Raw genomic sequence first — 56,141 nt, forward strand, 5'->3', positions numbered from 1 at the left:
CGGGGGCCTCGCGCAGCGCCGCCACCTCGGCCGCCGAGACCGGGCCCGCGTCGTTGCCCCAGGCCTGGCGCAGGAAGGTGGCCAGGGCGGCGGCCTCGTCGTCGCTCAGCCGGTGGCCGAAGCCCGGCATCGCCAGCCGCATCGGACGCTCGGCGGTGGAGGGCAGCTCGCCGCCGTTCAGGATCATCGAGATCAGGCCGGTCGGGCGCTTCGCCGTGACCAGCGAGGAGCCGGCGAGCTCCGGGAACACCTCGTCCGCGCCGCGCCCGGTGGCGAAGTGACAGGCGTTGCAGTTGTCGAGATAGAGCCTGGGGCCGAGCGGCATCGAGGCCGCGGCCGCGACCAGCAGCCGCTCGGTGTCGGTCGGCCCGCTCGCCGCCTGCGCCGCCCCGCCCTGGTTCATCGTGGCCAGATAGGCGGCGATGGCGGTCAGGTCCTCATCGGTCATGAACTGGCTGGAATCCTGCACGACCAGCTGCATCTCGCCGTTGATCGCCGCGTGGGCGTTGCGGCCCGAGGCGAGGATCAGCTTGAGGTCGTCCTGGGTCCAGCCCTTCATCGCGCTGCCTTCGCCGCGCAGGGCCGGCGCGGTCCAGCCGGCGATCTCGCCGCCCGAAAGGAAGGCCGCGTCGTCGCCGGTCAGCGCCGCCTGCGCCATCACGAGGTTGCGCGGGCTGTGGCAGGCGCCGCAATGGCCCGGGCCCTCGACGAGGTATTCGCCCCGCGCCAGCACCGGGTCGGACGACGCGGGCGCGAAACCCGGATCGCCCAGCGCCACCCATTTCCACGCCCGCAGCCCCCAGCTCTGGTCGAAGGGGAAGGCGAGATCGTTCGCCGGCTTCTCCGCCTTCACCGGCTCGAGCGTGTCGTGGAAATACTGATAGAGCGCGCGGATGTCGGTCTCGGTCAGCTTGCGATAGTTCTCATAGGGCATCGCCGGATAAAGATGCGAGCCGTCGGGCGCCACCCCGTCATAGAGCGCGGCGCGGAAGTCATCGAGCGTGTAGTCGCCGATCCCGGTCTCGGGGTCGGGGGTGATGTTGGACGAATAGATCGTGCCCACCGGGCTGACGATGGGCCGCCCGCCGGCGAAGGGTTTTCCGTCTTCGGCGGTGTGGCAGGCGGCGCAATCGGCAAGACGCATGGCGTATTCGCCGGCGCCCTCGGGGACCGCGTAGTCGGCGGGCAGCGCCGCCTGCGCGGGCGTGCGCTGCACCGGCACGAAGAGAAAGGCGAGCAGGGCCAGCGCGCCGACCACCACGAGGCCGAGGATGATGTTGAGGAACGTTTTCATGATGCGGTCCTCAAACCAGCGGCCGCGGATCGGGAAGGTAATCCTTCCGGATCGCTTCGGCCGCCCAGTAGGCCAGCGCCCCGACCGCGCCGGTGGGGTTGTACTGGATGTTCTGCGGGAAGGCGGACGCCCCCATCACGAACAGGTTGTGCTGGCCCCAGGCCTGCAGATAGCGGTTGAGCGACGAGGTCCTGGGATCCTCGCCCATGATCGCGCCGCCGACGTTGTGCGTGGTCTGGTAGGGGCGCACGTCGTATTGCGCGTTCTCGCCCTTGTAGGAGGATCGCCAGCTGTCGGGCCGCATCGCCTCGGCGATCGGCTCGATCTTGCCGCGCATGAACTGGGTCATGCGGATGTCGTTGGGCTTCCAGTTGAAGGTCATCCGCATCAGCGGGCGGCCGTGGCGGTCCTTCCAGGTCGGGTCGAGGTCGAGGCAGCAGTCGCGGAACGCCATGTTCGAGCCGTGCGAGCCGATGGTCATCGCGTGGCCGTACCACTCCCCGATGCCCTGCTTCCATTCCGCGCCCCATTGCGGCGTGCCCGCGGGCAGGGCGATGCCGCGGATCGGCTGGCCGTTGGAGAGGCCGGCGGTGATGTAGCTGCCGCCGATGAACCCCTCCTTGGCGAAGTCGATCCGGTTGATCGCATAGTCGTCGATGGAGATGCCGTTCGATCCCGCCGCGGCGAACGGGTTGAACTCGACGTCCTTGAAGAACATCGTGGTGCCGCCGGTCATCTGGTAGCTGTAGTTCTTGCCGGTGGTCCCGGTCTGCGCCACCGGGTCCCAAGGCTCGCCGATGCCCGACAGCAGCATCAGGTGGACGTTGTGCAGCGAATAGGCGGCGAGGATCACCAGGTCGGCGGGCTGGAACACCTCCTCCTGCGCGGCCTCGTCGTAATAGGTCACGCCGGTCGCGGTCTTGCCGTCGGGGGCGAGCTCGATCTTGAGCACCTCGGCGTTGACCTTGTAGCTGAAATTCGGCTTGCGCTTCAGCGCGTCGAGCACGCAGGTCTGCGGGCTGGACTTCGAGTAGTTGAGGCAGCCGTAGCGCTCGCAGAACCCGCAGTAATTGCAGGGGCCGAGCTGCATGCCGTATTCGTTGCGATAGGCTTGGGTCGCATTGGCGGCGGGGCGCGGGAACGGGTGCAGGCCCATCGCCTCGGCGGCCGCCTTGAACATCTGCGCGTCGACGCCCTGCTTCATCGGCGGCATCGGGTAGTCGCGGCTGCGCGGCGCTTCGAACGGGTTGCCGCCGGGCTGGATCTCGCCGTTCAGGTTGCCGGCCTGGCCGGCGATGCCCGCCATGTATTCGAAGCGGTCGAAATGCGGCTCCAGCTCCTCATAGGTCACGCCCCAGTCCTGAATGGTCATGCCGTCGGGGATGGTCTCGGCCCCGAAGGTCTCCTCGACATAGGATTTCAGACGGAATTCGATCTCCATCGGGCGCCAGGTCTGGCCGTTCCAGTGGATGCCGGCGCCCCCGACGCCGTCGCCGGGCAGGAACGAGCCGAGCCGGCGATAGGGCTGCGCCTCCTCCTCCAGCGACCGGCGGATGGTCAGGGTCGATTTCCGCGGCTTCTGCATGAAGCCGTAGCGGGCGCCGTATTTCAGCTCGTCGATCACCTTGGGATAGGCGAAGTCGGGCACCGTCGCCCGGTCGTCGCCGCGTTCGAGCGCGAGGATCTCCAGCCCTTCCTTCGCCAGCTCCATGGCGAGGATCGAGCCGGTCCAGCCGAGGCCGACGATGACGACGTCTTTCCTGGGGTCTGTGCGCGCCATGGTTCAGGCCCTCTCGCCGGCGATGTCGACGGGGCCGAGCGGGTAGACCTCGTTCCGGCCGACCCATTCGTAGAAACTGGCGCGGGCGCCGGGGAAGCCGATGTAGACCCAGGCCTCCATGCCGGCGTTGCCGCCGTATTGGGGGTCGGAGAAATAGCCCTCGCGGGTGTTCTGCAAGAGCAGGGGGAAGAACTCGCGCAGTTCGGGGTCGAGCGGGACGTCGCCCTTGGACAGCGAGGTCAGGGCGGCGTCCTGCGCGTCCGCGTCGAGATCGGCGAAGTCCCCGCCATGGGTGTCCGCGCACCAGGCGTCGAAGGCCGCGATGCCGTCGCGATAGATCTCCGCCGGGGTCAGCGGCGACTGGGGGCCGAGGCGCGCGTCCGCCTGCGGGTGGAAGGGGCCTTCCATGTAGAGATCGGCGGCGGTGCCGAAATCGCCGGCGAGCTCGCGGTCGATGAACACCGGCACCCGCGCCTCCAGCGCGCCGGGTCCGTCGCCGTCCGAGGGGATCAGCCGGGCGGTGGCGGCCATGACGAAGGCGAATTCGGGGCCGGTCAGGTATTCGGGCTGGTAGCGGTTGAGCGGCGGTTCGTTCGCGGCCTGGGCGCGGGCCTGCAGCGCCAGCGCGCTCAGCGCCGCGCCGGCGGCGGTGCCGGCGAGGAAGTTGCGACGGGAGGTGCGGGTGAAGTCCGGGATCATGAGGTTTCTGCCTCTTTCATCGGCCCGAAGCGGACCTTGGCTGGCGGCATGGACCGCTTGCTGTCGGGGGCGGCCCTGGTCAGGCGGCGCGGACGCGCAAAACAGTAACTAGGACTGATGAAAGCTTCGTCCCGTCATTCCCCGTAAATTTGTTCAGCGATGCGCCTTTTCATGGACGGCCCCCGGGCCGGGGGAGGGCCGCGCCACGGCCGCTCAGGCTCGGCGCAGGTCGAAATAGCCCAGGATGAAAGGGATGATGACCACGACGCCGACGATGCAAATGATCCGGTTCATTGCCGTCGTGCCTGTTGAGAAGCGGGCCAGGACGGCCCGGCTCCACACATTGACCCGTTGCGATCCGGGGCGAACCAACCTGGATCAGCGAGCGGCTCAGGGTCGGCTCGAGGGCGGGGCAGGGCCGGGACGGTCGCCCCGGCCCCCGGCTCAGGCGGTCGCCGCCGCCTTCCGCTCCAGCTTGCCCCAAAGCCACGGGCTGAGGCTGACCAGCAGGATGGCGATCGAGAACAGGCACCAGATCGCCGGCATCTCGTTGGGGTCGTCGGTGAGCAGGCTGGCGAGCAGCGGGCCGACCACCGCGTGGAACAGCACGAACCGCCAGGCCCCGTAGAACAGCGGCACGACGAAGGCCGCGAGCGCGTAGGTCGGGAAGGTCGCCTGGAAGCCCAGCAGCTTGTCGAGCGACGCGGTGATCCCGTTGAACGGAATGTCCCAGCCGATATGCCACTCGCCCGACACCGTGCAGAGCGCCGGCCCGCACAGCGTGCTGCCCGGCCGGCACAGGCCCGCCCAGTCGAACGGGTAGAGCTGCACCAGCATCACCGCCGAGGACAGGGCGCAGGCGGCGTAGACCGCGACGCGGGCGCGGTCGCGCACCCGGGCGGGGACCAGCTGCATCGCGAAGGCGTTGATGAAGAACGGCTGGAACACGATGTGGAGGTAGGAGAGCAGGGCCACCATCTGGTTGAGCGGGGCGCCGCACTGATCCACCACCAGATAGCCGACGGCCTGCAGCGCCTCCATCAAGGTGAAATACCCGATGGTCACTGGAATCGCGAGCGGACGTCGCGCGGTCAGCCCCGTGGCGGCGGCGCCGCCGCAGGTCATCGCGATGGATACGGGCAATCCCCAGCACATGGATGGTCAACCTTTTGTCGTCGTTGAAAGCGCAGCCGTCATGGGGGGGACGAGCCGGCGGAGGGGGGGCGGCCGGTCGGCGCGCCCTGCGCCGGTCCGCCCTCGCCGGAGGCGCCTTCGCGTCTCGCCGCAGCCTCGCGCTCGAACCGCGTGGGCGCGGCGGCCATGGGCCTGGCGTCGCGAGGCCGGCCTGAACTCTGCGCGTCGGGCGCGTCTCGCGCTGCGGGGCAGGGGAGGCGTCCGCCTGGACGGCGTCCCCCGCCTGAAACATCAGGCTGCGGCGGAGCCTGCGTCCTCGAGCGCGTCGCGCGCCAGCTGCACGATCTGCGTCGCCGAGAGATGCGGCAGGTCGGCCGTGAGGCTGCGCGCGATGCGGGCGCGAACCGGGGCGTGATCGGCGTCGAGACGGGCGATCAGGTGATCCGCCTCGCGGCTCTGGCCGGCGCCATGACCGACGACCACGATCCGCCCCTCGCCGGCCATGGCCGCGGCCACGTCGTCGAAGAACTGCCGATCGGCCGGAAAAGTCTCGTCGCGGTTCGCATCGCCCTGCTTGCGCTCGACCCGGTGGCTGAGGTGGCGCAGCGGCTCGGGCGCGATCCCGTCCTGGGGCGCCATCGCGTAGATCCGGGCGCCGGCCTGGTCGATGACGATGACCCGATCGAGGGCGGGGTCGGAGGCGGTCTCGGCCGCCGGGGCCTCGCCCGGGGTCCAGCCCGCCTTGGTCAGGAAATGGCGCAGCGCCATGACGTCGTCGGCCGCCAGATCCTTCTTGCGGGCGGGGGCGAAGGTCAGGTGATCGTCGCCCAGATGCAGCTCCACGTTGCCGTTGTGCACATGGTCGACCGTGCCCACGGCGCGGAACAGCTCGAAGACCTCGCGCCAGGGCAGGTTATGCGACAGGGGATGCTGGAAGATGCGCGCCAGCACCCGCTTCTCGAAGACCGTGAGGCCCGGGGTCGGGGCGGCGGCGGGCCGGGCGTCGTCGGGATGGGACATGAGGCGGCCTTTCGGGCGAGGTGCGGAAACCTGGCTTCCGGCAGGCTTGGTTCAGTTCGATCATGGACGGCGCTGCGCCACGGCGCAGTGATCTGGATCAGCCCGGCTTCCGCGGGCGGGCGCTAATCTGCGGCCGGCGTCCGCGTCGGGACCGTTGCTCGGGGATGATTTTCTCCGACGCCCGTCTGCCTGCGACGACGACGGGGGCCTTGGCGGGCCGGCTTCGCTCCGTCGCCTCGGGCGCCGGGGCCGCGGCGCTGATCGGCCCCTCCGACGCCCCGCTTGCGCCCGCCGCGGGTGACGCCGCATGATCCGCGCGGCGCCGGGCGAGTCCCCTTGCGCCCCGCCCTTCGGGGGCCCTTGCGATGATCGCCGCCGCGGTCGTCGAGACGATATTCGGAGCGAACACCTGATGGCGCAGCGCGCATCGCACCCCTCCGCCCCCGCGGGCGACGATCCCTACGCGGCGCTGGGCGTGGCCAGAACCGCCACCGACGCCGAGATCAAGGCCGCCTATCGCAAGCTGGTGCGAAGCTCGCATCCCGACATCAACCCCGACGACCCCGAGGCCGAGGCCCGCTTCGTGCGGATCACCGCCGCCAACGACCTGCTCAAGGATCCCGAAACCCGGGCGCGGTTCGACGCCGGCGAGATCGACGCCGCCGGTCACGAGACGCCGCAGCGGCGCTATTACCGCGACTACGCCAGGACCGAAGCGCCCCGCCAGGGCGCCGGCGGGGCCGGGGGCGGCTTCGGCGGCGGGTTCGGGGGGGCCGACCCCGACGACATCTTCGCGGAGATCTTTCGGCAGCGCAGCGGCGGCGGTCCCGGCGGGCAGGGCTTCCAGGCCGCCGGCCGGGACCATGGCTACAGGCTCGAGGTCGCGTTCCTCGACGCCGCGCGGGGCGCCAAGACCCGGATCAATCTCCCCGGCGACGGCACGCTGGAGGTGACCATCCCCGCCGGCCTGCGCGACGGCCAGACCCTGCGCCTGCGCGGCAAGGGCGGCGAGGGCTTCGGCGGCGGCCCGCGCGGCGACGCGCAGGTGACGGTCACGGTGCGCGCCCATCCGGTGTTCCGGCGCGAGGGCGACGACATCGCGCTGACCCTGCCGATCACGCTCGACGAGGCGGTGCTGGGCGCGCGCGTCCCGGTCCCCACCATCGACGGCGAGGTGTCGCTGACCATCCCCAAGGGCTCGAGCGGCGGCCGGATTCTTCGCCTGCGCGGGCGGGGCGTGCAGGGGCGCGACAAGCGCGGCGATCAGCTGGTCGAACTGCGCATCGTCGTGCCGAAAGCCGATGACCCGGAGCTGACCGCCTTCATGGAGACCTGGCGCAGGACCGGGCGCGAGGATCCGCGCAAGGCGATGTTCGAAGGGATGCCGAAGTGACCCAGCTTTACACCGAAGCCCAGACGCTGGTCCGCGTCGCCCGCCTGACCCGCACCCGCCTGACCGCCTATGTCGAGGTCGAAGCGGTGGTTCCCGTCCTCAGCGAGACCGGCCCCCTCTACGCCCCCGCCGACCTCGCCCGGCTGGAGCTGCTCTGCGAATTCGCCGAGCTCTACGACATGGAGCCGGAGGCGCTGGCGGTGTTGGTCGCGGTGATCGACCGGATGCACGAGGCCCGGCGCGACCGGCGCGCGTTGCTCGACGCGATCCGGGCGGAGGCGCCGGAGGTCCAGGCGCGTGTCGTGGCTGCGCTGGCCGGCTCGCCTTCGGTCGCCGACGATTGAGCGCCGCCCCATCGCCTTTGCATGCGGATCCAGGCGCTGGGCCGCCTTTCCGGCGGCTTCCCCGGGCGCGAATCCGGTCGGCCCGAGGTCCGCTCAGGCGGCGATGCAGTCGGCGTAGTAGCGCACCACGCCGTCCTCGCCGACCTCGCGCACCAGGCCATGGATGTCGGTTTCGAACCCGGGGCACTCGCGCTCGAACGCACGGTTGAACTTGAGGTATTCCACGATCTTCTTGTTGAACACCTCGCCCGGGATCAGCAGCGGGATTCCCGGCGGATAGGGCGTGACGAGGCCGGTGGTGATCCGGCCCTCGAGATCGTCGATCAGCACCCGCTGCGTGGTCCGGCGCGCGATATGGGCGAAGGCGTCGCTGGGCGTCATCGCCGGCATCAGGTCGCTGAGATACATCTCGGTCGACAGGATCGCCACGTCGTATTTGGCATACATCTCGTGCACATGCTGGCAGAGATCGCGCAGCCCCATATGCTCGTAGCGCGGCTGCTTGGCGCAGAACTCGGGCATCGAGCGCCACATCGGCTGGTTCTTGGCGTAGTCGTCCTTGAACTGCTGCAGATCGGCCAGCAGCGTGTTCCAGCGGCCCTTGGTGATGCCGATGGTGAACAGGATGAAGAAGCTGTAGAGGCCGGTCTTCTCGACCACCACGCCGTGTTCGGCCAGATACTTGGTGACGATCGAGGCGGGGATGCCCGTCGCCTCGAACCGCCCGTCGAGGTTCAGGCCCGGCGTGACCAGCGTGGCCTTGATCGGGTCGAGCATGTTGAAGCCGCGGGTCATGTCGCCGAAGCCGTGCCAGGAATCCTCGCCGTCCGAGGCCTGCACGCCGTCCTCGTCGGTCCGCTTGAGCACCCAGTCCTCGGACCGGCCGATGCCTTCCTCGCCGATCTCCTCGGGTCCCCAGACCTGGAACCACCAGTCGTCGTCGCCGAATTCAGCGTCGACCTTGCGCATGGCGCGGCGGAAATCCATCGCCTCGGCGATGCTCTCCTCCACGAGCGCGGTGCCGCCCGGCGGCTCCATCATCGCGGCCGCCACGTCGCAGCTGGCGATGATGCTGTATTGCGGGCTGGTGGAGGTGTGCATCAGGTAGGCTTCGTTGAACAGATGCCGGTCAAGCTTGGTATCCTGGCTGTCCTGCACCAGAATATGGCTGGCTTGGCTGATGCCGGCCAGCAGCTTGTGGATCGACTGGGTGGCGTAGGTCACCGAATGCTTGGGTCGGTCGCGATTACGGCCCATCGAATGATAGGTGCCGTAGAATTCGTGGAAGCTGGCATGGGGCAGCCAAGCCTCGTCGAAATGCAGGTTGTCGACATAGCCGTCGAGCATGCTCTTGATGGTCTCGGTGTTGTAGAGCACGCCGTCATAGGTGGACTGGGTCAGGGTCATCACCCGCGGCTTGACTGTCTCCGGGTCGATATGGGCGAGCAGCGGATTGGCCCGCATCTTGTCCTTGATCGCCTCGATCTCGAATTCCGACTGCGGGATCGGGCCGATGATGCCGTAATGATTGCGCGTCGGCTTCAGGAACACCGGGATCGCGCCGGTCATGATGATCGCGTGCAGGATCGACTTGTGGCAGTTGCGGTCCACCACCACCACGTCGCCGGGGGCGACCGTGTGGTGCCAGACCATCTTGTTCGACGTCGAGGTGCCGTTGGTCACGAAGAAGCAATGGTCGGCGTTGAAGATCCGCGCCGCGTTGCGCTCCGACGCGCCGATGGCGCCGTTATGGTCCAGGAGCTGCCCCAGCTCCTCCACCGAATTGCACACGTCGGCGCGCAGCATGTTCTCGCCGTAGAACTGGTGATACATCTGGCCGATGGGGCTTTTCAGGAAGGCGACGCCGCCGGAATGCCCGGGACAGTGCCAGGAATAGGATCCGTCCTCGGCGTAATCGAGCAGCGCCTTGAAGAACGGCGGCTGGATGCCTTCCAGGTAGCTTTTCGCCTCGCGCAGGATGTGACGCGCCACGAATTCGGGCGTGTCCTCGAACATGTGGATGAAGCCGTGCAGCTCGCGCAGGATGTCGTTGGGCAGGTGGCGGGAAGTCTTGGTCTCCCCATAGACGTAGATCGGCACGTCGGCGTTCTTCCAGCGCACTTCCTCGATGAAGTTGCGAAGGTTCACCACGGCGGGGTCGAGATCCGGGCCGGGGGAGAACTCCTCATCGTCGATCGACAGCACGAAGGCGCTGGCGCGCGACTGCTGCTGCGCGAATTTCGACAAGTCCCCGTAGCTGGTCACGCCCACCACTTCGAACCCTTCGTCCTCGATGGCCTTGGCCATGGCGCGGATGCCCAGGCCCGAGGAGTTTTCGGAGCGGAAATCTTCGTCGATGATGATGATGGGGAACCGGAACTTCATGCGACTTTCCTTGCGGAAGGGGGGAAGGTGCGACGCGCCGTGAGGCCCTTTGCGCGCGAATCCCGAGCCTGTGGATTTGAGCGCTTATTTCGCCATTTTCAGGGCTGTGTCCATCCTCGTCCGCGCTGCGTTTCGCCCGTAGATCTTTCAAAACAGCCGAGAAGCGACGCGGGATCACAGTCGCGGAACCGTCATCCACGAGGCGGGTTTCGGGATTGTCTGCGCGGATCGCCGAAAATCGCCGGTTCATTCAGAATGATTACTATCCGCACTGCGTGACGGTTCGGAGCGTGCGGCGGCCTGCGGCGGGGGCGGCCCGGCGGTCCTGTCGAGGCGCGCGCGCCTGCCGTGCCCAGCGGGGGGAGCCCGCATGACCCTGGAAACAGATGGAAAGTCAGAGCTTCGCCTGGGGCGGGCGCAGCGGATCAAGCCGCGCCCGCCGGCGCCGGGCGCTCAGCCCCCGGTCTTGCCGCGCCGCGCCAGATCTTCGCGCCGCGCTTCGACCACCTCCCCCGCCCCGTAGCGCTGATCGGCGAGGCCGCTCATCACCGACACCAGGCAGGCGTCGCGCAGCGCCTCGAAGTCGCGCAGCGAGGTTCCCCCCGCCTGGGCGTCGGACTGCTCGGAGACCTGGTCGATGAGGTCATCGGTCAGCTCGGGCGCTTCCAGTTTCGTCCAGGGCAGCTTCAGCGCCGGGCCGAACTGGGCGAGGAAATGGCGCATGCCGTCCTCCCCCCCCGCCAGGCGGTAGGTCAGGAAAGTGCCCATGAACGACCAGCGCAGACCCGCGCCGTAGCGCACCGCGTCGTCGATCTCCTCGACCGTCGCCACGCCGTCGTTGACCAGCCACAGCGCCTCGCGCCACAGCGCCTCGAGCAGACGGTCGGCGATGAAGCCGTCGATCTCCTTGCGCACAAGCAGGGGCTTCATGCCGAGGCCGCGATAGATCTCGGCGGCCCGTTCGCAGGCGGTTTGGGAGGTCTTTTCGCCCCCGCAGATCTCGACCAATGGCAGCAGGTAGACCGGGTTGAACGGGTGGCCGACCACCAGCCGCTCGGGCCGCGCCATGCCGAGCTGAAGGCGGGAGGGGAGGAGCCCGGAGGTGGAGGAGGCGACCACCGTCTCGGGCGGGGCGGCCGCGTCGATCTCCGCAAGCACCCGGATCTTGAGGTCCTCGCGCTCCGGCAGGCTCTCCTGGATGAAATCGGCGCCGGAGACCGCCTCGGCCAGCGAGGCCGCGTAGCTGATCTCGCCTTCCGCGGGCAGGGGGACGTCCTTCATCAGGCCGGCCTGGGCGGCGCGGGCGTTCTTGAGCACCGCGTCGGTCTTGCGCGCCACCTCGGGATCGGGGTCGAAGAGGCGCACGTTCCAGCCGTCGAGCAGGAAGCGCGCCGCCCAGCCGGCGCCGATGACGCCGCCGCCGACCAGGCCTGCGGTCTTTTTGAGCTCAGTCATGTTTCGTCAGCCCCAGCTTTTCCCGCACCTCGGCAGCGCCCATGACCCGCGCGCCCATGCCGGTGACGATGCCGGCCGCCCGCTCCACCAGCTGCGCATTGGTGGCGAGCCGGCCCTTTCCGAGCCAGAGGTTGTCCTCCAGCCCGACGCGCACATTGCCGCCGGCCAGCGCCGCCATCGCGGCATAGGGCAGCTGATCGCGCCCGATGGAAAACGCCGAGAACACCGCGGAAGCCGGCAGCTGATGGACCAGCGCCATCAGCGTCAGCGGGTCGGCCGGCGCGCCATAGGGGATGCCCATGCAGAGTTGCACGAGGATGGGATCGTCCAGCAACCCCTCCGCCTGCAGCGCCTTCACGAAGACCAGGTGGCCCGCGTCGAAGACCTCGAGCTCCGGCCGCACGCCGAGCGCCTGCACCTGGCCCGCCATGGCGCGCAGCACCGAGGGGGTGTTGGTCATCACGTAGTCGCCCAGCGCGAAATTCATCGTGCCGCAGTCGAGCGTGCAGATCTCCGGCCGCAGCTTCGCGACATGGGCGAGGCGCTCGGTCGGGCCGACCATGTCGGTGCCCTCGGGGTTGAGGGGCAGGGGGGTTTCGCCCGCGCCGAACACCACGTCGCCGCCCATGCCGGCGGTGAGGTTGAGGATCACGTCGACGTCCGAGGCGCGGATGCGGGCGACGACCTCCTCATAGAGTTCCAGCCGGCGCGCGGCCTGGCCGGTCTCGGGATCGCGGACATGGATATGCGCCACCGCGGCGCCGGCGCGGGCGGCGGCGATGGAGGCGTCGGCGATCTGCTCGGGCGTCACCGGGACATGCGGGCTCTTGCCGGCGGTGTCGCCGCCGCCGGTGACGGCGCAGGTGATGAAGACGTCGCGGTTCATGAACTCAGCGCCTCTCGGTCTGGGGATCGGGATTCGGCGTGGGATGCGCCGTCCGCGACAGGATCGGGCCGCGGGGCGACGCATGACCCGCAACCGGCGACATCAACCATGCATTGCGCGACGAAAGCGGCGGGTGCGCCGGGATTTGGCGTAAATTGCCAAGTTGATGACGCTCTGCGTATGGGTGGTCGGTTTCCGACGCCTATGATGCGCAAAACGTCATCGCGACTCGCCGCCGCGGCGCCCGACCCGACGCGCCGCCTGGACGCCCAGCCCCGACCCCGAGAAGGAGACCCCCGCCCCATGCGCGCCCCCGCCGCCTTCCGACCTCCCCCGACCTCCGCCGGGCCGGCGCCCCTGCGCGAGGTCGGGACATGACCGGCGGGCTGGCGCGCATGATCGCCACGCGGATGGGCCTGGGCGTGCTGACGCTGCTGCTGATCTCGGTCCTGATCTTCGGGGCGATGCATTTCCTGCCGGGCGATGTGGCCGAGGCGATCCTCGGCCAGAACCGCACGCCCGAGACGGTGGCGGCGCTGCGCGCGCAGCTGGGCCTCGATCAGCCGGCCTGGGTCAGGTATCTCGACTGGATCGGGGGGATGCTGAGCGGGGATTTCGGGCGCTCGCTCGCGTCGGGCCGTCCGGTCGCGGAGCTGATCCAGGGGCGGTTGGTCAACACCCTGTCGCTGGCGGCCTATGCGGCGCTGATCTCTGCGCCGCTCTCCATCGGGCTCGGCATCCTCGCGGCGCTCTGGCGGGGGCGGGCCGCGGACCGGGCGATCTCCATCGGGGCGCTGACCGCGATCTCGATGCCCGATTTCTTCGTCGCCTATGTGATGATCTTCGTCTTCGCCGTCACCTGGCGGATCCTGCCCTCGCTCGCCATCGTCACGCCTGACGCGGGACTCGGCGAATGGCTCTACCGCGCCACGCTGCCGGCGCTGGCGCTGACGCTCGCCACCTCCGCCCACATGCTGCGCATGACGCGCGCGTCGATCGTGAACGTGCTCGCCAGCCCCTATGTCGAGATGGCGCGGCTCAAGGGTCTCACCCCGGCCCGGGTGGTGGCGCGCCATGCGCTGCCCAACGCGCTCGCGCCGATCATCAACGTGGTGGCGGTGAACCTCGCCTTCCTGATCGTCGGCGTGGTGGTGGTGGAGACGGTGTTCGTCTACCCCGGCCTCGGCCAGCTTCTGGTGGATTCCGTCGCCGCGCGCGACGTGCCGATGGTGCAGGCGGCCTGCCTGATCTTCGCCGCCGTCTACATCTCGCTCAACCTCATCGCCGACGTGCTGTCGATCCTGACCAATCCAAGGCTGAGGACCGCCCGATGACCGCGCTCGCCACCCTGCGCACTGCGCCGCCCACCGCCTGGTTCGGGATGGCGGTGCTGACCGTCGTCGCAGCGCTGGCCCTCTTCGCGCCTTTCGCCGCGCCCTACGGAGAGCGCGAGGTCGTCGCCGGCGCGTTCGAGCCGTGGTCCGACGCCTATCTGCTGGGCACCGACAATCTGGGCCGCGACATGCTGAGCCGGATGATCTGGGGCGCGCGCAACACCATCGGCATGGCGATGCTGACCACCGCCATCGCCTTCGTCGTGGGCGCCGCGACCGGGCTGCTGGCGGGGACGGTCGGGGGCTGGGCGGATCGGCTGCTGGCCTGGATCGTCGACGTGATCATGGCCATGCCCTCGCTGATCCTCGCCCTGCTGCTGCTGTCGATCTTCGGCGCCTCCACCCTGATCCTGATCGGCATCATCGCCGCCATCGAGGCGACGCGGGTGTTTCGGCTGGCCCGCGCCGTGGCGATGAACATCTCGGTGATGGAATATCTCGACGCGGCCCGCCTCAGGGGCGAATCCACCGCCTCGATCCTGTGGCGCGAGGTGCTGCCCAATGCGTCTGCGCCGCTGGTGGCGGAGTTCGGGTTGCGGTTCTGCTTCGTGTTCCTGTTCGTGTCGTCGCTGTCCTTCCTCGGGCTAGGCATCCAGCCGCCGACGGCGGACTGGGGCTCGATGGTGCGGGCCAACGCCACGCTGATCACCTATGGCGACGTCACCCCCCTGCTGCCGGCCGCGGCCATCGCGCTGGTCACCGTGTCGGTGAACCTGGTGGTGGACTGGGTGCTGCATCGCAGCTCCGGGCTGAAGGATTGATGGCGATGACCTCCCCGCTGCTCAGCATCCGCGACCTGACCATCACCGCCGGCCCCCGCCGCGCGACCACGACTTTGGTGGAGGGCGTCAGCCTCGACCTCGCCCGGGGCGAGGTGCTGGGGCTGATCGGCGAATCCGGGGCCGGCAAATCCACGCTCGGCCTCGCCGCCATGGGCTTCGCCCGCGACGGCTGCCGGATCGCCGGAGGCTCGGTGATCTTCGACGGTCAGGACCTGACCCGGCTGCCGGAGGATGCGCGGCGTCGCCTGCGCGGCGCGCGGGTCGCCTATGTGGCGCAGTCGGCGGCGGCGAGCTTCAACCCCGCCCGCTCGATCCTGGAGCAAACCATCGAGGCGCCGCTGCGCCACGGCCTGATGAAGCGCGAGGCGGCGGAGCGCGAGGCCGTCGCCCTCTACGCCCGCCTGCGCCTGCCGGACCCCGAGACCATCGGGCGCCGCTATCCCCACCAGGTGTCGGGCGGGCAGCTTCAGCGCGCGATGACCGCGATGGCGATGATCACCCGCCCCGACCTGATCGTCTTCGACGAGCCGACCACCGCGCTCGACGTCACCACCCAGGTCGAGGTGCTGGCCGCGATCCGCGACGCGGTGTCGGAACTCGACACCGCCGCGATCTACATCACCCACGACCTCGCCGTGGTGGCGCAGATGGCCGACCGCATCATGGTGATGCGGCATGGACGCGTGGTCGAGACGGGCGAGACCGCGGCCCTGATGTCGGCGCCGACCGCCGACTACACCCGCTCGCTCTGGGCGGTGCGCGCATTCCGGGCCGATCCCAAGCCCGCCCCGGCCCCGGGCGCCGAGCCGCATGTCGAGGCGCGCGGCGTGGTCGCGGCCTATGGCGAGGCCGCCCCGGTGCTGCATGGCGTCGACGTGGCGATGCAGCCCGGGCGCACGCTGGCGGTGATCGGGGAAAGCGGCAGCGGGAAATCGACGCTCGCCCGCGTGCTTTCGGGCCTGCTCCCCCAGCGGGCGGGCGAGACGTTTTTGAAAGGCGTCCCCCTCGCCCCCGCCTTCCGGGCGCGCAGCCATGAGGACCTGCGCAAGGTGCAGCTGATCTTCCAGATGGCCGACACCGCGCTCAACCCCAAGGTCCGGGTGCGCGACGCGCTGGGCCGGCCGCTGAAGCGCCATCTGGGCCTGACGGGAAAGGCGCGCGAGGCGCGGCTGCACGCGCTGATGCGCGAGATCGACATGGACCCCGCCGAATATCTGGACCGCCTGCCGGGCGAGCTTTCCGGCGGGCAGAAGCAGCGCGTCGCCATCGCCCGGGCGCTCGCCTCCGAGCCCGAATTCCTGATCTGCGACGAGGTCACCTCGGCGCTCGACCAGGTGGTGGCCGAGGAGATCCTGCGCCTGCTCGACCGCCTGCAGCGGGAACGCGGGCTGACAATGATGTTCATCACCCACGACATCGCCACGGTCCGGGCGCTTGCCGACGACGTGGTGGTGATGAAGGACGGGCGGGTGGTGGCCTCGGGTCCGAAGGACGAGGTGCTGGACCGGCCCTCCGACCCCTATGTGCGCCTGCTGATGGAATCCGCGCCGGAGATGGACCCGACCTGGCTCGACCGTCTGCTTGCCGCCCGCGCCGCCCGGGCGACCCCTCTCGCGACAGGTGCCTGACATGCCCCACTCCCATCCCATGCCCACCGATCCCGAGGTCGTGGCGTTCATCGAGCGGACGCTCGCGGCCTATCCCGCGGACGCCTACGCCATGTCGCTGGAGGACAATCGCCGCCTCTACGACCGCATGGCCGAGGATTTCCGCGAGCCGCGCCCCGAGGGCCTGATGACCGAGGATTTCGCCGTCTCCGCCGAAGCCCCCGCCCGCGAAATTTCCTGCCGGCGCTACCTGACGCCGGGCGCGGATCGAACCGGGCCGATGGTGCTTTACGCCCATGGCGGCGGCTTTGTTCTGGGCGGGTTGGAGAGCCATGACGACGCCTGCGCCGGGATCGCGGCCCTGACCGGGCTGGAGGTGGTGGCAGTCGACTATCGCCTTGCGCCCGAGCATCGGCACCCCGCGCAGGGCGACGATGTGGAGGCGGCGTTCCTTCATGTCGCCGCCGGGGGCCGCCCCGTCATCGTGGCCGGCGACAGCGCCGGCGGAAACCTGACCGGCGCGCTGGTCCTGCGCCGCAAGGCGGCCGGAGCCCCCGCGCCGATGGGCCAGGTGCTGATCTATCCCGGCCTCGGCGGCGACCGCACCCGCGGCTCCTACATCGAAAACGCCGACGCGCCCCTGCTGAAGACGAAGGAGGGCGAGACCTATGCCGGCATCCGCACCGGCGGCGTGCTGACCGAAGCCCAGCGGGCCGACCCCGACATGGGGCCGCTGCGCGCCGCGGATTTCGCCGGTCTGCCCCCCGCCTTCGTGGTCACCGCCGACATCGATCCGATCCGCGACGACGGCGCCGACTGGGTCGCGCGGCTGACCGAGGCCGGCGTCCCGGCCGAACTGCGCAACGAGCCCCAGCTCGTCCACGGCTATCTGCGGGCCCGCCACATGTCGCGCCGCGCCGCCGAAAGCTTCGCTGCAATCTGCGCGGCGCTGGTGCGCATGGCCGAAGGCCGTTTTCCGGCCTGAACCCCCCCGAAAAATCTTTGAAACGTTCGAACAGAGAGGCGATCCCATGTCCAAGCTGATCCTGCCGACCCCCGCGCCCAGCCGCCGCGCCGTGCTCGCCGGGGGCGCCGCGGTCTTCGCGCTCGCCGCCGCCCCCCGCGCCCGCGCGGCCGAGCCCAAGAAGGGCGGCACGTTCCGCCTGGTCGCGTCCGGCAACACCTCCGACAGCCACGACCCCGCCACCTGGGGCACTTCGGCGATCATCAACCTCGGCCTCTGGGGCGCGGTCTACAACAACCTGACCGAGGTCGCGCCCTCCGGCGCCGTGATCCCGGAACTGGCCGAAAGCTTCGAGGCCTCGCCCGACGCGAAGACCTGGACGTTCCGCCTGCGCGACGGCGTGACCTTCCACAGCGGCGCGACGCTGGAGGCGGAAGACGTCGCCGCCTCGATCAACCATCACCGGGGCGAGGGCTCGACCTCGTCCGCCAAGGGCATCGTCGCCCCCATCGCCGAGATCCGCACGCCGGACGCGAAAACCGTGGTGTTCGAGCTGCACCAGGGCAACGCCGACTTCCCCTTCATCCTGACCGACTATCATCTGGTGATCGGCAAGGCCTCCGAGGGGAAGATCGACTGGGACGCCTGCAATGGCACCGGCGGCTACGCGTTCGTCAGCCACGACCCGGGCGTGCGCATGGTGCTCAAGCGCAACCCGGACTACTGGAAGGACGGCCGGGCGCATTTCGACGACGTCGAGTTGATCTCGATCCGCGACCCCGCCGCCCGCATGAACGCGCTGGCGACCGGCGAGGTCGACGCGATCTCCAACGTCGACATCAAGTCGATGTCGCTGCTCAGGCGCGCCTCCGACATCGTGATCGAGGAGACGCCGGGCACCCAGCATTTCACCTTCCCGATGTGGTGCGACACCGCCCCGTTCCAGGACGTCGCCGTGCGCCAGGCGCTGAAATACGCCGTCGACCGCGAGGCGCTGCTGCAGACCATCCTGCAGGGCCATGGCTCGGTCGGGGCCGACAGCCCGATAACCCCGGCCAACCGCTATTTCGCCAAGGATCTCAAGCCGCGGGCGTATGATCCGGAGAAGGCGCGGAGCCTGCTGAAGAAGGCCGGGCATGACGGGCTGAAGATCGACCTTTCGGCCGCCAACTCCGCCTTCGCCGGCGCGGTCGACGCGGCGACGCTGTTCCAGGAGAGCGCGTCGAAGGCCGGGATCGAGATCAACGTGATCCGCGAGCCCGACGACGGCTACTGGTCCAACGTCTGGCTGAAGAAGCCGTTCTGCGCCGCCTACTGGGCCGGGCGTCCGACCGAGGACTGGATGTTCTCCCAAGTCTACGCGTCGGGGTCCAAGTGGAACGACGCGCATTGGAAGAACGCGCGCTTCGACGCGCTGCTGCTGGAGGCGCGGGCCGAGCTCGACGAGGCCAAGCGCGCCGAGATCTATGGCGAGATGCAGCATATCGTGTCGGATGACGGGGGGACCATCATCCCGCTTTACGCCAACTACATCGATGCGCGGAACGCCCGCATCGCCCATGAAGACGAGGTCTCCAGCGCCAATTCGCTGGACGGCTGGAAATGCATCGAGCGGTGGTGGGTCGCCTGATCGCGGCGCCGGGACCGGGGCCGGACGCGGGGCAGGGGGCCGAGCGCATCGGCTTCCTGCTGGCGCCGCAATTCTCGATGATGGCCTTCATGTCGGCGACCGAGCCCTTGCGCGTCGCCAACCGCCTGGCGGGCGAGCGGCTTTACGAATGGACCGTGCTGTCGGCCGACGGCGCGGCGGTGGAGGCGTCGTCGGGCCTGACGGTGATGTCGGACGGCACGCTGGAGGACGCGGGCGATCTGCCGATGCTGTTCGTCTGCGCCGGCTTCGACCCTGACGATCACGCCGCCCCCTCGCTGCTGGCGGGCCTGCGCCGGCTGGCGCGGCGCGGCGCGGTGATGGGCGCGCTCGACACCGGAGCCTGGCTGCTGGCGCGGGCAGGCCTGCTCGATGATGTGCGCGTCACCCTGCATTGGGAGGCCGCGCCGGCTTTCCGTGAGACTTTTCCGCATATCGAGGTCTCCAACGACCTTTATGAGATCGACGGCCGGCGGATCACCTGCGCCGGCGGGTCGGCGGCGATGGACATGATGCTCGACATGATCGCCTCGCGCCACGGACAGGACCTGGCGGTGGCGGTGGCGCGGCAGTTCATCCAGGACGGGATGCGCGGGCCCGGCGTGCGCCAGAAGGGCCGGTTCCCCGCGCTGCGCGGCCGCCCCGACCGGCGCCTGACCGCGGCGCTGGAGCTGATGGAGCGCAACCTTGAAGAGCCGCTGACCCCCGACCGCATCGCCGAAGCGGCCGCCCTGTCGGTGCGCCAGCTGGAGCGCCTGTTCCGCGACCGCCTGGGCGAGTCCCCCGCCGCCTGCCACCTGCGCCTGCGGCTGGAGCGGGCGCGCGAGCTGCTGCGCCAGACCGACATGCGGGTGCTGGAGGTGGCGACGGCGACCGGCTTCGGCTCCGGCGCGTCGCTGGCGCGGGCCTATCGCGCCCGCTTCGGCGTCTCGCCCAACGCGGACCGGCGGGAGCCGGAGGGGTTTTCGCGCTGACCGCCGGGCGGTTGCCGGGAGGGCGGGTTGCGGCGCAAGCCATGGTCCCTCGCGCCGCCGATTTCACCGACCGATTTCACCGACGCCGATTCATCCGCTTCGCCTTTGGCACGGACGACGAACCCAATGCGCGGCCGACGCTTCGCCGATCGCCGGCATATCTGGGTGCGCTCGACCCGGACGCGGCCGAACCGGGTCGACCCGGCGAAGCCTCTCGTCGGCTTCGCGTGCGGCAATGCCGAGCTGGTCGGCGGATGGAGCGAGGGCTCCGACGCTGCGGCGCAGTTGCGCGATGCGGGCATCATCATCGCCGACGCCGACGCCGACGCCGACGCCGATGACGTGCCGGTCGCGCCGCCCGAGCGCTGCCAGCCCCGGATCCGCGACGCGGACCGCAGCCGGCTTTGCGCCCTGAACCACCATATCGCCCCGGCGCGGGGGCGCGGCGCGCCGGACGTCTCGGTCCGCGCCGGGGCGCCGGGCGCGGAAATGGCGCTGGCCGATGCTTCGCCGCGCTGGGGCGGGCGTTGGCGGAGCGCCGGCCGGGACGCGGTTCCGGAGGCGGCGAGCCTCGATGTGGCGCAGGGGCGCGCCGTGCCGTGCCCCCGGCGCCGCCCGCTCTCGGCGGAGGCGCCCGCCCTTTCGCCCGCCCCTGCGGCGGAGGGCTCAGTCCGCGCCGCGCGCCGCCGCCCAGGCCCGGAACGCGGGCTGGACCGAGGGGTCGGTCGGCGGGTAGAGGCCGATGATGCTGCGGCCGCCATCCACCTGCTCGGCCACGAAAGTCTCGAAGAGCGTCATGTCGATCGCCTCCTGCGCCACCGCGTCGGCGATGCCGGAGGGGATCACCACCACGCCCTCGCCATCGCCCACGACGATGTCGCCCGGAAACACCGGCACGCCGCCGCAGCCGATGGGGCCGTTGATTTCGATGGCCTCGTTGTTCATCAGGTTGGTGGGGGCCGAGGGGCGGTGGTGATAGGCGGGGATGTCGAGCCGCCCGATGGCCGGGCTGTCGCGGAAGCCGCCGTCGGTCACCACGCCGGCCCCGCCGCGCACCATCAGGCGCCGGATCAGGATGTCGCCGGCCGATGCCGCGGAGGCGTCGCAGCGGCTGTCCATCACCATCACATGCCCCTCGGGGCAGGTCTCGATCGCCACCCGCTGCGGGTGTTCGGGGTTGAGGAACACGTCGAGGCCGTTGCGATCCTCCCGCGCCGGGATGTAGCGGAGCGTGAAGGCCGGGCCCACCATGTTGCGGCCCTTCCAGTCCACGGGATGCACGTCGCGCAGGAAGACGTTGCGCAGGCCGCGTTTGAAGAGGGCGGTGGTGAGCGTGGCGCAGGTGACGCCGCTCAGCTTCTCGCGGGTTTCGGGATTCATGGGGGGCTCCTGTCGGGGCGGGCGCGGGGCGCCGTTCAAAAAATGTCGGGCTCGGCGATGTCGGCGCCGGCGCGGGTTTCGAGGATGTCGAAGTCGCAGCCCTCGTTCGCCTGGGTGACGTGCTGGGCGAAGATGGCGCCGTAGCCGCGGGGATAATGCGGCGTGGGCGGGGTCCAGGCGGCGCGGCGCCGCGCGAGCTCCTCGTCCGTCACCAGCATGTCGATGCGCCGCGCCGGCACGTCGACCCGGATGCGGTCGCCGGTCCGCACCAGCGCCAGCGGGCCGCCCACCGCACTTTCCGGCGCGCAATGCAGGATGCAGGCCCCGTAGGAGGTGCCCGACATCCGCGCGTCCGACAGGCGCAGCATGTCCTTCACGCCCTGCCGAAGCAGCTTGATCGGCATCGGCAGCATTCCCCATTCCGGCATCCCCGGCCCGCCCTTGGGGCCCGCGTTGCGCAGAATGAGAATGTCGTTCGGCTCGACGTCGAGGGTCTCGTCGTTGGTGGCGGCCTTCATCTCCGGGTAGCTGTCGAAGACGAGCGCGCGGCCCTCGTTGACCAGCAGCTCGGTCGCGCAGGCCGAAGGTTTCATGACGCAGCCGTTGGGGGCGATGTTGCCGCGCAGGACCGCCAGCGCGCCCTCGTGGTAGATGGGGTTGGTCAGGGGCCGGATCACGTCGGGGTCGTGGGTGACGGCCTTCTCAAGCCCCTCGCCGATGGGGCGGCCGGAGACGGTCAGCGGCGTCGGGTCGATCAGGTCGCCGAGCTCGCGCAGCATCGCCCGCAGCCCGCCGGCATAATAAAAATCCTCCATCAGGTAGCGGTCGCCGGAGGGGCGGATGTTGGCGATCACCGGCGTGGTCCGCCCGAGCGCGTCGAAATCGTCGAGCCCGAAGGGCACGCCCGCGCGCCGCGCCATCGCGATCAGGTGGATCACGGCGTTGGTCGAGCAGCCCATGGCCATCGCCACCACCGCGGCGTTGCGCACCGCGGCGGGGGTGAGGATGGCGGCGGGGCGCAGATCCTCCCACACCATCTCCACCGCGCGCCGGCCGCAGGCGGCGGACATGCGGACATGGTTCGCATCCGCCGCGGGGATCGAGGACGCGCCGGGGAGGCAGAGCCCCAGCGCCTCGGCGATGGCGGTCATGGTGGAGGCGGTGCCCATGGTCATGCAGTGGCCGTAGGAGCGCGCGATGCCGCCCTCGATCTCCTGCCACTCCTCCGCCCCGATCTTGCCGGTGCGCCGGTCGTCCCAGTATTTCCAGGCGTCGGACCCCGAGCCCAGCGCCTTCCCCCGGTAATTCCCGCGCAGCATCGGCCCGGCGGGCAGGAAGATCATCGGCACGCCGGCCGAGATCGCCCCCATCACCAGACCCGGCGTGGTCTTGTCGCAACCGCCCATCAGCACCACGCCGTCGATGGGGTGGGAGCGGATCAGCTCCTCCGTCTCCATCGCCAGCATGTTGCGGTAGAGCATGGTGGTCGGCTTCACCAGGCTTTCGGAGAGCGAGAGGGCGGGGAGCTCCATCGGGTGCCCGCCGGCCTGCTGGACGCCGCGTTTCACGTCCGCCGCGCGCTCGCGGAAATGCAGGTGGCAGGGTTGCGCCTCGGACCAGGTGTTGATGACGGCGATGATCGGCCGGCCGGCCCAGTCCTCGGGTCCCAGGCCCATCTGCATCATGCGCGAGCGGTGGCCGAAGCTGCGCAGGTCGTCGCGCGCGAACCAGCGGGCGCTGCGCAGATCCTCGGGCGTCTTGCGTGCGGTCATGCCTTGGTCTCCCTGCCGGCCGTCTGCGCGGCCTGTGAATTCGGTGCGGCGCCGCGGCGCCATCGCGGGGCGGTGGCGCCGCGCAGGCCGGGCGCAGCGCCCATGTCCCAGGCGTGAAGCCGCCCGCCCCCGTTGTCGCCCCTGCGTGAGGCGAGCGCCATATGCGTCAGCCCCGCGCCGATGAAGGCGGGCTTGGTCGGGTGGCTCATCGGGGTGGGGATGCGGGTCAGAAGCGCGCCGTCGGGGGCGAAGCGGCAGAGCTCCCCGCCGCCGACGCCGGCGAGCCAGACGCAGCCTTCCGCATCCATCACAGCGCCGTCGGGGCGGCCGGGCAGGGCGTGGAAGCGGGCGAAGACCTCCGGCGTCCGCGCAAGCTCCGGCGCGCCGCCGGCCGCGAGGGTCAAAGTCCAGACGGTCTGCACGGAGGCGTGGGAGTCCGAGACGAAGAGACGGTCTCGCCCCGTGTCCCAGGCGAGGCCGTTGATCGTGCGGAACCCGTCAAGCACCCGGCGCGGCGTGGCGTCCGGGCCCATGACGTGAAGCGCGCCGTTCGGGCGCAGGTTCTCCTTGTCCATGGTCCCGAACCACAGCCGGCCGAGCGCGTCCACGCAGGCGTCGTTGCAGCGCCGGCCGGGTTCGTCGATGGGCGCGATCAGCGCGAAGGTCCCCGTCGCCTCGTCGAAGCCGAAAAGCCCCGTCTCCATCCCCACCACAGGCGCGCCCGCGTCGTCGAGTTGCACGAAGCCCGCGGGCTCCGCCGTCGGCCAGCGCTGCGTGCGGCCGTTGGCGTCGGTGCGCAGCAGGGCGCAGCCTTCGACGTCCACCCACCAGACCGTGGCGTCCTCCGCCCGCCAGACCGGGCTTTCGCCCAGATCGGCGCAGGCGTCGGTCATCGGCCTGAAGCCTGTGGGCGCGGTCGGCTGGGGCATCTCGCGGCGCTGGTTCACCCGGGGCTCCTCCCTCTTGCGCGCTGACGCAGGGGCCAGAAACGTATTGACAGGCAATCCATGGCGTATCTAGTGTTTCAACACAACTGAAATATTAGTTGGTCGATCAGGCCGACAGCACCGCCAGGGAGAGAGACATGTCCGGGAACGCCCCAGGAAGATTTGCCGCGCTGCGCCTCGCCGCAGCCGTCGCCATCGCCGTCGGGGGCCTCGCCCTCAGCCCCCACGCCCAGGCCGAGACCACGCTGCGCATCGGCACCGTGCTCGCCCCCCATGACCCGATGGGCCAGGGGCTGGAGAAATTCGCCAAGGATGTGGAGGCCGCGACCAAGGGCGAGGTGGTGGTGGAGGTCTTCCACAACTCCCAGCTCGGCGACACCACCGAGATGCTGGACCAGGCCCGCGCCGGAGCGAATGTCGGCACGGTGACCGATGTGGCGCGCCTGTCGTCCTTCGTGCCGTCGCTGGCGATCATGTCGGCGCCCTTCCTCTTCGACACCTACGAGCAGGCCGACAAGTTCGCGCTGTCCAAGGAATATCTCGGCTGGGGGGACGAGCTGAAGGAGAAGGCCGGCCTCGTGATGCTGGCCTCCAACTGGTATCAGGGCGCCCGCCATGCGCTGACCCAGAACGCGGTGACGACCCCGGCCGACCTCAAGGGCGTGCGGATGCGCACCATCGGCGCCCCGATCTGGATCGAGACCATCCGCGCCATGGGCGCCGAGCCCACCCCCATCGCCTGGGGCGAGGTCTATTCGGCGCTTCAGCTCGGGTCGCTCGACGCGGCCGAGGCGCAGCCGACCGCGATCTGGGGCGCGAAGCTTTACGAGGTGGTGAAGCACGTCACCCTCACCGGGCATATCCAGCTGGTCACCGCGCTGGTGATCGGGGCCGAGACCTGGGACGAGATCTCCGCCGAAAACCAGAAGATCGTGCGCGATCTCGCGGTCGAGGACGGGCGCTACGCCTCCGGCCTGACCATCGAGCTCGGCGACAAGGCGCTGGGCGATGTGGCCGCCGCGGGCGTCGCGGTGGACAAGATCGACCTCGCGCCGTTCAAGGCCGCGGTCGAAGGCGTCTACGGCAAGCTGAACCTCGAGAAGGAAGCCGCGATCGTGAAGCGCGTGCTGGCCGAGTGAGGGGGCGATGGTGACCGCAGGACGGACCCGCGCGCCATGCTGAGCGCGCTCAAGCGGATCGACCAGGGCGTGCGCCGGCTGGAAGGCTGGTGCGCGCTGCTCCTGCTGGTCGTCATCGTGGTGCTGGTGGCGGGGGCGTCGCTCGCCCGCGCCTATGGGTCGCCGATCATCTGGTCGGTGGAGATCGCGCAGCTGCTGTTCGTCTGGCTCTGCATCTTCGCCGCCGACCTCGCCCTGCAGCAGGACCGGCATTTCGGCCTCTCGTTCCTCGTCGACGCGCTGAGCCCCCGGGCCGCGCGTCGGCTGGCCATCCTAAACCACGCGGTGCTGGCGATCCTGCTGGCCTTCCTCATCTTTCACGCCTGGCGAAACATGATCCTGATGCACCCGCGCCTGTTCGGCGCCACCCAGATGCACGGCTCCTGGCTGCATGCCGCGATGGTGGCGGGCTTCGTGCTGCTGGAGCGCACGATGCTGGTCAACCTCGGGAGGCTCATCGTCGGCGGCGACGTGGTCAAGCCCGACGACGCCGTCCCGGCCGAGGCGCTCTGATGCTGCTGCTGATCTCCGGCCTCTTCGCGCTGTTCCTGTTCATGGGCCAGCCCGTCGCCTTCGCGCTCGGCCTCGCCGCGATCCCGGTCTTCGTGCTGACCGGGACCATGCCCCCCGCCGTCGCCATCCAGAAGATGGTGGCGACGACGCAGAGCTTTCCGCTGCTGGCGGTGCCGTTCTTCATCCTCGCCGGCAACATGATGAACGTGACCGGCATCACCGACCGGCTGATCGGGTTTTCGCGGCTGCTGACCGGGTGGATGGCCGGCGGGCTCGCGCAGGTCTCCGTCGTGCTCAGTTTCATGATGGGCGGCATTTCGGGATCCGCCGTGGCGGATGCGGCGATGGAGAGCCGGCTGCTCGGCCCCGCCATGGCGCGGCAAGGCTATGCGCCGGCGACGTCCGCCGCGATCCTCGCCTTCGGGTCGATCATCACCGCGACCATCCCGCCGTCCATCGGGCTGATCCTGTTCGGCTTCATCAACGAGGTCTCCATCGGCCGCCTCTTCCTCGCCGGCGTGGCGCCGGGCATCCTGCTGACCGCCACCCTGATGATCGCGGTGTGGCTGGTGGCGCGCAAACGCGGCTACGGGGCGGATCTGGCGGAACCGCCGACATTCCGCGCGCTCTGGGCCAGTTTCCGCGAAAGCGTCTGGGCGCTGATGTTCCCGGTGATCCTGATCGTGGGCTTCCGCTTCGGCATCTTCACCGCGACCGAGGCCGGAGCCTTCCTGGTGTTCTACGCCATGCTGATCGGCGCCTTCATCTACCGCGAGCTGAGCCTCGCCAAGATGCGCGAGGCGCTGATGGCCACGGTCCACGACCTCGGCATGATCATGCTGCTGATCATGATGGCGGGCGTGCTCGGCTACGCCATCACGCTGGAACGCGCGCCCCAGCATATCGCCGAGGCGGTGACCACGCTGACCTCCGACCCCAACATGATCCTCGCGCTGGTCGTCGCCCTGCTGGTGGTGTCGGGCATGTTCCTGGAGGGGGCGGCGAACATCCTGCTGGTCACCCCCATCGTGATGCCGATGCTGGTGGACGCGGGCTGGGACCCGATCCATATGGGCATCCTGATCGTGCTGCTGATCAATCTCGGCGGGCTGACCCCGCCGGTGGGGGTGATCATGTTCACCGTCTGCGGCATTCTCGACGTGAAGACCGGCGCTTACACCCGCGCCTCGGCGCCCTTCTTTCTCGCGGTCGCGATCTTCTTCATCGTGCTGGCGGTGTTCCCGGCGCTGTCCACCACGCTGCCGCGGGCGCTGATGTGAGGAGAGAGGCGATCCAGGATCTGAGCAAGCGGGCGGGGGCGGAGGCGGAGGCGCCGCTGCCGAACGCGCATGTGCCGGCCTCGGCGCTGGTCTACGAGACGTTGCGCGCGCGGATCGTCTCCCTGCAGCTGCCGCCGGGGACTCGCCTGTCGCGGCCCGAACTGGCGGCGGCCTTCGGGGTCAGCCAGTCGCCGGTGCGCGAGGCGCTCCAGCAGCTCGAACAGGTCGGGCTGGTCGCCACCTTCCGCCAGTCGCGCACCGAGGTGACGCTGATCGACCCCGCCCGCCTGCGCCAGCAGAACTTTTTGCGCACGGGGATCGAGTGCGAGGTGGTGAACGCGCTGGCGGGGGCGGCGGACAAGTCGCCTCTGCTGAAGGCCCGCGGCATCCTGAAGATGCAGCAGGCGCTGGCCGACGACCTGGCGCAGATCGAGCTTTTCCGGCAGCTCGACGCAGATTTCCACCGGGAGCTGTTCGTGGCCGCGGGGCAGGAGGCCTTGCACGGGCTGGTCGCCGATCGCTCCAGCCAGATGGCGCGGGTCCGGGCGCTCGATCTGCCGCGCGAAAGCAAGATGCGCTCGGTGATCGAGGGCCACGCCGCGGTGCTCGACGCCATCGAGGCCGGCGCACGTCACGACGCCGCCGACGCCATGCGCCGCCACCTCTCGGGCACCATCGAGCGTCTGCCCGAGATCGTCGCCCAGCATCCCGACTTCTTCGGCCCCGCCTGACCCGGCGGCGACGCGAAAGCCGGGCGGGCAGCCCTGTTCGGGCGCCCTCACGCTCGACACGCCGTTCGGAAAACTGGTCAGCCCCGACATCACCCCCGACGAAACCGGGATCAAGGGCTGGACGCTGGAGGATTTCACCGGCGCGCTGCGTCAGGGCCTCGACCACGTCGGCGCGCCGCTCTATCCCGCGACGCCCTGTTCCGCCTTGACCAAGCTGACCGACGCGGATGCGGCGGCGATCTGGGCGTTCATCTCCGGCCTCTCCCCGGCCGAGGACAAGGTGAAGGTCGTGCAGCCGCCCTTCCCCCAAGACATCCGCGCCGCGGTCGGCGTCTGGCAGGCGATGTTCTTCGAAGAAGGCCGGTTCCAGCCCGATCCCGGGCAGAGCGACCAGGTCGATCGCGGCGCCTATATCGTGACGGCGCTGGCCCACTGCCGCGCGTGCCACACGCCGCGCAACGCGCCCAGATCGAGACGAAGCGCTTCCAGGGCGCCCGGACCGGGCCATGGTTCGCGCCCGCCATCAGCCGCGGCCCGAATTCGGTGCTGATCAAATGGGTTCAGGACGGGCTGACCACGTTCCTCAGCGGCGGCCATGCCGGCGACTTCCCGGCCTTCGGCGCGATGGGCCAGGTCGCCGACAGCCTGTCCAAGGTCGCCCGCGACGACGTCGCCGCGGTCGCCGCCGACATGCTGACCGGCCAGCCGGAGGCCGAGGGCGGCGAGGCCGAGGTCGAGCCGCTGAGCGAAGCGCAGGCCCGACTGGGCGCGAGCGTCTTCGCATCGAACTGCGAGACCTGCCATGGCGCGGACGGGCAGGGCGCGCCGGGGGTGTCCGCGAGCCTGGTGGGCAATGGCGGCGTGGCGGCGGAGGCGCCGCACAACGTCGTCGACGTGCTGAGCGACGCGGAGATCGCCGTCATCGCCAACCATGTGCGTCGCAGCTGGGGCAACGCGGGCGAAAAACGCGCCACCCCGCAGCTGGTGTCCTATCTGCGCGAGATCGGCGATCCGGAAGCGTCCTCGGTCGCGCTCGCCGCCAACTGCCGCGCGGTGGCGACCGAGACCGTGACCCGGGCGCTGCGCGACGCGCTGGCCGGACGGGCCCGGTCCGGCCAGATCGACGCCGAGGCCCGGCCCGACCTGTCCGAGGGCGATCGGCTGACGGCGATGAGCGGCCTCTAGCGCCGCGAGCTCGCCATCGCCCATCCCGACATGGCGCTGGCGCAGTTCACCCGCGCCAGCTGGCCTTCGTGAACGTGCTCGGCGAGCGCGCCGCCCCCTGAGCGCGGCATCGGCGTGGGGCGATGGCGGCCGGATTCGGCCGCGACGCGCCCGCACGCGGCGTCGGGTTCGGGGCCCGCGCCCCTGGCCGGCGGGGATCGATGCCTGGAGCGCGCCGCTTGGGCCGCCCGCGTCGACCGAGATCATGGCATTTGCGCCGCAATGCTCGCCCGTCGGCGACGGCGGCCTAGCTGATGCGAGGGGCATGCACCGCCCCGGACTGATCCGGAGCGAACGACATGGACCTTGTCCGCATCATCTTCTCGATCCTGCTTCCCCCGCTGGGCGTCTTCCTGCAGGTCGGGCTCGGCCTGCATTTCTGGCTGAACATTCTGCTGACGCTTTGCGGCTACATCCCCGGCGTGGTTCACGCCGTGTGGATCATCGCCCGACGCTGAACGCAGCGCGCGCCGTGACTTCTTCCCCCCGCTTCGCCGATCCGGTCGGCGCCATGACCGCGCGCGAGGCGCGCGCGGTCGAGAGGATCGAGCGCGTCGCCGATTGGCTCGACGCGCGGTTTCGACTGCCGGGAACCGACTACCGGTTCGGGCTGGACGGCCTGATCGGGCTTGTTCCGGGGCTGGGCGACGCCGCGGGGCTGGCGGCCTCGGCCTGGATCGTCGCCACGGCGCGCGAGGCCGGCGCGCCCTGGGGGCTGGTCGCGCGGATGGGGCTCAACATCGCCATCGACACGGTGATCGGCGCGGTTCCGCTGGTCGGCGACCTGTTCGATTTCGGCTTCAAGGCCAACCGGCGCAACGCCGCCCTGCTGCGCCGGCATTTTTCGCTGCCGCGCGCGTAAGCGCGATTTTCGATGAGATCCTGAGCGGGTCGGCCCGTCGGCCGACCTGCCTCGGAGTTTGCGCGTCGAAGGTTCCGCCGGCGCCCTCTCCCAAATCCTCACCGGCCCGGAGCGGGCGGCGCGCCGGCCGGCGGCTCGCTTGACATGTTGCGCCGCACCCTGCACGTTGAACGCTACAACCGCATCGCACCGCGATAGGGAAGGCGCCGAACGCCATGGCTTCCACCGAGTCCGACACCGCACCGCACGCCGCCGGGTCGCCCGCCGCGGGCACGCCCTTGCTGACGGTCGAGCACCTCGCCTACGACTATCGCGGGGTCGAGGCGGTCCAGGACTGCGGCTTCGTCGTGCCCGCGGGCGGCGTCGTGGCGCTGGTCGGCGGCAATGGCGCCGGCAAGACGACGACCGTGCAATGCGTGGCCGGCGCCCTGCGCCCCAGCCGTGGAAAGATCACCTTCGACGGCCATGACATCACCGGCATGCCGGCGCATGAGGTGGTGGAGCGCGGCCTCGCCCTGGTGCCCGAGGGGCGCAAGGTGTTCCAGCACATGACCGTGCAGGACAATCTGCTGATCCCCGGCCATGTGGCCCGCGCCCGCGCGCAGGCGGCCGCAAGCCTCGACGAGGTTTACGCGCTCTTCCCCCGGCTGCTCGAGCGGCGGGGCCAGAACGCCGGTTCCCTGTCAGGCGGCGAGCAGCAGATGCTCGCCATCGGTCGGGCGCTGATGACCAGGCCCCGGCTGCTGGTGCTCGACGAGCCGTCGCTCGGCCTCAGCCCGATCCTCGTCTCCACCATCTTCCGCCTGATCGGCACGCTCAACGCCCAGGGCATCGCCATCCTGATCGTCGAGCAGAACCTGCATCAGACGCTGGCCGTCTCGGACCACGCCTACGTGCTCGAAAAGGGCCGCGTGGCGCAGGACGGGACCGGGGCGGCGCTGCTGAACGATCCTCGCGTGAAACAGGCCTATCTCGGAGCGGCCTGACCCGCTGCAACCCGGACCTTACGGAGATCTCACGATGGACAGACGCACGCTTCTGAAAACCGGCGCCGCGGCGGCCGCGATGCTCGCCGCGCCGCGCATCGCCTCGGCCCAGGCGAAGACCATCATCTTCGGCGGTTCGGTCCCGATGACCGGGCAGGCGGCCGAGACCGGGCAGAACGTCCTGCGCGGCTACGAGACGGCGGTGAAGTTCGTCAACGAGGAGATGGGCGGCGTCGAGATCGGCGGCGAGACCTACGGGGTCGAGCTCAACCTCTTCGACGACGCCTCCGACCCGACCCGCGCGGCCACCCTGATCCAGCGCCAGGTGGACGAGGGGGTGGGCTTCTTCCTGGGGTCCTTCGGCAGTTCGATCGTGCTGCCGACCTGCTCGATCACCGAAGCCGCGGGCCGGATCATGGTGCAGGCGGGGGGCGGGTCGGACCTGATCTTCACCCAGGGGCGCAAGCGCGTCTTCGGCATCTTCCCGCGGGCGACGCGGCAGTTCGTGTCCTCGGTCAACATGTTCGAGAGCCTGTCGCCCGATGTCCGCTCGGTGTCGATCATCTACACCAACGACCCGTTCTCCACCTTCCAGGCCACCGGCGCGAAGCAGAGCTGCGAGGCCGCGGGCATCAACGTGCTCGACTTCATCGCGCTGCCGGCCGGGGTCAGCGACGTGTCGAACGTGCTGTCCTCGATCCGGGCCGAGACGCCGGACGTGCTGATCTGCACCACGCATGACCAGACCTCGATCCTGATCGCGCGGCAGATGATCTCGTCGCAGACCGATGTGCCGATGCTCTACCAGACGCTCGGGCCGCAGACCGAGGCCTATGGCAAGACGCTGGGGAATTACGCCGACGGCGTGGTCTCGCAGACCTACTGGGACGAGAGCGCGCCGTTCAAGGGCGACTGGTTCGGCACGGCGGGGGATTTCGCCGCCTATTACCGGGCGAATTTCGAGCGGGAGCTGGTCTACCACATGGCGTCCGGCGCGGTGTGCATCGTGAGCTATCTGCAGGCGGCGAAGAACGCCGGGACCATCGAGCTCGATGCGGTGCGCGACGCGCTGGCGGCGCTCGACTTCTCGTCGTTCTACGGGCCGGTGAAGTTCACCGCGGACGGCGACGGCGACGCGGCGCTGATGGGGCCGAAGCTGATGCAGCGCCAGGACGGGGCGCTGAAGATCATCTCGCCCCCCGAAAGCGCCAGCGCCACGCCGATCTACCCGGTCCCGACCTGGGCCGAGCGCGCCTGAGCGCGGCCCCTCGGGCGGCGGGCCGGACCCGCCGCCCGCTTCGCGCCTTTCCCAACGCCCCGGCCGCGGCCCCGCCCGCGCGCCTCCCAGCGAGGCTTCATGGACCTTTTCCTGCAGACCGCCCTGAACGGCCTCGTGCTCGGCGGCATCTTCTCGCTCGCCGCGGTGGGCTTTTCGCTGATCTTCGGGGTGATCGGGATCGTCAACCTGACCCATGGGGTGTTCGTGGTGGCGGGGGCCTATCTGGCCCTGCTGCTCTACGACGGCTTCGGCATCGATCCGCTGCTGGGCATCATCCCGGTGGGGGCGGCTCTGTTCGCCGTCGGCTACGTCTATCAGCGCACCATCATCCACTGGGCGATCTCGCGCGCCTCGGTCGAGGCGTCGCTGGTGGTGACCTTCGGCATGGCGATGATCCTGCGCAACCTGCTGCAACTGTGGTTCGGGCCGGACGTGCAGGCGATCACCCCGTCCTACAGCTTCGTCAGCGTCGCCATCGGGCCGATCCGGGTCGATGCGGTGCGGCTCGCGGCGCTGGGGGCGAGCATGCTGATCCTGCTCGGGCTGACCCTGGTGCTGGCGCGCACCCATTTCGGCCGGGCGATGCGCGCGGTGGCGCAGCAGCCGCTGGCCTCGTCGCTGTCGGGGCTCAATGTCGGGCGGATCCACGGGCTGACCTTCGGGATCAGCGCGGCGCTCGCCGGCGCGTCGGGCGCGATCATCGGCATCGTGCAGCCTTTCTCGGCCGCGACCGAGGTCGCCTGGACGCTCAACGCCTTCGTGGTGGTGGTGCTGGGCGGCATCGGCAGCCCGGCGGGGGCGCTGGTGGGGGGGCTTTTGCTCGGCCTGATCAACGCCTTCACCGCGCAATATATCGGCCCGGCCCTGACCCAGGCCATGATGTTCCTCGTGCTGGTCGCGATGCTGCTGCTGCGCCCGCAGGGCATCCTCGGCGCCGCCTATGGAGAGACCCGATGAAGCGCCCCCTTTCTCCGCTCGCCATCGGTCTGGCGATCCTCGCCGTGATCGCGGTCGCGCTGCTGCCGCAGGCGCTGGGCCCGTTCCATATCCGGGTGCTGCAGTTCTTCTTCTTCTCGGCGGCCATCGCCACCGCGTGGAACCTGCTCGGCGGCTTCGCGGGGTACTGGAGCTTCGGGCACATGGTCTCCATCGGCATCGGGGCCTTCGCGGCGGCGCATTGGGGGATGGCCTTCGGGCAGGGCGCGACCGGCCCCTGGGCGATGGTCATGCCGGTGGTCGCGGGGGCGGCGACCTCGGGCGTCTTCGCGCTGCTGATCGCCTATCCGCTGCTGCGCCTGCGCGGCATCTACTTCGCCATCGCCATGCTCGGCGTCAGTCAGGTGGTGTCGGAGCTGGTCAACAACGTCCCCGTCTTCCAGGGCGGGGTCGGGGTGTTCCTGCCCTCGCCCGCGCCCGAGGGCATGGCGCCGGAGAAGTTCTTCTACTACCTCTTCGCCGCCCTGCTGGGGATCTGCCTGCTGGTCGCCTTCGCGCTGAAGCGCTCGCGCTTCGGCTACGCGCTGCTGGCGATCCGCGAGGATGAGGACACCGCGATGATGCTGGGCGTCGCGACTGAGCGCTACAAGATCGCCGCCTTCGTGCTGTCGGCGACGCTGGTGGGGATCGCGGGGGCGATCTACGGCTATTCGCTCGGCTACTTCACCACCTACAGCGTGTTCCGCATGGATTTCAGCCTGAACATGATCGTGTTCTGCCTGATCGGCGGCATCGGCACCCTCTTCGGGCCGACCATCGGCGCGGCGCTGATCCTGTTCCTGACCCAGGTGCTGCTGTCGCGCTTCCTCGACGTGCATCTGATGATCACCGGGGCGCTGGTGGTCGGCGTGGTGCTGCTGATGCCCGGCGGGATTCTTCGCGCGGTCTCGGACCTCGGGCGCCGGTTCAAGCGCAGGGAGGGCGGGGCATGAGCAGGATGCTGCTTTCGGGTCGCGGCGTCACCAAGCGCTTTCAGGGCGTGACCGCCATCGCCGACGTGGACTTCGACATCCCCGAGGGCGCGATCTACGGGTTGATCGGGCCGAACGGCGCTGGAAAATCGACGCTGTTCAACCTGATCACCGGCTATCTGCCGCTGACCTCGGGCGAGATCACCTTCCGGGGCGAATCGCTGGACGGCGTGCCGATCCACCGCCGCAATCAGGCCGGCATGGCGCGGGCCTTCCAGATCGCGAAACCCTTCCGGGCGCTGTCGGTGCTGGAGAACGTCTCGGTGGGCGCGATGTTCGGCAAGCCCGAAAAGGTGGATATCGAGGCGACGGCGCGCGACGCGATGCGCGTCGCGGGGATCGAGCACCTCGCCGCCCGCCGCGCCGACGCGCTGACGGTAGGGGAGCTGCGCAAGCTGGAGATCGCGCGCGCCGTGGCCACGCGGCCCGTGCTGCTGCTCGCCGACGAGCCCTGCGCCGGGCTCAACCCGTTCGAGACCGAGGAGATGATGCAATGCCTGCGCAACGTGCGCGAGGCGGGCGCGACGGTCTGGCTGGTCGAGCATGACATGAAGGCGGTCACCACCGTCTGCGACCGGATCATCGTGATCGACGCGGGCCGGAAACTCGCCGAAGGCACGCCGTCGGAGGTGGTGAACAACCCCGCGGTGATCGAGGCCTATCTGGGCGCGCCGCTGGACGCCGTCCCCGCCGAGGCCGCCCCCGCCGATCCGGGCTGAAGGCGCGCCGCCATGGCAGGTGTTTCCTCCCTCGGCCGCCATGCTAGAAGGACGGCTGTTCCGGCGAGCGCGCCGGTTGCGCCAGGATTTGACCGACGCGGATGACCCAACCCAGCCGATTTCCCAAGATCGACGAACGCCTGCTGCTGCAGTCCGTGTCCCGCGCGCTCGACGTGATCGAGGCCTTCGCGGACTCGCCCCGCCCCAAGTCGCTGGGCGAGATCGCGCAGGCCGCCGGCATCAACCGCAGCGCCGCCCAGCGCATCGGCCAGACGCTGCTGAGCCGCGGCTATCTCGAGCAGGCGGACAACGGGCGCCTGACGCTGGGCCGCCAGTTTCTCGACCGGTCCTTCGACTATTCCCGCTCCAACGAGCTGATCGAGCGGGCGATGCCGGTGCTGATGGACCTGCGCCGCGCGGCGGAGGAACGGGTGGACCTGTCCCTTTTCGACGCCGTGCATGACCAGCTGACCACCGTCTACGCCGCCCGCCTGCAGAGCAAGCGGGAGACGTTTTACGCCACGCTCGCCGGTCGCCGGCATCCGACCTTCGCCACCAGCGGCGGACGGGCCTGCCTCGCGCATCTGCCCGACGACGCGGTGGACGACATTCTGGCGCGGTCGGACATCAAGCCGCTGACGCCCAAGACCATCGTCTCGGTCGACGGGATCAAGGCCCGGATCGAGGAGGCGCGCGCGCTCGGCTACGCCTGGACCGACGAGGAGGCGCTGCAGGGCGAAGTGGCGCTCGCCGCCGCCATCGTCGCGCCCAGCGGCGTGCCGGTGGGCGCGGTGCATATCGCGGGTTCGCTGTCGGAATGGACCGTGGACGGGTTCCGCGCCCGCTTCGCGCCGCTCGCCATGGCGGCGGCGGCGGCGCTCGGCGGCTGAGGTCAGGCCTTGGTCTCGGTTTTCGACCAGGCCTCGGCGATGTCGGCCCCGGTGGCGATCCAGACGTCGGGAAAGGTCCGGATCCAGGCGATCATCTCGCGCACCAGCGCGATCCGGCTCGGCCGGCCGCTGATCTGCGGATGCATGACCAGATCGAACAGGCCGCCCCAGCGATAGATCTCCTGAAACTCCGCCTTCCAGATCTCCAGGATATGCGAATTGGTGAAGATCGGCCGCGGGCTGGCGATGGAGAACAGCGCGAAGGGCGCGTCGTCGAGGCTCCAGTGCCAGGGCAGCTCGATCGGCCCCGGCGCGCCATCGGCCAGCACATGCCGGTAGGGGTTCACGTCGTCCATCAGCGAAGTGTCGTAGAGCAGCCCGTGCTTCGAGAGCGTCGCGAGCAGCCCGGCCGAGACCTCGCCCGCGGGCGACCGGAACCCCTTCGGCGTCACGCCCACCACGCGCTTGAGCGCATCGAGGCCCTTCTCGAATTCCTCGGCCTCGGCCGCCGGGTCATCCGACACCCATTTGTGCGAGTAGCTGTGATGGCCGACCTCGTGACCTTCCTTGAGGATCATCTCCACCCGGTCGGCATGGTTCTCCACCGTCCAGCCGGGGACGAAGAAGGTCGCGGGGGTCTCGGTTTCCGACAGCATCTCCAGGATCTTGGGCACGCCGACCTTGGAGCCGTAGCGGCCCTGACTCAGCACGCCGGGGCGGTTCCAGTTGCGGTCGTCGCGCGAGGTCCAGAGGGTCTCCGCGTCGAAGTCGAAGGTGATCATCACGGCGCATCTGGCGCCGCCCGGCCAGGCGATGCTCATGTCGTGCTTCATGGGGGGTCTCCTCCTGCGGTGAGCGCCATGCAATTCAACCGTATTGCATGCCGGCATGTCCATTCCTAATGTCGGCCCAACCAAGGGAGGCGAGACGATGACGGAACGGCGCGAAACGCTGACGGGGCTGGGGGCGGAAGCCGAAATCAGGGTCGATCGGTGGGGCATCCCGCATATCCGGGCGGCGTCCGAGCGGGACCTGTTCTTCGCGCAAGGGTGGAACGCGGCGCGCGACCGGCTCTGGCAGATCGACCTCTGGCGCAAGCGCGGGCTCGGCCGGCTGGCGGCGAGCTTCGGGCCAGGATATCTGGCCCAGGACCGGGCGGCGCGCGCCTTCCTCTACCGCGGCGACATGGCGGCGGAATGGGCGGCCTACGGCCCGGGGTCGGAGGCGATCTGCGCGGCCTTCGCCGAGGGGATCAACGCCTATGCCGCGATGACCGCCGACGGTCGCGCCCCCCTGCCGCCCGAGTTCACGCTGACCGACACCGCGCCCGAGCCCTGGGCGCCCGAGGATGTGGTCCGCATCCGCACCCACGCGCTGGGCCGCAACGCTTTGTCCGAAATCCATCGCGCCAGGATCCTCGCCTCGCAAAGCCCTGAGGCCGATCTGCTGCGCAAGAACCTCGAGCCGCCCGTGGTTCCCGGTCCCGCCGGCGCGCCGCTCTCCGAAATCCCGCTGGAGGCGCTCGACCGCTTCCGCCTCGCCACCGCGCCGGCGACCTTCGATCCCGAGCGGCTCGCCGCCACCATGGCGGAGGAGGACCGCTGGACCGCGGTCGACGATCTCTCCGGCGTGGTGGCGGACGCGACCTGGACCGGCTCCAACAACTGGGCGGTGGCCGGCGCGCGCACCACCACCGGGCGGCCGATCGTGGCGGGCGATCCGCATCGCCTGCACGCGCTGCCCTCCCTGCGCTACCTGGTGCATCTGACCGCGCCGGGGCTCGACGTGATCGGGGCGGGCGAGCCGTCGATGCCCGGGATCTCCATGGGCCATAACGGCCACGCCGCCTTCACCCAGACGATTTTCGGCACGGATCAGGAGGATGTGGTGATCCGCAGCCTCGCGCCGGGCGCGCCCGACGCGCTGGTCTCCCCCGAGGGTCCCGAGCGGATCGAGCGGGTGGACGAAACCTTCGAGGTCCGCGGCCACGCCCCCGTCGCCCGCGCCCTCGCCTTCACAAGCGACGGCCCGGTGCTGCACGAGGATCACGCCCACGGCCGGGTCTACGCGCTGCGCACCGTGTGGACCGAGCCCGGAACGGCCGCCTATCTCGGCGGCCTGACCACGATGCGCGCCAAGACCTTCGCCGAATTCCGCGAGGGGCTGCGGCGCTTCGCGACCCCCTCGCTCAACCATGTCTACGGCGACGCGAACGGCGCCATTGGCCTGCAGCCGGCGGGGATGGCGCCGCGGCGGCGCGGGCATGACGGGCTCTTGCCGGTCTCGGGCGACGCGGGCGACGTCTGGGACGGGTTCCATCCGCTCGACGACCTGCCGGCGCAGGAGAACCCGGAGCGCGGCTGGGTGCGCAGCGCCAACGAGTTCAACCTGCCCGCGGATCATGACCACGCGGCCACCCTGGTCGGCCACGAATGGCTGGAGGCGAGCCGCGCGCGGCGCATCGCCGAGGTGCTGGCGGGGGACCCGGCCCATGACGTCGCCGCCTCGACCGCGTTGCAGACCGACGTGATGTCGGAGCCGGGGCTGCGCCTCGCGCGCCTGCTGGCGAACCTCCCCGCGCACCCGGCCATCGCCGAGCCGCGCGCGATGATCGCGGCCTGGGACGGGCGGCTCACCGTCGACACCGCCGCCGGCGCGCTGGTCGAGGTCTGGTGGACCCGTCGCCTGAAGCCCGCGCTCTTCGAGACGGTCGTCTCGGACCCCGCGTTGCGCCCGCTGTTCCAGCCCGGCGACGCGGAGGGCATTCTGCTGGCGCTGGAGACCCCGGACGCGCGGTTCGGCGACGACCCGACCACGGCGCGCGACGCGCTGCTGACCCGGACGCTCGCCGCGGCTTTCGAGGACCTGAAGACCCTGCTCGGCCCCGATCCGGCGGCCTGGGCCTGGGGGGATCTGCATCACGGCTATTTCGAGCATCCGCTTTCGGGCCTCGACGAGGGCCTCGACATCGGGCCGCTCAAGAAACCCGGCGGGGCTTCGACGGTGATGCACGCGGCCTATCGGGGGTCCGATTTCCGGGTGACCCACGGCGCCTCGGTCCGTTTCGTGGTGGATGTGGGGGACTGGGACGCCTCGGTCTGCATGAACGCGCCGGGACAGTCGGGCGTCCCGGGCTCGCCGCATTACGACGACCTTTCGGGGCCATGGTCGCGCGGGGAATACGTGCCGATGCTCTATGGGCGCGAGGCTGTGGACGCGGCCACCGGAACCCGCATCGTGCTGGTCCCCGGCGACGGGGACTGAGCGCGACGGGCGCGGGTCAGTCCCGCGCCCCCGCCGCCGCCCGCATCCCGTGGCGGCCCACCGGCAGCATCATCGGCTTGCCGGTGCTCGGGTCCTCCACGATCCGGCTTTCCAGCCCGAACACCTCGCGCACCACCGCTTCGGTCAGCACCGCCTCGGCCGGGCCGGAGGCGTGGATCCGGCCCCCCCGGATCGCTACCAGACGATCCGCGTAGCGCGCGGCGAGGTTGAGGTCGTGCAGCACCATCACGATGGTCGCCCCGCGGTCGCGGTTGAGGTCGGTGAGCAGGTCCAGCACCTCGATCTGATGGGCGACGTCGAGGAAGGTGATCGGCTCGTCCAGCAGCAGCACGTCGGTCTGCTGGGCGAGCGCCATCGCGATCCACACCCGCTGGCGTTGCCCGCCCGAAAGCTCGTCCACCGCCCGTTCGGCGAGCGCGGCGGTGCCCGTCGCCTCCAGCGCCGCCGCGACCGCTTCGTCATCCTCGCGGCGCCAGGGCGAGAACAGGCCCTGATGCGGATGGCGCCCGCGCCCGACCAGATCGGCGACGGTGACCCCCTCGGGCGCCAGCGGCGACTGCGGCAGCAGGCCCAGCTGGCGGGCGAGCTTTCGGGCGGGCATCGCATGGATGGATTTGCCGTCGAGCAGGACTTTCCCCCGCGTGGGCGTCAGCAGGCGCGAGAGGCAGCGCAGCAGCGTGGATTTCCCGCAGGCGTTGGCGCCGACGATGGCGGTGATCGCGCCGGGGGTTAGCTCCAAGTCCAGCCCGTGCAGGATGGCGCGGTCGCCGTAGCCGGCGGCGAGGTCCTCGGCCACGAAGGATCGGGCGTTCATGTCATGCCTCCGCTCCGGTTCGACCGGACGATCAGGTAGATCAGGTAGGGCGCGCCCAGCGCTCCGGTCACGATGCCGACCGGGTAGCGCCCCGGCAGCAGGAACTGCCCGGCATAGTCGGCGAAAAGCACCAGCGCCGCCCCGGTCAGCGCCGCGGGGATCAGCACCGAGCCGCCCGCGCCCATGACCCGCGCGGCGATGGGACCGGCGAGGAAGGCGACGAAGGCGATGGGGCCCGACACCGCGGTCGCCACCGCGATCAGCCCCACCGCCGCGACCACCACCACCGCCCGCGTCCGCCCGACCGGGACGCCGAGCGCGGCGGCGGCGTCATCGCCAAGCCGCATCGCCTCCAGATCGCGGCGCCGGCTCAGCAGCAGCCCGCCGAAGACGAGGAGCGCGGCGAGTATCGGCCCGCTTTGCGCCAGCGTCGCGCCGTTGACGCTGCCCATCAGCCAGCGCATCGCCTCCTGCAGCGACCATGCGGGCGCGCGCGACAGCACCCATGCGGTGACGCTCTCCATCATCGCCGAGACGCCGATGCCGATCAGGATCAGCCGCGCGCCCGACACCCCGTCGCGCCAGGCGAGCAGGTAGATGGCGAGCGCCACGGCCAGCCCCGCCCCAACGGCGAGCACCGAGACCGCAGGCCCGCTCCACCCCAGCACCACGATGGCGAAGACCGCGGCGGCGCTGGCGCCCGAGCTGATGCCGATGATGTCGGGGCTGGCGAGCGGGTTGCGCAGCATGGTTTGAAACGTCGCGCCGCCGAGCCCGAAGCTCAGGCCTGCGAGGATCGAGAGCACGGCGCGGGGCAGGCGCAGGTCGCGCACCGCGAAAGCGGCGGCCACGTCCTCGCCCGCCAGCGCGCGCAGCACCTCGCCGGGGGGCGTCAGGGACTGGCCGAGGCAGAGGGTCAGCGCCACGCCGGCGGCCAGCAGGCCCAGCAGCGCGAGGCCCTGACGTCGGCGGCGGCGGCCGCGGGCGAGGCGCCCGGCCACCAGCCGCTCGGTCAGCGCGGCGGCGGTCACAGCGCGGCCACTTTACGGCGCCGCACGATCCAGATGAACACCGGCGCGCCGACGAAGGCGGTGACGATGCCGACGTCGAGCTCGCTCGGCCGCGCCGCGATCCGCCCCACCACGTCGGAGGCGACGAGCACGATGGCCCCGGCCAGCGCCGAGAACGGCAAGAGCCAGCGGTGATCCACCCCGACCAGCAGCCGGCAGAGATGCGGGGCGACCAGCCCCACGAAGCCGATCGGCCCGCAGGTCGCCGTCGCCGCCCCGCAGAGCAGCACGGCCCCCAGCGCGCCGCCGCCGCGCGCCAGGGCGACCCGGGCGCCGAGCCCGGCCGCGGCCTCGTCCCCCAGCGCCAGCAGGTTGAGGTTGCGCGCGGACAGGAGGCTGATGGCGAAGCCGGCGGCGAGAAAGGGCAGGGCGGGCAGAATGGCCTCCCAGGTGGCGCCGCCGACGCCGCCGATCTGCCAGGCCCGCACCCCGCCGGCGATGTCGTTGCGCGGCAGGATGATCGCCGTGGTCAGCGAAGCGGCGGCGATGGAGGTCGCGGCCCCGGCCAGCGCCAACCGCAGCGGCGTGGCGCCGCCCCGACCGAGCGAGCCGATGGCGTAGACGAAGCAGGCCGCCGCCCCCGCGCCGAGGATCGCGATCCACAGATACGCCTCGAGGGACGCGATGCCGAACCAGGCGATGCCGATGACCACCGCCATCGCGGCGCCGGCGTTGACCCCCAGAATCCCCGGATCCGCCAGCGGGTTGCGGGTGACGCCCTGCATCACCGCCCCCGCGAGCCCCAGCGCCGCGCCGACCAGGGCCGCGAGGATCGTGCGCGGCGCCCGCATCGCCACCACCGACTGGGCCAGCGTTTCGGTCCGGCCTGCGAGCCCCGCCGCGATGTCGGCCCAGCCGACGTCGCGCGTGCCGAGCGCGACGGAAAGCGCGCAGACGCCCGCCAGCGCCGCCAGCGCCGCCAGCAGCCAGCCGAGCCGCGCCCGGCCCGAGCGCCGCGGGAGGGCCGCGGCCGAAAGGGCTACGGCGGTCATCCCGCCTTGCGCGCCGCGTCGGCGAGGCGGCCCACATAATCCTCCAGCACCCAGGAGATCGACAGCGGCGTCGGGTTGGCGGCCGTGCCCACCGGATCGTTGCCCAGCGTCACCACCGCGCCGTTGCGCACCGCCGGCATGTGCCGGGTCAGCGGGTTCCGCCCGATCGCCTCGACCAGTTCCGCGCCGCCATAGGCGATGACGATGTCCACGTCGTCGAAGGCGTCGATCCGCTCGGCGCTGATCTCGCCGGCATAGCCGCCGCCCTCGCTCGCCTCGCGCACGCTGCGCGGGGCAGCGAGGCCCAGGTCGGTCAGGAACTTCACCCGCGCGTCATGGGTGCTGTAGAACCGGATCACGCTCAGGTCGCGGGCGTCGAGATGGGTGACGAACATCGCGGTCTTGCCGCGGATCTCGGGGTGACGGGCGACGGCGGCGGCGATTTCCGCCTCGCGCCGCGCGATCAGCGCCTCGCCCTCCGCGGTCATCCCCATGCCGGCGGCGTTGAGCCGGATCATCTCCCTCCAGTCGGTCGACCAGGGCCCGTCGCGGAACGCCACCACGGGGGCGATCTTGCTCAGCGTGTCGTAGTCGGTCCGGGTCAGGCCGGAATAGGCGGCGAGGATCACGTCGGGCCGTGTGGCGGCGACGGCCTCGAAGTCGATCCCGTCGCCTTCGTCGAAGAGCGGCGGGGCCTCGGCCCCCAGCTCCGCCAGGCGGGCCGCGACCCAGGGCAGCAACCCGTCGCCGTCGTCATCGCCGAAATTCGCCCGCGCGAAGCCGACCGGAACCACCCCCAGCGCCAGCGGGACCTCATGGTTCGCCCAGGCCACCGTGGCGACGCGCGCCGGACGCTGCGGAAGGGTGGTCGCGCCGAAGGCATGTTCGACCGTCAGCGGAAAGTCCTGCGCGGCGATGCCGCGGCCGCCGAGGATCAGCCCCGCCCCGGCGCCAAGGATCATGGCGCGGCGGAAGTGAGAAAACTCTGACATAACAACGTCTCCCATGGGTCCGGATCGTCCCGGCCGCCTCGCCGGAGTTCCACTTCCCCCCGGCAGGGTCAAGGCGCCGGGGGGGCTGGCCGCGCGTTTCAGCGGTGTCGGGAACCGATAGAGCATGGTATCCGACAAAAACAGTCGGAAAATCCAAGACGCTGTCATCGGCGCCCTGTAGGGATCTTGCGGCAAAGCTACGGAGCGCACGCCCATCCGGACGGGGCGCTTGCCCGAGGATCCGTCCGCCGGGCCGTGTCGAGGGGGGATCCGTCGACCGAAGGGCAGCCAGCCGGGACCGGCCACGGGGCCGGAACCCGACCGCGACAGCCGAAGTCGAGATCTGAGGGAAGACGCATGAACACCGAGACGAACGCGCGACGGCGCCGCGCTCAACGCAACCGCCTCATCGGCCGCCTGCTCGCGGGCTGCGCGACGCTCGCCGTCGTCTCGGCCCCCGCCCGCGCCCAGGACGCGGTCGAAGTCGCGCCGGAGGCGCGCGGTGTCGAAGTCGCGCCGGAGGCGGGCGGCGAGGTCTATCGTCTCGCGCCGATCATCGTGAACGCCGGCGTGCCGGCCGATGACGACGCCAACTCGGTCGTGGCGCATGAGCTGTGGGTCGGCGGCAAGGTCGCGACCAGCCTGCTCGACACCCCCGCCTCGGTCTCGGTGATCACCGAGGAGGAGATGGAGCAGCGCGGCGTCGAGACGATCGAGGACGTGCTCAGCTACACCCCCGGCATCGTCACCGACTATTACGGCTCCGACGACCGCAACGATTACTTCTCAATCCGCGGCTTCGACGCCTCCACCTATCGCGACGGCCTGACGCTCGGCACCATGCGCGGCGTGCGCGAAGAGCCCTACGCCTTCGAGCGGGTGGAGATCCTGAAAGGCGCCAATTCGACCCTGTTCGGTCCGTCCCAGCCCGGCGGCTCCCTCAACTACGTGACCAAGTCCCCCAAGTTCGAGCCCTTCGGCGAGGCCTATGTCCAGGGCGGCTCGTTCGAGCGGCGCGAGATCGGCCTCGATTTCGGCGACGCGATCAACGAATCGAAGACGCTGGCCTTCCGCCTGACCGCCAAGGTCAAGGACAGCGAGCTGGACTACGCCCATTCGCGCGACGACGAGAAGTTCATCATGGGCGGCCTGTCATGGGCCCCGACGGACTCCACGAAGCTGACCGTCGTCGCGGACCATCTCGACCGCGATGGCACGCCCAACAGCGGCGGCTATCCGATCGACCAGGAATACGACCGCGAGCAGTTCTTCGGCGAGCCGGACTTCAACTACCACGACGTGGAGCGGAGCACGGTCTCCGCGCTCTTCGAACATTATTTCGGCGGGGGTCTCAGCCTGCGGGCCAACGTGCGCTACAGCGACCTGACCGACGATTTCGGCTATGTCTACATCACGGACAGCGCCGGCCGGACCGGCTCGGTCGTCGAGCGCGACTACTACGGCTCCGACAGCTCGGCGCAGGAGGTGATCGGCAACCTCATCGGCCAGTATGACGCGAGCTTCGAGGCCATCGACAGCAGCACCGTGGTCGGCGCCGAACTGCGCAACGCCAAGACCTCGCAAAGCTCGTTCTATGGCGACGCGACGAGCATCGACATCGACGCCCCTGTCTATTCCGGCGCGCCGACCGGATTCGCCCCCTATCTCGAAGAGGACCGCGACTATCAGACCACCGCGCTGTTCGTGCAGCAGAACCTGTCGTTTTACGACCGGGTGATCGTCACCGGCGGCCTGCGCCATGACTGGCTGGACCTGTCGCGGTCGGGCGTCAGCAGCGGCGTCGCCTTCGACGAGAGCGACGATTTCGCCGAATTCTCGGTGCGCGGCGCGGTGACCTGGAAGGTGACCGACAACATCTCCACCTATGCGAGCTACGTGGAATCCGTGGCCCCGCCGTCGGTCGGAATCGAGCCGGAGCGGGGCGACCAGTACGAGATCGGCGTCAAGTACCGCCCCTCGGGCTTCAACGCGCTGTTCACCGCCTCGGTCTTCGACCTGACCAAAAAGAACGTCAGCGTCGCCGTGGTGCAGGGCGACGGGTCCATCGTCCAGCAGCTGATCGGCGAGACCCGCACCCGCGGCTTCGAGCTGGAGGGCAAGGCCGAGATCACCAGGAACTTCAGCCTGGTCGCCGGCTACGCCTTCCTCGACACCGAGGTGCTCGAGTCCGACCCGGTCCGGGGCGTGGATGTGGTGGGCAACCGCTTCGGCTCCACGCCCGAGCACATGGCCTCGGTCTGGGCCAACTACACGGTGCCGGGCGAGGGCGCGCGCGGCGACCTGACCTTCGGGCTGGGCGCACGCTACACCGGCGCGTATTTCTTCAACCAGCAGAACGACAACGGCGAGAGCGACGCCACGGTGCTGTTCGACGCCTCCATCGGCTACATGGTGACCGAGAACGCCGAGATCAGCGTCAGCGTCGCCAACCTGATGGACGAGCAGCACGTGGTCGGGCGGGGCACCGCCGACTATTACAACCCCGGCCGCTCGTTCAAGGCGACGCTTCGCTACGCCTGGTGAGCGCGGGCCGCTACGCCGGGTGAGCGCGGGCGGATGAAAAAGACTCCGCCCGCGGCGACGCGGGCGGGGTCTTGGATTCGGGGAGGGCCGCGGCTCAGACCGCGGGTATGGCGACCTGCCGGGCGCGGCGCCAGGCGGCGGGGGTTTCGCCGTCGACCTGCCGGAACACCCGGGTCAGATGCGCCTGATCCGAAAAGCCCAGCCGGTGGGCGATCTCGGAAATGCTCAGCACCCCCTCGCCCAGCAGGGTTTTCGCCAGCGCGATGCGCCGCTCCGACTGCCACTGCAGCGGGGTCATGCCGGTGGTGTTCTTGAAGACGTGGGAGAACCAGCTCTCCGACAGGCTCACCGCCTCGGCCATTTCGGCCAGCGTCAGGCGGCGCCCGCCGCCGGCCTCGAACCGGGCTGCGACCTGGCGCATCTGCCAGCGGGTGAGCCGTCCGTCCGCCCGATCCCGGCCCGCGCCTTCCAGATCCAGCACCCCCGCGACCAGACTGAAGGCGAGGCTTTCGGCATAGAGGTCATGGCGGGTGGGGACCGTGACCTCGTCGACCAGCAACCGGGCGAGGCATTCCAGATCGCGGGTGTCCTCCACCTCCGCCGCCCGCCGGATGACGTCGAGCGCGGCGGCGCGGCCGAGCGAGGGCGCCAGCAGCTTCAGCAGCCGGTCCGGGTTCAGATGCACGTCGAGATGGGAGAAGGCCAGCGGCAGGGTGAACGCGGTCCACATCGGTGCGCCGGCGGGCACGTAGAAGGCGCGGGCCATCGGGCGTCCCGACCGCCGGATCTCGCCCTCCCGGTCCGCCACGCGGATCGAGGAGACGTCGGTGAAGAAGATGCTGATCCGCGGATTTGCCGAGAGGTAATAGCCGCGCCCCCCGGCGTCGCCCTCCGCCTCCCAGAACGCGCCGATCAACCCCTCGAACCCCCGCCACCGCAACGGCGCGACGGGCCGGATACCCTCCGTCCGGCCGGTGAACTGGTGGTGATAGCTCATGGGGTCGCGCTCCGCCGGGTCGTCGCTGGGCCGGGATCATTCGGGGGTGATCTGGGGGGGCGTGCGGCTGGCGGCGCGGCGTGGCGCCGGCGGGGCGTCCCGACCTGGCGCGCCCGCGGCGGGCTGGCATGCACCCCTCGTGGCTACGCCGTTCCGGTCGGGCTTTGCAAGACCCGTGGGACGGCGGCGGGCGGGGCGCGCCAGGTCCGGACCCCGCGGGACGAAAAGGTCCGGCCCCCGCGCGGTGCGCGGGGGCCGGGGTCGGGTCACATCATCACGGCGAGGATCACGATCACGATGACCGGGGCGCCGAGCAGCCAGGCGAAAAGCGCGGGCATGGCATCCACTCCTTTGAAGGCGCCCGGCGCGGAAGCGCCGGGCTGGGGTTGAGGTTGGCGAACGGTCGGCTCACCGACGCGCGGCGAAGGCGTCGAAGCCCAGGCCGTCGTCCCGGTGGCGACCGCCGGCCGCGGCGGCGGCGAAGGCGGCGACGCCGCTGGCCAGCAGCGAGGCCGCGACCAGGAAGCCGAAGATCACCCCGGCGACGCGGGCTTTCTCCGCGGCCGCCATGGCGGTTTCGCTTGCGTCGTCGATCTCCGCGATCGCCGCGTCGACACGGGCCGAGGCGGCGTCGGGGGCGAGCCCGGTATTCGCGGCGACGATCGCCGACAGCCGCTCCTGATCGCGCTCGACGATCTCGCCCATCGCGATGCCCCGGCGCAGGATGCCGGCGACTTCGGACGCGGTCTCGGCGTCGATCTCGGTCCCCGGCGCATCGCCGCGCAGGACCAGGTCGGAATAGTATTCCGGCGCGGCCTCGGTCACCGCGGAGGCGCTGGCGCCCACGGCCTTGGCGCCCATGCTCAGCGAACCGGCGACGCCGGACGCGGCCAGCGTGATGCCGACCAGCGCGCCGACCGCCCAGACCACCAGGCCATGGGCGCCGTCGCGGGCCTCGACCTCATGCGGGGTGGCGTCGCCGATCCGGCCGCGCAGACGGCCGGTGACATAGGCCCCGGCGCCGAAGCTCGACACCATGGTCCACAGGAACCAGACGCCGGCCGCGATCGCCACCCAGGTCGCCGACGCGCCCTCGCCCGCATAGGGCGAGACGGTCGACAGCCCGAGGGCGCCGCCGAAGCTGAGCAGAATGATGGAGAGCGCGGCGGCGAGCGTCGCGCCCGCGAAGATCGCGCCCCAGTCCACATAGGAGGGCGCGGCGGCCGCGTCTCCCGGACGGGCGACTTGCGCCCCGATTTCGGCGGTCATGTGCAGTTCTCCCGGGTGATTTCGATGTCGTGCCGCGGGCAGGCGGTCATGATCAGGCGAGTCCGATGAAGCTGAGGATCGCCAGAACGATGACGACGAGTCCAACGATGTAAATGATCTGGTTCATGGCATTTTTCTCCTTGTCGCCGTCGTCTGCAGGACGCGCGGCATCGGGGAACGTCCGGGGGAAGGACGCGCCTGTTCGGTCGAACACGCTTCGGATATTTCGCCGCGGCAAGCCGCGTCGGCGGGCCACATGACGAAACTTATGTCGGACGCGACGCTGGGAGGGGGGTCCGGGGCGTCGCTCCTTGCGAAGTGAACTGGTGTGATCGATCGAGGTTTCAAGGCGAAGATGGCGCGTGACCGGGCGTCGCCCGCCCCGCTCGGCGGCGGCTGGAAATGCCGTCGCGTGATCGTCGCCAAATCCGTTTGCGTCTCATGCTGCAATGCAGCATAATACGTCGAGCACCCGTGATGGCGCGCCTGCGATCCGTCGGGCGACCGCGGCGTCGCCAGGACCTCGCCCCTTGAAGCGCATGACCCGCCCGGCCTCCCGCCGCCTGTCCGCCCGCTCGCGTTCCGGCGCGGTCGCGACCGCGTCCCGCACCCTGCGCGCGGCCCTGGCGCTGGCGGAGGCGATGACGACGCCCGCCCCCGCTCCCAAGACGAAGCGCGCGGCCGCGAAGCGGAAGTCTGCGCCGAAGGCGAAGTCCAAGCCCCTGGCCAAGGCGGCCTCGAAACCTGCGCGCGCGCCGCGCAAGACCGCGACGCCCTCCAAGGCGCCCGCACCCTCGCCCAGCCGCCACACCTTCGGCGAGGTGGTGTCGATGCTCGAGGACATGCGCCGGCTGATGGTCGGGGGCGCGGTCCTCAGCCGGCCCGAACCCGCGCCCGAACCCGCGCCCGAACCCGCGTCCGCGCAAGCGCCCGCGGCGCCTCCGGGGGCGCGGTTTCTCACCCGCGACCACGCCTGCGACGCCGGCGTCCGGTCCTACCGCCTCTACATCCCGGCGAGCGCGCCGACGCGGCCCGCGGGCCTGGTGCTGATGCTGCATGGCTGCACCCAGACGCCGGAGGACTTCGCCCGCGGCGCCCGGATGAACGCGCTCGCGGAGAGCCACCGCCTGATCGTCGCCTATCCCCGCCAGACCCGTTCCGACAACCGCGCCGCCTGCTGGAACTGGTATCGCCGCGCCAACCAGAAGCGCGATGCGGGGGAGCCGGCGATCCTCGCCACCCTGGCGGCCGCGCTGGCGGCGGAGTTCGGGATCGGGCGCGAGGCGACCTTCGTCGCCGGCCTCTCGGCGGGCGGCGCCATGGCCGCGACGCTCGGCCGGGTGCATCCCGAGGTGTTCTCGGCCATCGGCGTGCATTCGGGGCTCGCGCCCGGCGCCGCGAGCGACGTGTTCTCGGCGATGTCGGCGATGCGCAACGGCGCGCGGGCGTCGACGTTCCGCCGCGCGGCCTCGACGCCGGCGGTGCGCGCCATCGTGTTCCACGGCGACGCGGACGGCACCGTGCATCCCAGCAACGCCGCCCATGTCGCCGCCGCCGCCGCCCCGCTGGCGCGCGCGACGTCCGGGACCGGCGTGGTCGAGGCGGGGCGCGTCGGCGGCCGGTCCTGCACCCGCAGCCGTCGGCTTGGTCCTGATGGCCGCGCCGCGATGGAGGTCTGGATGGTCGAGGGCGCCGGCCACGCCTGGTCGGGCGGCGCCCCGGGGGGAACGTTCGTCGATCCGCTCGGGCCCGACGCGTCGGCGGAGATGGTCCGCTTCTTCCTCGGCCGACCGCCGCGGCGCCTCGGAAAACGCCTGGCCGCGACCCGGCCGCGGGGCGCGGGCGGGCGCTGACGGGATCGGCATGGAGGCAGGGCGCCGGATCGCGCTGGCGAGGCGGTCCCGCTCGGCCCTGGTCGGTCGATCGAAGCGGCGCGGGAGGCGGTCGCGCAGGGTCCCGCCGTCACCGATCCTGCGCGGCCTTTCGGGCGGGGCCGCGGCCATCGCGCCGCGGCCCCGCCTTTGCCGATGGATCTCCCTCGGCGCCGGCACGAGGGCGTGGGGCGCTCATAAGCCGTCAATCGTCGCCAGTCCCCACATGGTCGGAGCTCATCGAGCGGTGATGGCGACCGTCAGGCCCGCGCATCGCGGCGGAGCCCCTTTCATCGGCCAGCGACGCGCTGCGCTGCGTCGCCGACCGTCGAGATCGCCTCCGCCACCGCGTTCGGAGCCGAAAAGGTTGGTCTTGAAGGCGATGCCATCGATGACGTTCGCGATGTCCCGGATCCGGTTCGAGCTTCGCTCGATCAGCGTCATCGCCTCGACGGCGATGGGCCGCAGCGCCACGGCGCCGAGGACCAGCGCCATCCGGTTCGTCGCGTCGATCGCATCGCGCCCCGCCGCAAGGTCATGGTCGAGCCGTTCCGCGATGGTGTCGAAGGCCGCCATCATCGCGTTGCCGGCCTCGGCCCCGCCGGCGATGCATTGCGCCGCCATGGCGCGCCCGGCGGCGTAGTCATCGGGAAATTCGGTCTCGGCCTGCGACAGGGCCGCGTCGAGATCGACGAGGTCGAGAGCGCGGGAGAGGCCGCGCGCCAAAGCGGCGTTCCGGGCGAAGGCTTCGACCTGCTCCGCCGCCACCGCGCATCCGTCTTCGCGTCCGTCGATGCCGCGGGTCGCCGAAATGTCGGTCAGCCATTGCTGGACCTGAATGACGTTGATCCGACATCCTTGTTCGGGTTTTCGAGGTCAAGCTGCGGCCCGACGACATGCGCGGCCGATGCGGCGTTCCGCTTCACGTCCACCGCGCCCCGCCGGACGCGGCCAACATGCCGAGGATCAGCAGGGCGATGGCGTCCATTGCGAGGCGGAGGACGGCGGCGACGGAGGTCGGCATGGCGGCTACGTCCTTATTCATCGAGGATCGCGGGAATATCGCGCAGGAGCGATCACAAGCTGCGACCAGCGCGCGAGCGGAGGCGCCGGCAGCAACCGCGCCGCGTGCCGGCGCGTCGGTTTGCGCAAACGGGCTGAGAAGGGGGCGCGGCGCGTCGAACCGCGTCCGCCGTTCGAAAGCCTGAAAGGCGCAGGGCGGCCATCGAGGTCGCTGCACGCGATCGGTTCGAAGCGCGGGAACGGACCATGGGAAAGTCGTGGCGCCGCGACATGATCGACGCCCCCTGTCGGGCCGCATTGCCGAGCCCGGTCAAACCCGCGCCGCGCTCGCAAGAGCCCGCTCATGTCGAGCGATTGAATCCCCGCGCGCGCGCCGAGCCCGCTCAAGGCCAACCGCGTCCGATCCGTAGCGGCGCGACCGCCGGATGCGGCCGGTCCGGGCGGTCATCCGTCGCGGCCCGGCGCAGGTTGCGTCCCTAATCCCCGACGCTTTCGGAAATCGCCAGCAGCTGACGGGGGGCGACGATGCCCAGCCGCTCCATGGTGGTGGGATTGATCACCAGCACCGGCTCGGGGTCGAGCCCGATCGGCGTTTTCACGATCGGTTGCCCGTTGCGCAGCACCGCCACCACCTGATCCGCCAGCATCCGGCCCAGCTTGTGGTCGCTGGCCGACATGCTGGCCAGCGCGCCCATTTCCACCGGCTTCTGGTTCAGCGAGAAGATCGGCCGGTCCCCCGCGGCCTCGATCGCCTGGGCGAACAGCTCCGGATCGTCGTAGAGCGGGGCCTGGTTGCCGATCAGGAACGCCTCGGCCCGGGAGGCGCGGATCGCGCTCGCCAGCTCCGGGGCGCTGGCGAGCGCGGTCATCTCGCAGGAGATGAAGACGGCGACGCAGGCCGCCGCCACGCCGTTCGAATCGATGCCGGCCGCGGGATGGCCGGTCTGGGTGAACACCTCCCAGTTCAGGGCCTGGGGCGCGAGCGCCACGAAGATCTCCATCACCGTGGCGTGGTCTAGGAAATAGGTGACGCCGGTGATGTTGCCCTCGGGCGCGTCCATGTTCTTCACCGAGCCCAGCGTCGGCGGATGGTTTCCGCCGGCGATGAAGGTCGGCACGGTCGTCTTGTGCGTGGCCAGCCATTCGGAGGCGTTGGAGCGGACGAGAATCAGCCCGTCCCGCCGCTCGGACAGCGATTCGACCGTTCGGCCGAGCGCATCCTCGTCGGCGAGGCCGGCGCGCGTTTCGATCAGCATGTCAGGCGCGATCTCCTGGATGCGCTCGTTGAACCCGGCCAGCGTCCGCTCGGCCTGTCCGGACTTGCCGATATAGGCGATGCCGACGCCTTCGGCCGAACAGATCGCGGCGGGAATCGCGAACAACGCGGCAAGCATGATCAGGCGCATGAAAGACCTCTCCGGAAGCATTCGTCGCGGGCGATCCTGACCGTTCGAGGTTTCCGGAAGATGAACCCGGATTTTCATTTCAGCTTAATGCTCCCCGCCTATCGACAGCCGGCCGCCACGTGCTGCGCGCCCTGTCGAGAGACGTCCTGTCGAAAGAGGTTTCCATGCTGAATCGAATGCGCATCGGGTTTAGGATCGGCGGCGGTTTCGCGGTCCTGATCGTTCTGGTCGCGGCGATCGGCGTCGCGGGATGGATGACCGCTAACACCACTTCCCGCGGGGTCGAGCGTCTGCGCGTTCTCACCGAAACGCGCGACAAGGTGGATGCGGCGGGGTCGGCCGCGGCGATCTACGCCGCGCGGCCGACCGAACGATCCCGCGCCGGCGCGCGCGGCGCCATCGACGCGCTGGATGGCGTCGGCGAGCTTTCAGACGGGGCGGCGGCGGGGAACGACGCGCTGACCCAGCTGAAGACGCGGGTCGACGCGATGGTCGACCTCGATGAGAAGACCGTCGCGGGCGAAGCGCGGATCAATGCGGTCATCGACCAGATGTCGACCCAGCTGCGCGATCTCGCCACCGAGCTGACCGCGCAGGCGGCCGAGGCCGAGCGCACGGTGACGGAGATCGAAGCCCAGGAGACCGGGATCCAGGCGCGGATCCGCGAAGCCGAGGCGATGTCGCGGGCCGCGATCCTGTTCCAGCGCGACGCGAACCGCTTCGCCGTCACCCGCGAGCTCCGTGATCTGGAGGCGCTGAAGACCTCCCGCGACGCGCTCGCCGCGGCGATCTCGGACGTCGCCGAATCGGCTGGCGCGGCGCTGGGCGACGACCGGCGCGACCGCCTTCAGCTGACCGCGCGGATGGTCGCCGGCGTGCTCGGGCAGTGGCTTGCGCTCAGCGAAGACGCCGACGCGCCGCCGGCGCGGGTGGTGGCGGCCGAGGTTCGGCTGCTGCATGGCGCGGGGGTGATCGCGCGGATTTCGGACGATCTGCTGGCGGTTCAGCGCGCGGCGGCGGCGGCGGCGGCGGCCCGATCGGGTCCGCTGAGGGCCTCCGCACAGGATGCCATCGCGCGGGCCCGGGATCTGGAGCGCACCGATGCGGAGCTTGTCCGTCTGCAGCGGGACGCGATCCTGTTCCTGTCGGCGCGCGACGCCGAGCTTGCCGGGCCGCTCGCCGCCCGCGTCGCCGAGATCGCCGCGGGCGTGAGGCGCCTCGGCGGCGCCGACGCCGAGCGGATCGCCGGGGAGCTCGATGCGTTCGAGACGCTGGCAACCGAGATGGCCCGCGGCTTCGACGTCCGCGCGACCACCGAGTCCGAGCTCGCCGCCGGCGCCCGCGCGCTGCGCGAAGCGGCCGCGACGCGCATGGAAAGCGAACGTTCCGACATCGTCGAAACCGGGCGTCGCGTCACGACGATCCAGCTCGTCGCCGGCGTGCTCGGCGTCGTGCTGGGTCTGGTCCTCGGCTGGGTCGTCGCCCGCTCGATCGCCGGACAGATGCGCACCCTGAGCGATGAGATGAAGGCTCTGGCCGCCGGCGAAATGGATCGTCCGCTGCCCGATTATCCGGTCAGCACCGAACCGGGAGAGATGTCCGCGGCGCTGGCGGTGTTCCAGAAGAACGCCCGGGAGGTGAGCCGCCTGGACGCGCAGGCGGCGCGCGAGCGGGAGGACGCCGCGCGCGCCCGACGGGAGATGATGGCCCGCCTCGAGAAAGCGTTCGGCCAGATCGTCGACCGCGCCGTCGAAGGCGACTTCGACGGCCGCGTCACCGAGCGATTCGACGACCAGCAGCTCAACAGCCTTGCCGAAGGGCTCAATCGCCTGCTGGGCACGGCCCAGTCCGGCCTGCGCGAGGCGATCCGGGTGATGGGGGGGCTGTCCGAGGGCGATCTGACCCAGCGCATGCAGGGCGATTTCCGCGGGGCGTTTCACGAACTGCAGGCCAATGTCGACCAGACGCTGGAACGGCTTTCGTCGATCGTCAACGCCATCCGCGATGCGGGCGAAGGGATCGTGACCGACACCGACGCCATCTCGCTGGGGGCGGAGGACCTGGCGATGCGGGCCACCACCCAGGCCGCGACGCTGGAGGAGACCTCGGCCACGATGGAGGAGATGGCGGCCACCGTTCAGACCAACGCCGCCACCGCCGCCCACATGGCCGAGGCCGCGAGCCGGTCCTCGGAACGCGCGAAGGAGGGCGAGCAGGTCGTCTCGCGCACCGCCGACGCGATGACCAAGATCGACCGCAATTCCGGGGAGATCGGCGCCTTCGCAGCCCTGATCGACTCGATCGCCTTCCAGACCAACCTTCTCGCGCTCAACGCCGCGGTCGAGGCCGCGCGCGCCGGCGAGGCCGGCAAAGGCTTCGCCGTGGTGGCCAAGGAGGTGCGCGATCTCGCGCATCGCGCTTCGGTCGCGTCGACCGACATTCGCGACGTGATCGAAAAGAGCGGGGCGGATGTTCGCGAAGGCGTGAGCCTGGTCGGGGAGACCCGCGCCGTGCTCAAGGCGCTGACCGAAGCCGCGGTGAGCTTCGCCGAGTCGACCCGCAACATCGACGGCGCCAGTCGCGAGCAGGCCGGGGGCGTGCAGCAGATCACCGACGCCGTGGCGCATATGGACGAGACCACGCAGCGCAGCTCGGCCCTCGCCGAGGACAACGCCCGGGCCGCCGCCAGCCTGGCGGAGCGCGCCCGCGAATTGCAGATCCAGTTGGCGTTCTTCAAGCTCGACCGACGGCTGGCGAAAACGCCCGCGCGCAAGGTCGCCTGACCGCCGGGCCAGCGGCTGAGGTCATCTCCGCCGTTCGGCGCAAGAAAGGGAAGAGTGCGTTGTCCTGAGTGGGTCGAAGCGCCTGCCGCTCGAAAGGCGAGGCGCGATGGCGCCTTCTCCGGGCCGTCGTGATCGCTTGCACGCTCGGCCAGCAGGGGAAGCTCGCCGAGAACCCGGCCCCGGCGGCGCTGATCGATCCAATGGAGCAGGCCGGACCTCGCAGATTTGAGGTAACGAATTTCGTGCCGGCGGCGCCGCCCGATCACGGGGCGCCTGACGTCGAGCCTCTCCGGCATGGAGGGCTGCAAGCGCCTGCCTCGCCCATCTCTTGCTGGAAGGGGCCCTCCTGCCGACGGCGGCTGCGGATATGTCGGGCCGGCGCGCGATCGCCGGCCGTTCGCCCGCCGGCCGCGAACCCACGAGGCGCAGAGGCGGCCGTTCCGGAGGCGACGCCGGATCAGGTCGCGACGGCGTCGCCATCCGCGACGGTCGAAGCCGGGACGACGGATCGGCCCCGACGGACTCGCGCCGACCCTCCGCGCTCGACATCGCGCCGTGGCCATCGAGAAACGCCGCCGCCGGGAGACGCCGCCGCGCTGCGCCTTGTCGAAAACCCGAAGCGGCGACGGGCGCGTCGCACATGCCTGCCGAATGCAGGCGTCAGGGCGCAAGGTCGTCCTGAGGCGCGGCCGACCAGGCGTGACCCGGCCGATAGCGTGACCGGATCCGACCCGCCTGAAGGCGGAACAGATGCAGCCAGCCGTTGTCGAACAGCGCCCGCACGCCGGGATGGCGGGTCAGCACGTCGTCGATGGCCGCCTCGGGCGCTTCGATCAGCACCGACAGGCGCAGCGGCGCGTGGCTCGGCCGCGCGCCGTCGTGGACCGCCTGCCAGGGCAGGCCGGCGCGCAGCCGTCCGCCATTGCCCTCGACCACGCCGATGCCGCCGACCACGTTGTGGATCAGCTTGTCGCCGCCGCCGAAGACCTCCGGCGCGACGGTCGATCCATAGTATTGCAGGCTGATCCAGCTCGCCACCACCACCGGCGCGGTCAGGATCAGTTCGAGCGCGGCGAAGTCCGGGTCCGCCCGCCAGTCGTAGCTGTGCAGGAAAGCGCGGCCGCCCAGATCCGCCCCCGCCGTCGCGGCGCGCGGCGCGGCGATGAAGGCGGCGCAGCCGGCGAGACCCCATTCGGGGCGCAATTCGGCCCAGTTGGCGGCGCGGGCCGCCAGGGTGGCGCCGGTCGCGCCCGGCAACCGCGTCGCGCGCTCGGCCCGCGCGGATCTGAAAATCGCGGTCGCCTTGGCTGAAGACGGCATCATCAGCGAAGATGAAGCGGTGCTTCGGGTCGAGCCGCGCGCCCTGACCGAGCTTTTGCACCCGCAAGTCGACACCCGCGCCGCACGCGATGTCATCGCCAAGGGCATAGCCGCGTCGCCCGGTGCCGCCGTGGGCCGGATCGTGTTTTCCAGTCAGGCCGCCCAAGCCTCCGCCGCCCGTGGCGAGCCCTGCATCATGGTGCGTCGTGAAACCGCGCCGGAGGATATCCGAGGCATGCACGCAGCCGTGGGCGTGCTGACCGAGCGCGGAGGGGTCACGTCGCATGC

At 70.6% G+C, this 56,141-nt stretch carries 49 protein-coding genes and 1 pseudogene; 27 read left to right on the forward strand and 23 right to left on the reverse strand.

Annotation, left to right across the window (positions count from 1 at the left end; genetic code table 11):
- From ACTB72_RS02480 to ACTB72_RS02500, 5 genes are all read right to left on the reverse strand, one after another.
- Positions 1–1,294: c-type cytochrome (locus ACTB72_RS02480; protein WP_463035400.1), on the reverse strand; the 1,294-nt coding region annotated here is incomplete at its 3' end.
- Between the two features lie 10 nt (positions 1,295–1,304).
- The gene (locus tag ACTB72_RS02485) at positions 1,305–3,074 is read right to left on the reverse strand and encodes a GMC family oxidoreductase (protein WP_463035401.1); all 1,770 of its coding nucleotides are present in this window, start codon (positions 3,072–3,074) and stop codon (positions 1,305–1,307) included.
- Positions 3,075–3,077: 3 nt separating this feature from the next.
- Positions 3,078–3,773 carry a gluconate 2-dehydrogenase subunit 3 family protein gene (locus ACTB72_RS02490; protein ID WP_463035402.1) on the reverse strand — a complete coding sequence of 232 codons (696 nt, stop codon included), beginning with the start codon at positions 3,771–3,773 and terminating at the stop codon, positions 3,078–3,080.
- A gap of 444 nt (positions 3,774–4,217) precedes the next feature.
- Entirely contained in the window at positions 4,218–4,928 is a 711-nt protein-coding gene (locus tag ACTB72_RS02495; protein WP_463035403.1) for a DUF5765 domain-containing protein, read from the reverse strand.
- Positions 4,929–5,198: 270 nt separating this feature from the next.
- Positions 5,199–5,927, reverse strand: coding sequence for a hypothetical protein (locus ACTB72_RS02500; RefSeq protein WP_463035404.1), 729 nt, complete (start codon positions 5,925–5,927; stop codon positions 5,199–5,201).
- Between the two features lie 412 nt (positions 5,928–6,339).
- Between ACTB72_RS02500 and ACTB72_RS02505 the strand changes: the two genes are divergently transcribed.
- Together ACTB72_RS02505 and ACTB72_RS02510 are read left to right on the forward strand one after the other, a co-directional pair.
- A complete protein-coding gene (locus tag ACTB72_RS02505; RefSeq protein ID WP_463035405.1) occupies positions 6,340–7,320 on the forward strand; it encodes a DnaJ C-terminal domain-containing protein in 981 nt (326 codons plus the stop codon).
- Positions 7,317–7,664 carry a hypothetical protein gene (locus tag ACTB72_RS02510; RefSeq protein ID WP_463035406.1) on the forward strand — a complete coding sequence of 116 codons (348 nt, stop codon included), beginning with the start codon at positions 7,317–7,319 and terminating at the stop codon, positions 7,662–7,664. Before ACTB72_RS02505 ends, ACTB72_RS02510 begins: the two co-directional genes overlap by 4 nt.
- Positions 7,665–7,757: 93 nt before the next feature.
- Here the strand turns inward: ACTB72_RS02510 and ACTB72_RS02515 are convergent, their stop codons facing one another.
- The 3 genes from ACTB72_RS02515 to ACTB72_RS02525 form a co-directional block, all read right to left on the reverse strand.
- The gene (locus ACTB72_RS02515) at positions 7,758–10,049 is read right to left on the reverse strand and encodes an Orn/Lys/Arg family decarboxylase (protein ID WP_463035407.1); all 2,292 of its coding nucleotides are present in this window, start codon (positions 10,047–10,049) and stop codon (positions 7,758–7,760) included.
- 453 nt (positions 10,050–10,502) lie between these two features.
- Positions 10,503–11,504, reverse strand: coding sequence for a 3-hydroxyacyl-CoA dehydrogenase NAD-binding domain-containing protein (locus tag ACTB72_RS02520; RefSeq protein WP_463035408.1), 1,002 nt, complete (start codon positions 11,502–11,504; stop codon positions 10,503–10,505).
- The gene (locus tag ACTB72_RS02525) at positions 11,497–12,390 is read right to left on the reverse strand and encodes a beta-keto acid cleavage family enzyme (protein ID WP_463035409.1); all 894 of its coding nucleotides are present in this window, start codon (positions 12,388–12,390) and stop codon (positions 11,497–11,499) included. Before ACTB72_RS02525 ends, ACTB72_RS02520 begins: the two co-directional genes overlap by 8 nt.
- 374 nt (positions 12,391–12,764) lie before the next feature.
- On the opposite strand from ACTB72_RS02525, the gene ACTB72_RS02530 reads away from it, so the two are divergent.
- The 6 genes from ACTB72_RS02530 to ACTB72_RS02555 are packed head-to-tail and all read left to right on the forward strand — an operon-like array spanning position 12,765 to position 19,759.
- Positions 12,765–13,724, forward strand: a complete 960-nt coding sequence (locus tag ACTB72_RS02530) for an ABC transporter permease (protein WP_463035410.1) — start codon at positions 12,765–12,767, stop codon at positions 13,722–13,724.
- Positions 13,721–14,545, forward strand: coding sequence for an ABC transporter permease (locus ACTB72_RS02535; protein WP_463035411.1), 825 nt, complete (start codon positions 13,721–13,723; stop codon positions 14,543–14,545). The genes ACTB72_RS02530 and ACTB72_RS02535 overlap by 4 nt, the downstream gene beginning before the upstream one ends.
- A 5-nt stretch (positions 14,546–14,550) precedes the next feature.
- Entirely contained in the window at positions 14,551–16,194 is a 1,644-nt protein-coding gene (locus ACTB72_RS02540) for an ABC transporter ATP-binding protein (protein ID WP_463035412.1), read from the forward strand.
- 1 nt (position 16,195) lies between these two features.
- Positions 16,196–17,158 (forward strand): alpha/beta hydrolase, encoded by a 963-nt coding sequence (locus tag ACTB72_RS02545; protein WP_463035413.1) that lies wholly within the window; start codon positions 16,196–16,198, stop codon positions 17,156–17,158.
- Positions 17,159–17,204: 46 nt separating this feature from the next.
- Positions 17,205–18,767, forward strand: coding sequence for an ABC transporter substrate-binding protein (locus ACTB72_RS02550; protein WP_463035414.1), 1,563 nt, complete (start codon positions 17,205–17,207; stop codon positions 18,765–18,767).
- A complete protein-coding gene (locus ACTB72_RS02555) occupies positions 18,740–19,759 on the forward strand; it encodes a GlxA family transcriptional regulator (protein ID WP_463035415.1) in 1,020 nt (339 codons plus the stop codon). The genes ACTB72_RS02550 and ACTB72_RS02555 overlap by 28 nt, the downstream gene beginning before the upstream one ends.
- A 666-nt stretch (positions 19,760–20,425) precedes the next feature.
- Here the strand turns inward: ACTB72_RS02555 and ACTB72_RS02560 are convergent.
- The 3 genes from ACTB72_RS02560 to ACTB72_RS02570 are packed head-to-tail and all read right to left on the reverse strand — an operon-like array spanning position 20,426 to position 23,858.
- Complete coding sequence (locus ACTB72_RS02560) at positions 20,426–21,139, reverse strand: ribonuclease activity regulator RraA (protein WP_463035416.1); 714 nt, start codon at positions 21,137–21,139, stop codon at positions 20,426–20,428.
- Positions 21,140–21,174: 35 nt separating this feature from the next.
- Positions 21,175–22,911 (reverse strand): L-arabinonate dehydratase, encoded by a 1,737-nt coding sequence (araD, locus tag ACTB72_RS02565; protein ID WP_463035417.1) that lies wholly within the window; start codon positions 22,909–22,911, stop codon positions 21,175–21,177.
- Positions 22,908–23,858 (reverse strand): SMP-30/gluconolactonase/LRE family protein, encoded by a 951-nt coding sequence (locus ACTB72_RS02570; RefSeq protein ID WP_463035418.1) that lies wholly within the window; start codon positions 23,856–23,858, stop codon positions 22,908–22,910. Before ACTB72_RS02570 ends, araD begins: the two co-directional genes overlap by 4 nt.
- A 137-nt stretch (positions 23,859–23,995) precedes the next feature.
- Here ACTB72_RS02570 and ACTB72_RS02575 point away from each other — a divergent pair, with 137 nt between their 5' ends.
- From ACTB72_RS02575 to ACTB72_RS02640, 14 genes are all read left to right on the forward strand, one after another.
- Positions 23,996–24,997 (forward strand): C4-dicarboxylate TRAP transporter substrate-binding protein, encoded by a 1,002-nt coding sequence (locus tag ACTB72_RS02575; protein ID WP_463035419.1) that lies wholly within the window; start codon positions 23,996–23,998, stop codon positions 24,995–24,997.
- A gap of 36 nt (positions 24,998–25,033) precedes the next feature.
- Positions 25,034–25,549, forward strand: coding sequence for a TRAP transporter small permease (locus ACTB72_RS02580; RefSeq protein WP_463035420.1), 516 nt, complete (start codon positions 25,034–25,036; stop codon positions 25,547–25,549).
- The gene (locus ACTB72_RS02585) at positions 25,549–26,829 is read left to right on the forward strand and encodes a TRAP transporter large permease (protein ID WP_463035421.1); all 1,281 of its coding nucleotides are present in this window, start codon (positions 25,549–25,551) and stop codon (positions 26,827–26,829) included. The genes ACTB72_RS02580 and ACTB72_RS02585 overlap by 1 nt, the downstream gene beginning before the upstream one ends.
- On the forward strand, positions 26,826–27,560 hold the full coding sequence (locus ACTB72_RS02590) for a GntR family transcriptional regulator (RefSeq protein WP_463035422.1): 735 nt from the start codon (positions 26,826–26,828) through the stop codon (positions 27,558–27,560). Before ACTB72_RS02585 ends, ACTB72_RS02590 begins: the two co-directional genes overlap by 4 nt.
- Positions 27,561–27,765: 205 nt before the next feature.
- Positions 27,766–28,110 (forward strand): hypothetical protein, encoded by a 345-nt coding sequence (locus ACTB72_RS02595; protein WP_463035423.1) that lies wholly within the window; start codon positions 27,766–27,768, stop codon positions 28,108–28,110.
- Complete coding sequence (locus tag ACTB72_RS02600; RefSeq protein ID WP_463035424.1) at positions 28,104–28,745, forward strand: c-type cytochrome; 642 nt, start codon at positions 28,104–28,106, stop codon at positions 28,743–28,745. Before ACTB72_RS02595 ends, ACTB72_RS02600 begins: the two co-directional genes overlap by 7 nt.
- Positions 28,746–29,083: 338 nt before the next feature.
- Positions 29,084–29,242, forward strand: a complete 159-nt coding sequence (locus ACTB72_RS02605) for a YqaE/Pmp3 family membrane protein (RefSeq protein ID WP_463035425.1) — start codon at positions 29,084–29,086, stop codon at positions 29,240–29,242.
- 14 nt (positions 29,243–29,256) lie between these two features.
- Positions 29,257–29,646, forward strand: coding sequence for a DUF4112 domain-containing protein (locus ACTB72_RS02610; protein ID WP_463035426.1), 390 nt, complete (start codon positions 29,257–29,259; stop codon positions 29,644–29,646).
- A gap of 215 nt (positions 29,647–29,861) precedes the next feature.
- Positions 29,862–30,632: an ABC transporter ATP-binding protein gene (locus ACTB72_RS02615; protein ID WP_463035427.1), complete on the forward strand. Its 771-nt coding sequence runs from the start codon at positions 29,862–29,864 to the stop codon at positions 30,630–30,632.
- Between the two features lie 34 nt (positions 30,633–30,666).
- Entirely contained in the window at positions 30,667–31,890 is a 1,224-nt protein-coding gene (locus ACTB72_RS02620; protein ID WP_463035428.1) for an amino acid ABC transporter substrate-binding protein, read from the forward strand.
- A gap of 99 nt (positions 31,891–31,989) precedes the next feature.
- Positions 31,990–32,868, forward strand: a complete 879-nt coding sequence (locus ACTB72_RS02625) for a branched-chain amino acid ABC transporter permease (protein WP_463035429.1) — start codon at positions 31,990–31,992, stop codon at positions 32,866–32,868.
- Positions 32,865–33,839, forward strand: coding sequence for a branched-chain amino acid ABC transporter permease (locus ACTB72_RS02630; protein WP_463035430.1), 975 nt, complete (start codon positions 32,865–32,867; stop codon positions 33,837–33,839). Before ACTB72_RS02625 ends, ACTB72_RS02630 begins: the two co-directional genes overlap by 4 nt.
- Positions 33,836–34,597, forward strand: a complete 762-nt coding sequence (locus tag ACTB72_RS02635; protein ID WP_463035431.1) for an ABC transporter ATP-binding protein — start codon at positions 33,836–33,838, stop codon at positions 34,595–34,597. The genes ACTB72_RS02630 and ACTB72_RS02635 overlap by 4 nt, the downstream gene beginning before the upstream one ends.
- A 101-nt stretch (positions 34,598–34,698) precedes the next feature.
- Positions 34,699–35,487 carry an IclR family transcriptional regulator gene (locus tag ACTB72_RS02640; RefSeq protein ID WP_463035432.1) on the forward strand — a complete coding sequence of 263 codons (789 nt, stop codon included), beginning with the start codon at positions 34,699–34,701 and terminating at the stop codon, positions 35,485–35,487.
- Between the two features lie 2 nt (positions 35,488–35,489).
- Here ACTB72_RS02640 and ACTB72_RS02645 read toward each other — a convergent pair whose 3' ends face one another.
- Positions 35,490–36,320, reverse strand: a complete 831-nt coding sequence (locus tag ACTB72_RS02645; RefSeq protein WP_463035433.1) for a polysaccharide deacetylase family protein — start codon at positions 36,318–36,320, stop codon at positions 35,490–35,492.
- A 97-nt stretch (positions 36,321–36,417) separates the two neighbouring features.
- On the opposite strand from ACTB72_RS02645, the gene ACTB72_RS02650 reads away from it, so the two are divergent.
- The gene (locus ACTB72_RS02650; protein WP_463035434.1) at positions 36,418–38,751 is read left to right on the forward strand and encodes a penicillin acylase family protein; all 2,334 of its coding nucleotides are present in this window, start codon (positions 36,418–36,420) and stop codon (positions 38,749–38,751) included.
- 16 nt (positions 38,752–38,767) lie between these two features.
- Here ACTB72_RS02650 and ACTB72_RS02655 read toward each other — a convergent pair whose 3' ends face one another.
- Genes ACTB72_RS02655 through ACTB72_RS02670 form a run of 4 tightly spaced genes read right to left on the reverse strand, consistent with a single transcriptional unit; the run spans position 38,768 to position 42,610 of the window.
- On the reverse strand, positions 38,768–39,586 hold the full coding sequence (locus tag ACTB72_RS02655; RefSeq protein ID WP_463035435.1) for an ABC transporter ATP-binding protein: 819 nt from the start codon (positions 39,584–39,586) through the stop codon (positions 38,768–38,770).
- Positions 39,583–40,617, reverse strand: a complete 1,035-nt coding sequence (locus ACTB72_RS02660; RefSeq protein WP_463035436.1) for a FecCD family ABC transporter permease — start codon at positions 40,615–40,617, stop codon at positions 39,583–39,585. The genes ACTB72_RS02655 and ACTB72_RS02660 overlap by 4 nt, the downstream gene beginning before the upstream one ends.
- Entirely contained in the window at positions 40,614–41,648 is a 1,035-nt protein-coding gene (locus tag ACTB72_RS02665) for a FecCD family ABC transporter permease (RefSeq protein WP_463035437.1), read from the reverse strand. The genes ACTB72_RS02660 and ACTB72_RS02665 overlap by 4 nt, the downstream gene beginning before the upstream one ends.
- Positions 41,645–42,610, reverse strand: coding sequence for an iron-siderophore ABC transporter substrate-binding protein (locus ACTB72_RS02670; RefSeq protein WP_463035447.1), 966 nt, complete (start codon positions 42,608–42,610; stop codon positions 41,645–41,647). Before ACTB72_RS02670 ends, ACTB72_RS02665 begins: the two co-directional genes overlap by 4 nt.
- Before the next feature lie 387 nt (positions 42,611–42,997).
- On the opposite strand from ACTB72_RS02670, the gene ACTB72_RS02675 reads away from it, so the two are divergent.
- The gene (locus ACTB72_RS02675; protein WP_463035438.1) at positions 42,998–45,184 is read left to right on the forward strand and encodes a TonB-dependent siderophore receptor; all 2,187 of its coding nucleotides are present in this window, start codon (positions 42,998–43,000) and stop codon (positions 45,182–45,184) included.
- A gap of 94 nt (positions 45,185–45,278) precedes the next feature.
- On the opposite strand, the gene ACTB72_RS02680 is transcribed toward ACTB72_RS02675, so the two are convergent.
- The 3 genes from ACTB72_RS02680 to ACTB72_RS02690 all read right to left on the reverse strand — a co-directional run bounded on the left by ACTB72_RS02680 (position 45,279) and on the right by ACTB72_RS02690 (position 47,664).
- Positions 45,279–46,181 (reverse strand): helix-turn-helix transcriptional regulator, encoded by a 903-nt coding sequence (locus ACTB72_RS02680; protein WP_463035439.1) that lies wholly within the window; start codon positions 46,179–46,181, stop codon positions 45,279–45,281.
- A gap of 408 nt (positions 46,182–46,589) precedes the next feature.
- Complete coding sequence (locus ACTB72_RS02685; RefSeq protein WP_463035440.1) at positions 46,590–47,450, reverse strand: hypothetical protein; 861 nt, start codon at positions 47,448–47,450, stop codon at positions 46,590–46,592.
- A 52-nt stretch (positions 47,451–47,502) separates the two neighbouring features.
- Positions 47,503–47,664 (reverse strand): hypothetical protein, encoded by a 162-nt coding sequence (locus ACTB72_RS02690; protein WP_463035441.1) that lies wholly within the window; start codon positions 47,662–47,664, stop codon positions 47,503–47,505.
- A gap of 325 nt (positions 47,665–47,989) precedes the next feature.
- Between ACTB72_RS02690 and ACTB72_RS02695 the strand changes: the two genes are divergently transcribed.
- Positions 47,990–49,303: an extracellular catalytic domain type 1 short-chain-length polyhydroxyalkanoate depolymerase gene (locus ACTB72_RS02695; RefSeq protein ID WP_463035448.1), complete on the forward strand. Its 1,314-nt coding sequence runs from the start codon at positions 47,990–47,992 to the stop codon at positions 49,301–49,303.
- Between the two features lie 255 nt (positions 49,304–49,558).
- Here ACTB72_RS02695 and ACTB72_RS02700 read toward each other — a convergent pair whose 3' ends face one another.
- From ACTB72_RS02700 to ACTB72_RS02710, 3 genes are all read right to left on the reverse strand, one after another.
- Positions 49,559–50,089: a hypothetical protein gene (locus ACTB72_RS02700; RefSeq protein ID WP_463035442.1), complete on the reverse strand. Its 531-nt coding sequence runs from the start codon at positions 50,087–50,089 to the stop codon at positions 49,559–49,561.
- 154 nt (positions 50,090–50,243) lie between these two features.
- Positions 50,244–50,366 carry a hypothetical protein gene (locus tag ACTB72_RS02705; protein WP_463035443.1) on the reverse strand — a complete coding sequence of 41 codons (123 nt, stop codon included), beginning with the start codon at positions 50,364–50,366 and terminating at the stop codon, positions 50,244–50,246.
- Positions 50,367–50,820: 454 nt separating this feature from the next.
- Entirely contained in the window at positions 50,821–51,750 is a 930-nt protein-coding gene (locus tag ACTB72_RS02710; protein ID WP_463035444.1) for an ABC transporter substrate-binding protein, read from the reverse strand.
- 164 nt (positions 51,751–51,914) lie between these two features.
- Here ACTB72_RS02710 and ACTB72_RS02715 point away from each other — a divergent pair, with 164 nt between their 5' ends.
- Positions 51,915–54,533, forward strand: coding sequence for a methyl-accepting chemotaxis protein (locus ACTB72_RS02715; protein ID WP_463035445.1), 2,619 nt, complete (start codon positions 51,915–51,917; stop codon positions 54,531–54,533).
- A 660-nt stretch (positions 54,534–55,193) separates the two neighbouring features.
- Here the strand turns inward: ACTB72_RS02715 and ACTB72_RS02720 are convergent.
- A pseudogene (locus ACTB72_RS02720) lies at positions 55,194–55,838 on the reverse strand (putative inorganic carbon transporter subunit DabA); the annotation flags it as partial.
- On the opposite strand from ACTB72_RS02720, the gene ACTB72_RS02725 reads away from it, so the two are divergent.
- Positions 55,768–56,141, forward strand: a 374-nt coding sequence (locus ACTB72_RS02725; protein ID WP_463035446.1) for a PEP-utilizing enzyme, incomplete at its 3' end; no start/stop codon positions are given. The pseudogene ACTB72_RS02720 and the gene ACTB72_RS02725 overlap by 71 nt on opposite strands.

The sequence above is a fragment of the Albimonas sp. genome, assembly GCF_055129145.1.

What these genes read in the sequence shown, in the direction of transcription:
- ACTB72_RS02545 (WP_463035413.1), top strand. Translation starts at nt 16,196, where the DNA reads ATGCCCCACTCCCATCCCATGCCCACCGATCCCGAGGTCGTGGCGTTC.
- ACTB72_RS02680 (WP_463035439.1), bottom strand. Translation starts at nt 46,181, where the DNA reads ATGAGCTATCACCACCAGTTCACCGGCCGGACGGAGGGTATCCGGCCC.
- ACTB72_RS02670 (WP_463035447.1), bottom strand. Translation starts at nt 42,610, where the DNA reads ATGATCCTTGGCGCCGGGGCGGGGCTGATCCTCGGCGGCCGCGGCATC.
- ACTB72_RS02715 (WP_463035445.1), top strand. Translation starts at nt 51,915, where the DNA reads ATGCTGAATCGAATGCGCATCGGGTTTAGGATCGGCGGCGGTTTCGCG.
- ACTB72_RS02550 (WP_463035414.1), top strand. Translation starts at nt 17,205, where the DNA reads ATGTCCAAGCTGATCCTGCCGACCCCCGCGCCCAGCCGCCGCGCCGTG.
- ACTB72_RS02625 (WP_463035429.1), top strand. Translation starts at nt 31,990, where the DNA reads ATGGACCTTTTCCTGCAGACCGCCCTGAACGGCCTCGTGCTCGGCGGC.
- ACTB72_RS02655 (WP_463035435.1), bottom strand. Translation starts at nt 39,586, where the DNA reads ATGAACGCCCGATCCTTCGTGGCCGAGGACCTCGCCGCCGGCTACGGC.
- ACTB72_RS02695 (WP_463035448.1), top strand. Translation starts at nt 47,990, where the DNA reads ATGACCCGCCCGGCCTCCCGCCGCCTGTCCGCCCGCTCGCGTTCCGGC.
- ACTB72_RS02525 (WP_463035409.1), bottom strand. Translation starts at nt 12,390, where the DNA reads ATGAACCGCGACGTCTTCATCACCTGCGCCGTCACCGGCGGCGGCGAC.
- ACTB72_RS02485 (WP_463035401.1), bottom strand. Translation starts at nt 3,074, where the DNA reads ATGGCGCGCACAGACCCCAGGAAAGACGTCGTCATCGTCGGCCTCGGC.
- ACTB72_RS02635 (WP_463035431.1), top strand. Translation starts at nt 33,836, where the DNA reads ATGAGCAGGATGCTGCTTTCGGGTCGCGGCGTCACCAAGCGCTTTCAG.
- ACTB72_RS02615 (WP_463035427.1), top strand. Translation starts at nt 29,862, where the DNA reads ATGGCTTCCACCGAGTCCGACACCGCACCGCACGCCGCCGGGTCGCCC.
- ACTB72_RS02620 (WP_463035428.1), top strand. Translation starts at nt 30,667, where the DNA reads ATGGACAGACGCACGCTTCTGAAAACCGGCGCCGCGGCGGCCGCGATG.
- ACTB72_RS02540 (WP_463035412.1), top strand. Translation starts at nt 14,551, where the DNA reads ATGACCTCCCCGCTGCTCAGCATCCGCGACCTGACCATCACCGCCGGC.
- ACTB72_RS02560 (WP_463035416.1), bottom strand. Translation starts at nt 21,139, where the DNA reads ATGAATCCCGAAACCCGCGAGAAGCTGAGCGGCGTCACCTGCGCCACG.
- ACTB72_RS02640 (WP_463035432.1), top strand. Translation starts at nt 34,699, where the DNA reads ATGACCCAACCCAGCCGATTTCCCAAGATCGACGAACGCCTGCTGCTG.
- ACTB72_RS02605 (WP_463035425.1), top strand. Translation starts at nt 29,084, where the DNA reads ATGGACCTTGTCCGCATCATCTTCTCGATCCTGCTTCCCCCGCTGGGC.
- ACTB72_RS02585 (WP_463035421.1), top strand. Translation starts at nt 25,549, where the DNA reads ATGCTGCTGCTGATCTCCGGCCTCTTCGCGCTGTTCCTGTTCATGGGC.
- ACTB72_RS02650 (WP_463035434.1), top strand. Translation starts at nt 36,418, where the DNA reads ATGACGGAACGGCGCGAAACGCTGACGGGGCTGGGGGCGGAAGCCGAA.
- ACTB72_RS02580 (WP_463035420.1), top strand. Translation starts at nt 25,034, where the DNA reads ATGCTGAGCGCGCTCAAGCGGATCGACCAGGGCGTGCGCCGGCTGGAA.
- ACTB72_RS02645 (WP_463035433.1), bottom strand. Translation starts at nt 36,320, where the DNA reads ATGAAGCACGACATGAGCATCGCCTGGCCGGGCGGCGCCAGATGCGCC.
- ACTB72_RS02710 (WP_463035444.1), bottom strand. Translation starts at nt 51,750, where the DNA reads ATGCGCCTGATCATGCTTGCCGCGTTGTTCGCGATTCCCGCCGCGATC.
- ACTB72_RS02500 (WP_463035404.1), bottom strand. Translation starts at nt 5,927, where the DNA reads ATGTCCCATCCCGACGACGCCCGGCCCGCCGCCGCCCCGACCCCGGGC.
- ACTB72_RS02530 (WP_463035410.1), top strand. Translation starts at nt 12,765, where the DNA reads ATGACCGGCGGGCTGGCGCGCATGATCGCCACGCGGATGGGCCTGGGC.
- ACTB72_RS02675 (WP_463035438.1), top strand. Translation starts at nt 42,998, where the DNA reads ATGAACACCGAGACGAACGCGCGACGGCGCCGCGCTCAACGCAACCGC.
- ACTB72_RS02630 (WP_463035430.1), top strand. Translation starts at nt 32,865, where the DNA reads ATGAAGCGCCCCCTTTCTCCGCTCGCCATCGGTCTGGCGATCCTCGCC.
- ACTB72_RS02490 (WP_463035402.1), bottom strand. Translation starts at nt 3,773, where the DNA reads ATGATCCCGGACTTCACCCGCACCTCCCGTCGCAACTTCCTCGCCGGC.
- ACTB72_RS02515 (WP_463035407.1), bottom strand. Translation starts at nt 10,049, where the DNA reads ATGAAGTTCCGGTTCCCCATCATCATCATCGACGAAGATTTCCGCTCC.
- ACTB72_RS02685 (WP_463035440.1), bottom strand. Translation starts at nt 47,450, where the DNA reads ATGACCGCCGAAATCGGGGCGCAAGTCGCCCGTCCGGGAGACGCGGCC.
- ACTB72_RS02705 (WP_463035443.1), bottom strand. Translation starts at nt 50,366, where the DNA reads ATGAATAAGGACGTAGCCGCCATGCCGACCTCCGTCGCCGCCGTCCTC.
- ACTB72_RS02555 (WP_463035415.1), top strand. Translation starts at nt 18,740, where the DNA reads ATGCATCGAGCGGTGGTGGGTCGCCTGATCGCGGCGCCGGGACCGGGG.
- ACTB72_RS02665 (WP_463035437.1), bottom strand. Translation starts at nt 41,648, where the DNA reads ATGACCGCCGTAGCCCTTTCGGCCGCGGCCCTCCCGCGGCGCTCGGGC.
- ACTB72_RS02505 (WP_463035405.1), top strand. Translation starts at nt 6,340, where the DNA reads ATGGCGCAGCGCGCATCGCACCCCTCCGCCCCCGCGGGCGACGATCCC.
- ACTB72_RS02520 (WP_463035408.1), bottom strand. Translation starts at nt 11,504, where the DNA reads ATGACTGAGCTCAAAAAGACCGCAGGCCTGGTCGGCGGCGGCGTCATC.
- araD (WP_463035417.1), bottom strand. Translation starts at nt 22,911, where the DNA reads ATGACCGCACGCAAGACGCCCGAGGATCTGCGCAGCGCCCGCTGGTTC.
- ACTB72_RS02495 (WP_463035403.1), bottom strand. Translation starts at nt 4,928, where the DNA reads ATGTGCTGGGGATTGCCCGTATCCATCGCGATGACCTGCGGCGGCGCC.
- ACTB72_RS02535 (WP_463035411.1), top strand. Translation starts at nt 13,721, where the DNA reads ATGACCGCGCTCGCCACCCTGCGCACTGCGCCGCCCACCGCCTGGTTC.
- ACTB72_RS02575 (WP_463035419.1), top strand. Translation starts at nt 23,996, where the DNA reads ATGTCCGGGAACGCCCCAGGAAGATTTGCCGCGCTGCGCCTCGCCGCA.